Raw genomic sequence first — 57,671 nt, 5'->3', positions numbered from 1 at the left:
TTAGAGGGTAGCGTTCGCGCCAAAACGGGATTGATTATTGATCCGTATTTTTCGGGAACAAAAGTAATGTGGCTCAACGAAAACGTTGAAAGCGTCAAAACCGCCATTGCCGAAAGACGTGCGCATTTTGGAACGGTCGATACGTGGTTGTTGTTCAAACTCACCCAAGGACGGCAGTTTTTGACGGATTATACCAATGCTTCCCGCACGTTATTTTTCAACTTAGATACCCTTGCGTGGGATGTCGAGTTGCTAGAAGCGTTTGGACTTTCTAACGTCCATTTGCCCGAACCAAAACCCTCGGCGTTTGAGTTTGGTGTTTCCGATTTTGAAGGACTTTTTGACACTCCCGTGGCCATTACCGCCATGATAGGCGACAGCCACGCAGCAGCTTTTGGGGAAGGTTGTTTTTCGTCGGGAACGGCCAAAGCGACCTTGGGAACAGGCTGTTCGATTTTAATGAACGTAGGCAGCGAGCGTAAAAACTCGACCCAAGGAATGATGACGACGGTTTGTTGGAGCGTAGAAGGACGAGTAGATTATGCCTTAGAAGGCGTTATTGTAACGTGCGGCGCAACCATCGAATGGCTCAAAAACGAACTGGGTTTGATACAAGACAGCCGCGACACTGAGGCCATGGCACGGGCGGTAGAAAACAACGGCGGGGTGTATCTTGTGCCAGCGTTTAGCGGTTTGGGCGCTCCCCATTGGAACATGAAACGCAAAGCGTCGATTACGGGCTTGACGTTTGGTAGCTCCAAAAACCACATCGTTCGGGCGGCGTTGGAGTCGATTCCGTATCAAATCAAGGACATTATTTCGGCGATGGAATCAGATACTGAAGTTGATTTAAAAGAGTTGATGGTTGACGGAGGAATGACTTCCAACGGTTTTGTGGTGCAATTTTTAGCCGATTTGTTGGCAAAACCCGTCGCTACCATCGGTCTTGCCGATGTTTCGGCCTTGGGAGCAGCCTATTTGTCGGGCCTTGGGAGTGGGCTTTGGGCGTCGATAGAGAAAATTGCCCAGTTGCACAGCGACAAGACGTACCTCGAACCCAACCTTTCCAATTCCACGATTGCGGGTGACTATGAAGGTTGGCTGACCAACGTAAAAATGCAATGAAAAAAAGACCTTTAATCGAACTCATTTCCGTAGATTGTCACTCGGCAACCCCTAAGTATTTACAAGTGGCCAATTCCATCCTGACCGCCATTAGCAAAGGGGAGTTGGAAAAAGACGAGATTTTGCCGTCGATTAACGAACTGAGTTTTGAATCGGATATTTCGCGCGACACGGCCGAAAAAGGGTATAAGTACCTCAAAAAAATCGGAATGCTTGACTCCGTTCCTGGCAAAGGATATTTTGTCAAAAGCACGGTAATTCACCCACATCCAAAGATTTTTTTGTTGGTCAATAAATTGAATGCGCACAAAAAAATCATCTACGATGCGCTCGTATCGGCATTAGGAGAGCGCGTTACGATTGATTTTTACATTTATAACAACGACTTCAATTATTTTAAAAAACTGCTCCAAACCAATAGCCACGACTACACGCATTACGTCATCATTCCGCACTTTACGGAGGGGGGAGAGAAAGCCCACGAAGTCATCAACGACACCATTCCGCGCGAGAAGGTGATTGTTGTCGATAAGCCGATTGCGGGAATAAAGGGGAAGTACGGTTCGGTGTGTCAAAACTTTGAAAAAGACATTTACAACGCCCTCGAACAGGCGTTAGAAGCCTTGTCGAAGTACCAAAAAATCAACATTATTTTTCCGCAAGAATCCCACCATCCCAAAGAAATTCTGGAAGGCTTGTCGCGCTTTTGCCATCAGTATTCCTTTGATTTTGAGGTAATAAGTGGTATTACGAATGAGCCGATTCGGGCGGGAGAAGTGTATATCAGTATTACCGAAAATGACCTGATTGTGTTGGTAGAGAAGGCATTGGCCTCCAAGCTAAAAGTAGGGCAAGAGGTGGGTATCATTTCTTACAACGAGACCCCCCTCAAGCGCATTATTCTTGACGGAATTACGACGATTTCGGCCGATTTTGAGTTGATGGGACAAAAAACCGCTGAGCTGATTCTTAACAATTCCAAAGAATACATAGAAGTGCCGTTTCACCTCACACTCAGGGCTTCCTTGTGATTTACCATTTCTCGATGTAGCCCAATTGTTGGTCTTCGTCCTCGTATTCCAATTCGGCATCTTTTTCCCAAATCTCCATTTCGCAGGGCTTACAATTGAACCGCAATTTGTACTCCACTTCGCCGTGTTTTAGGGTGAGTGGCTCGGTCAGTTTTTCGCCCATGGTCGCCCGTTGGAACCGCGCACATTTGCCCAACTCGTACTTGACGCAGTACTTGGTGGTCATCACCCGCGATTTGCCTGGGTCCCATTGCAATTCAAATGCTTTTTCGATTTCCGTCACGCCATGACGTTGGTAAAACTCCCGTGCCATGTGATTGGCCACATTATACATAAAATCAAGCTTTTGAACGGGGTAGGGGTGGTTTGTTTTTTCGATTTGAAACGTTTCGCGGTGGTAATCACGCACCCGAATCTCGGCCAATTCTTCAAGTACTTCGCGGCGGATTTCGTTGACTTTTGACGTAGGTAAAAACCAGTTTTGGCTAAATTCCACTTCCATCGTGTCCACCTCAAAAGGCGTATTGCCTGTTTTTGCCAAGTTCTTTTTGATGTTCGGAATCACCGACTCTTCCGTTCTCGCTAGTTCTTTGGCGATGGTGAGCGTCGAGCTGTGTTGGTGGCCGTCTTCGTCGATGGCGAGTAGCTGAAAGCCGTCGGCGGTTTCAGAAAAATACAGCGAAACGCCAATTTTGCGCACAGCGCTGTTTTCTTTTTCCACCATTTTATTGAACTCCGAATCCGAATTTCGATAAATGACCGTTCCCACAGGAAGCGGCTTGAAGGTGTTTGGAATGACGAGGTTATTGAAAATCACGTTGATTTGAACCCCGTCGGCTACGCCTTCTTCGTTGATAAAATAAAGGCCGTCGCCGTTGTTGAGTTCTTCAAAGTTCTCAATGACGTAGCCTTTTCCTTTGATTTCCAACAGTTTGCCAATGTACTGCCCTTGCGATTTCGGGCTTTCCCACGAACCAATTTTCTCCTTTCTCTTATTGACAAAATAATCGGTATAACCTCGGTTGAAACTTCGGTCCATTTGGGGTTCAAAGTTGTAGAACGTGCGGCCCGAAGAGGCTTTTTCGTACTTGTCGCCGTTTTCGGCTAAAAATGCGTCTAATTTTTGACGGAGAAACGACGTGTTATTTTTTACATAAACGATGTCTTTCAAACGCCCTTCGATTTTGAAGGAAGTGATACCCGCCTCAATCAAATTGGGCAGTTGGTCGCTCAAATCCAAGTCTTTGATGGACAATAAATGGCTATTGGAAATCAACGTTTCGCCCTTGCCGTCAATGAGTTGGTAAGGCAAACGGCAGTTTTGGGCGCAAGAACCACGGTTGGCGCTTCGCTCGCCGTTGGCCACGCTCATGTAACAGTTTCCGCTAAACGACACGCACAACGCCCCCGACACAAAGAACTCCAATTCGACGTCGGTCGCTTCGCTGATTTCGCGGATTTGGTCCAAGTTGAGTTCTCTGGCCAATACGGCGCGTTTCATGCCTGCATCGGCTAAAAATTTGACGTGTTTGGCGTCGCGGTTGTTGGCCTGCGTACTGGCGTGAATCACGATGGGCGGCAAGTCCATTTCCAAGATAGCCATGTCTTGGATGATGAGTGCATCCACGCCTATTTTGTACAATTCGTGAATCAGTTTTTGGCAAGTGGCCAGTTCTTCGTCGTACAAAATGGTATTGATAACGACAAACACCTTTGCCTTGAAAAGATGGGCGTAGCGCACCATGTCAGCGATGTCCTCGACCGAGTTGGTGGCATTGGTTCGGGCGCCAAACTGCGGTGCGCCAATATATACAGCATCTGCCCCTGCATTGATAGCGGCCATTCCTTGGTACAGGTTTTTGGCAGGAGCAAGAATCTCAACTTTCTTTTTCATCTGAATATCTATCCGTTGTAAGAATGGAGTGCAAAATTAGGGAATTTTGAGGAGAAGGCCATCGGGGGGACAAGGCTGTGATGTGTATGTGCCACTACCTCATAAAAAATAAGTCATCAATAGTGAGGCTGTTAGTAATCAGTCCGCTTGCATATTGATTTTGAATCAAGCCAAAAGTGCTCATCACCACCCAATTGACCTGCTTTTTGGTCTTAGTGATTTGTTGAAATCGCCACATTTTTTGGCGAAGCTGCTCGGCATACTCTTTGGTCAGCGTAAAGGGCTGGTTGTAAAACTTCATCTCAAAAAGATTGACGGTGTGGTCGTTGCGGTCAAGTACCATATCAATCTGTACGCCTTCTTCTTGGCTTGTTCCTTTTTGGTAAAAAGAAGAAACCGTCGAGAAAATCCCTGCAATGCTAAGCGCCCATTTGATTTGCTCTATATGTTTCAAACACAAGCTTTCAAACGCAAAGCCCGACCAGATTTTGTAGGCAGGAGTTTGGCTGAGGTATTGCCACAGGTTTTTGCCTTGCTGTTGGTTCTTTTCGATAAATTGAAGATAAAAAACAGAGTACTCGTCCGATAAGCGGTACAATTTATCTTTTTGTGTTTTGCCAAAGGGATAGGTTTCACTGATAAAGCCCGACTGGATAAGTTCGTTGAGTGTAGTGGTGAAACCTCCTCCATTGGTCAATTTACTGGCTTCGAGGAGTTCGGTGCGGGTCATTCCTCGCCTTTTTTCGGCCAGTGTCCGCACCATTAAAATATGTTTATCGGCATGTGGAAATAAAGAAGAATAGAGCCGATTAAATTCCGATTTGAGTAGTCCATTGTCTGCAAAACAAAGGGTGTCGATATTTTGAACCACACTTTTTGAGCCATCAATCTCTTGCAGATAATGTGGCACACCGCCCATGGCCATATAGAGCTGTACTATCTGATAATGGTCATAAAACACGCCGATGCTTTGCAAGTATTCTTTGGTTTCGGCCAATGTAAAGGGCATCAAATGTAGGTGTTTGGTGATACGATTGTGTAGCCCACCTGTATCGTTTACTACTTTCTGAATAATCCAGGAGGTGGCTGAGCCACAGATAGCTACTACGAGATTTTGCCGAGAAGCCCAACTATTCCAAAAATAACCAAATGCCTCTAAAAAGCCTGATTTGGGCCCTGCCAACCAAGGCACTTCATCCAAAAAAACAACTTTTTTGCTATCAGGATTGACGATGGTTTGTAAATAATCCCGCAATAAACGAAACGCTTCTGCCCAAGTTTGTGGGGGTTTAATCGGAAATTTGGATTGAGAAAATAGGCTTAATTGATCGGCAAAATTTTCTAATTGCGTCTGCAACAAGCCATTTTGCGTACCTATCATCTCAAAAACAAGATGCTCACGATAAGCTTGGGTAATCAAAAACGTTTTTCCGATGCGCCGCCGACCCGTAACGGCTATCAGTTCAGCTTTGGATGAAAGCAGTGCTGTTTGCAGTAGTTGGAGTTCGGCTTTTCGCCCAATAATAGCCTCTTGCATACCTATTTCAGATTATATTTCGCTTAAACAGTACAAAATAAGCACGTTTGAGCGAATTATACAATCTTATATTTCGCTCAAACTATACAAAACAAGTGCGTTTGAGCGACGTATCCCATATTTGTGCCGATTAGTGATTAGCAAACCAAACGATATAGTCCTCCAAAGCCTCTGTCTTTTTACTACTTTCGAGAACTTTCAAGTCGCAGAGGGGCACTTGCAGCCAACGTTTTTGGTAAATAGCCGAACCAATCAGCCCGTAATGGTCGTCAGCATCCGCAAAACCGTTGATTAAAATTTCTGCCCCGAAGCGAAGGTTTCGGTTTGAATTGCCGATGTACTGGGCTTTTACGGGTAGCTCGACATTGTTTTCTAAGTATTCGAACCAATGTTCTACGAGGGCGAAGTCATGTTCACAGGCATCCTCGACAGCTTGAATACGTTTTCCCTGTTCTTCCAAGTCGGCCCAGCTGTTTTCGGATTCTAATGCTTGAATAACCTCGTTGCTATCTTGCGGATTATCTCGTGCTTCGACCAACTCCACTTCATCTGCAAATAGGGTCATTTCTGCAAAATCCAAGCCGTCGCGGATGCTTTCTTCTACAAACTGCTTGGGCATAGCGCGGAGGGTCAGGCTGTCCCAAGCGAGTGCAAAATTAGGGAATTTTGAGGAGATATGGAGGGCGACGTAAGTTAGCTCGGAAGAGTTGCTTGCCTTTGTCTCAAAAATCATGGTTTTCCATGAGATGATTTCATAGAAAACCATGAGGAACAATGCGAGGCAATTTTCTCAGTTTTGTGATTATTAAACTTAATCGCCTTCTACTATGTCTCGTTCTACCTTTATTTTCATTGTCTCGCTCTATTCATTAGCCCTCGGCTTGTTTGTGCTTTTCGTTCCCACATTAGCGACAGACTATTTTGGGGGAGGTGCTACGAATCTCTTCCTAGTGTCCATCTTTCGGTTTATTGGTGTTCTTAATGCTGGTCTCGGCATAGTAGGGCTGCTATTGCTTCGTCAAAGCGACCTAGAAATTAGGTGTACAATGGAAAGTTTAAGAATAAAATATAATTTCACACCCTGTTTTTCTAAGTCAGTATGTCTTATCTTATTATTTATCTTTTATGGAACGAGGTCTTTTTCACAAAATCCACCGATTAGCCAATATTATTTTGTATCATCACCAAACTCAAACGGTACGCAGTTTTATGGATATTTTGACGAAAAATTCGGGGGGGGTCTCTTCAAAAAAACTTATCATTATTGTCACTTCTACTTGGGGATGACCCAAATAGATTATTACCAAATGGAAGAAATCTTGTTGATAAAGTAGATGGAAGAATAAATGGTATAACGTTTCAATATCAACCATTTGCCTACCAAATTGAAGGAACGAAGTATAACTTACCCATTGGAAATAATTTGTCGAAATTTTTGGATCACCCTTTGGGTAATGGTACATCACTTGATTTAACACTGCCATTTTATACTGATTCTATACAATTAGGTGACAAAGGAAGGGCTTGGATTAGGACTTCTGATGTCATAAAATATCATGCAGGAACTGATTTTATGCCTAAAACTTTATCTGGAGACTTTGATGTTTGTGCTGCCCAAGATGGAATTTTGAAAAGTAAAAGTGATAGTTGCGTTGTTTTATCTCATAAATCTTCAAATAATAAAGAATTTCTTACGGTTTATCAACACCTTGAACCTTCAAGTATTATTAACTTTCAGGATGGCTATCTCATAAAAAGAGGACAAAAAATTGGTAAGATAGCAAGAGGAAATGGTGCCCATTTACATTTTGGAGTTGCCCTTAAAGGTCCAAAAGGAGTAGTTAATAATGTACAGATTCCAGAATTATATTATTTGATTGATCCATTTGGCATTTATGATTATGCAAGAAATCCTAATGATGTAAATTCATATAATTATTTGCCAAATAATTTAAATAACAAGTTTAATTTTCTTACCTTTTCTATAAGAGGTTCAGTTAGAACTATACATTGGAGAACAAACCCTTTAATAAATTCGCTGCCAATATCATTACTTACAGAACAGCCATATAGGAAAATAAAAAGAATTCAAACAAGAGTACTTGCAAATAATGACATCATAGGAATGCCACCTCCGGAAAAAGAGCAGTTTTTAGTTTGGTTAGATGGTGTTTCAAATCCAGAATTTTTCTTCATACCATTAAAGAACGCTCAAGATAAGTCAATGGAATTAAGAATGGTTGATATTTTGAAGGATTCATTCATGAATGGAAAAAGAGTAAGATTAGAGTACAAGTATATAGATAACTTACCCCAAATTCTAGCAGTATGGGTTACTGATTGATATCATTACTAATGCAGAGGTTCTGCCTTCGTCATTGATTATACATTCAACCTGTAGAAGGAATGGTTTCCAAGAAAAAAGTTATTAAAGTGGAAACTGACATCTGCTTCGAAAATAATGCAGATAAACTGATTGAGAACTGTATTATAATGCCTACGTTGTCAAAATCTCGCCCCAAAGTACGGATTACTTTGATTGGGCTGTTTGAGGAATTTTAGGCTTGGGGCTCTTTACTTTTGGAATAAAAAAGGGTAGCTTTTGTAACTCATTGTCCAACGTTAGTTTTTAACTCAGAATGCACCCTAGTTAACTCGTAGCCGTAGTAATCGGTATGAGTCAACTAGGGGTTTGTGCTTTAATGACGTTCCTGATAGACATACTGCCACTTGTATGCTTACTTTTGTGCCTTTGCAAACATCTAAAGCGGGTATTTCTACAATGACTTTGACAGACGAACAACGCCAATTTATTCGGGAACACCTGTCTGCGTCGGTGGCGGCGCTGTTGCTCAAATACGGTAAAAATCGAGAAGTTGAAATCCGCCAAATCGAGGCCCGCCAAAAAGCCAAACAAAAACTGCCCTCGTGGTATGCCGAAGAACGACTCATTTTTCCGCCTGCGGTTTCGGTAGAACAAAGTTCGTCAGAAACAACAGGGCGTTACAAAGCGGCGTTGGTGTCGGGTACGCTGATGGACGCAACGGGCGGAATGGGGATTGATGTTTCTTTTTTTGCTAAAAACTGTACGTCAGTGTTTTATGTGGAACAAAAGCCCGAATTGGTGGAACGGGCAAGGTATAATTTAGACGTGCTAGGACATCAAAACGTGCAGTGCTTGCAAGGAAATTCGCTGGAGATTTTACCAACGCTCGATACCGTTTTTGATTGGATTTATCTCGACCCCGCGCGTCGTTCGGCCGATAACCGCCGCGTGGTAGGGCTGCGCGATTGCGAACCCGACGTGGTGACTCACTTGCCGCTTCTTTTGCAAAAAGCCAAGCGATTGCTCATCAAAGCCTCGCCGCTGCTCGACCTCAAACAAACCTTACTGGACTTGCCCCAACTGTCGGTCATTCACGTTGTTTCGGTAGAAAACGAGTGCAAAGAGCTGCTTTTTGAACTGTCGTCGAAGGCGCAACCCACGGGTAGCCCGACGGTACGGACGATTAATTTTAAGTCGGATGACACGGTGCAAACGTTTGATTTTGAGTGGAATAATGAGGCAACTTTAGCCGTAACGCTGAGCGACCCACAGACCTACCTTTACGAGCCCAATGCCTCGATACTGAAAGCAGGAGCGTTTAAGTCGGTGGCAAATGCGTATGGCGTGGAAAAAATAGCGCCCCACAGCCACCTTTACACGTCAGAGACGTTGGTTGAGCATTTTCCTGGGCGAATTTTTCGGGTGGAGGCCGTCGTGAAAGTAGATGCCAAGGCATTGGCACCGTTTCTTCCCGACGGAAAAGCCAACCTGACGGTGCGTAATTTTCCGCTTTCTACCGACGAATTACGCAAAAAGCTTAAACTCAAAGAAGGTGGCCATACGTACATTTTTGCCACGACCTTGGCCAATGGAGATAAACGACTTTTGGTGTGTAAAAAGCCAATTTAATTTTTACATTTGTTGTGACCTAAACCTTTATTGGCTATTGCATGGAAACCCCTTCTCCCGAAAAAAGTAACTGGATTCAAGAATTATCTAACCAAAGTTGGAATTTAGAGTTGGTGGTGTCAGGGGCGGCTATTTATTCGACCTCGTTTCTCCCCGAATTGACTGATACTGCCATCGAAAGCTATTTTGAAAACTACCAACTGAGTAGTAGCGTTGTCACTCAAGTATTTCCGCTGTTAGCCTACAGTTTTGCCAAATCCTCCGCCTATTTGCTGATTATTACGTTTGCGGTTCACTTTATACTTCGCGCTTTTTGGATTGCCATCGTCGGGCTTCGAGCGGTGTTTCCGCAGGGTATCAACTATGAAAATATCCCCAATACGAGCAAAAGTTTGGCCGAAACCTACAAAAAGAAATTTGGGACGTTGGATGGTTTTATCATTCGTTTAGACCGATTTAGCAGCCAAATTTTCTCCATTGCCTTTGTTTTGGTGCTATTTAGTTTGATGCTCGCCCTGTTATACCTTCTGATTTTTACGGGAACGGTGGGTATTAAGACGTTTTTTCCTGAGTTTTACAGTCAGGCGAAGCCCATTTTGCTCATTGTTGGAGAGGTTATTTTAGTGGCTAGTCTCGTACTTGTTCTCCTCAGTGCAAATGAGAAATACCGAGAGCACCCAGTGATTGGTAAACTCCTTATGCAATTCATTGATAAAAGTACGTGGTTGTACATGGGTATGTATAAGCCTATTCAATACATCAACTTCACCTTTGCCTCCAACCTCCCTCGGAAAAAATATTATTTTACGGTTAGTTTTATTGGGTTGTTCTTTTTTGGGTTGGCGCTTTCTATTTACCTAGATAAAATGCTGACCCATTACGGCATCACGCACCTAGAGTCGCGCAATTTTTACTCTACAGGTACGAGTGAACACAAACTAACCCCCAATTTCTACGATAACCTGCGACCCGAAAACGAAAGGATAGAAGCCGCAAGTATTCAGTCGGACGTCGTCGAAGGGGCGTTTTTGAAGCTGTATATCAATTACAGTAAGGTATTTGACGCTGATTTAGCAAAGATTTGTAAAGAACCGACGCTTCCTGATACGCTCAAAAGGCGCAAACAACGGCTGTTGGTGGACAAAAGTAGGCTTGCGTGTTTTAATCAGTACTTTAAAATAGCCCTCAACGATAGTACTTTCGATTCGGTGGAGCTGTTTTTTGAAGACCAGGGTACTACCAAAGGGTTGAGGACGTATTTGAGTACTGAAAAATGTAAAATTGGCCGAAATACGCTTTACATTAAAACGATGAACGTGGACAGCCTGCCCAAAAAAGTGTGGACTGATTACGTAGCGGTGCCTTTTTGGTATGCCAAAGATTGAGGGGAAATATCCCCTCGACTACTTTTGTTTACCCTTCCAGCGCTTGATTTCCTTCTTGGACATTTCTTGGGTGACCATCGCTTCGGGCCATTCGGAAGTATAGGTGCCGCCGCTCTGCATTACTAAGCCCGAAGTATTGGTGGGCGAATAAAACGACGGAACGACGAATTCGTACGGATATTCGGTTTGGTTGAAAGCCCTCGTACGGCTAAGGTAGTACAGTGAAAATTGAACAACAACACTTCCCTCGAAGGTATCGTCAGTGACAATGCCCAATGGCTCGCCCGCTTCTACCTCTTGGCCTTCTTTGACCAACATGTTACCTTTTTTGAGTCGATTATAGCTGGCAAAACTGCCGTCGCCGTGAAAAACCTCTACCGAATTGGTTTGGCTGGAGAACCAAATTCCATCAGAATGGGTATCAAAAGCATCTTTTACTTGGCTCACCACCCCGCGACGGGCGGCAAAAACGGTGTCTCCTTTTTGCATTTGAAAAGCAATGCCGTAGAAATTAGACACTTTTTTGTTGGCAATCATTTCCATGATATTTTTCGACAAAAAAGCCTTGTGCGGCACCGCCGAAGAAAAAGGGAAAAGGTATAAAAACGGCTTAGGGGCTTTGTTCAGCACTCGCCCTTTGAGGTAAGTATAACCGAAGCGGAACGAAATTCCTTGGTTGTTTTGGTTCGGTTTGAGGGTGAATAAGGTGCTAGGGCCAGGTGAAATAGATTCAATAAACGGCAACGAACATCCGCAGCTTCCGCCCTGTAAATCAGTAAATTCGACTTTGACGGTATAGTCGCAAACGTTGGTGTTTTTGGCTTGAAACGTGTATTCGCGTTTGTCGTTGGCAGTGTAAGTAACTTCAACGGAGCTTTGTGCAAGCGCGAAAAAGGGTGAAAAAAGGGCGGCAAAAGCGAGAATAGAAGAGGATAGTTTCATAAGTGCGATAATGAATTGGCTGAAATTGATAACGACAAAGCTAGGTTAAATCTCGGGTCAACCACTTGACATTTGTCAATTTTTTATAAAAGAGTATCATTTTTTGTGGACAAGGGTTTTGGAGCCAATTCGTGTTGTAACTTTGCCTTCTTTTTCAAAAAATCAACTATTCGTCACGCACATGTTTTTTGAGCGCCTACCCCATAAAGATTATCCCAAAGAACCCGAATCGCGGATGGTGATTCGTTTTCAGGACTGTGATCCGCTTCAACACCTCAACAACGCGAAGTACTTTGACTATTATTTCAACGCCCGTGAAGACCAAGTAGCTAAGCTCTACGAGTTTAATTTTGGGCGATTGTTTCGTGAACTAGGCCAAAGCTGGGTAGTGTATCAGCACCAAATCGCCTACGTGCGTCCTGCGCTGGTGAGCGAGTGGGTGCGCATTACGTCGCGCTTGATTTATTTTAGTGAAGACACCATTGTCACCGAATACTACATGACGGACGATTCGCGGACGCAACTCAAAAATGTACTTTGGGTAACCTCTAAGTACATTGATGTACGTTCGGGAAAACGCACGGTGCATCCACCTTCGATTATGGATTATTTGGAAGCGACCTGTTTACCAAACGTGGACTATCACAACTGGAACTTTAACGAACGGATTCGAGAAATTAAACAAAGTCTGAGCGCTGCTTCGACGAAAGTGTAAGGAATGAACTGGCTGCACACTACAGCATTTATTATTGGCTATTATTTAAAACGGGCTCATTGGCTAAGTTTGGATGTGGTAGCGGGCGCAATGCTTACGCATACCATTGCGCAGCGTATGCCCGATGGACACGGGAAAGTCTCGTGGGCTTCAACGCTTTTGGTGGGAATCGCGGTGTTCGCCATTTATGTTGCCGATCGCTTGCTTGACAACCGTAAATCGAGGAAGGTGGATACCCAACGGCACCGATTTCACGCACAACATGAGCCGATGTTGCTCAAAATCTTAGCTGGATTAGGGGTAGTAGGGCTTGTTTGTCTGTTTTGGCTACCCAAAGGGATGTTTATCGTTGGGCTGACGTTAGCAGTGCTGGTACTGGGGTATTTGGTGGTGATATTTAAAACAACGTTGACCGATGGTTTTCAGTTGTTTAAAGAACCAATTGTTGCTTTGATTTATACCGCAGGAGTTTGGTGGACGGCTTTGTCAGCATCCGCCGAAACACCTTGGGAAAGCAAAGTTTTTATGGGGCTTTTTGGATTGGTTGCTTTCCAAAATCTGCTATTATTCTCTTGGTTTGAGTCTTTCGACATGGAAGAAGGATACACCTTGGCCATTGCGTGGGGAACCGAAACGGTCAGTAAAATTTTGATGTGGATTAGCATTAGTGTGTGCGCAGTGGCCACAGTTGTACTATTCAGCACTACGTACCGCTATTGCGTGAGGGCAGCCATCACAGTGTCGGTAATGAGCCTTGCCAACGATTACCTCAAAAGAAAATCGGCCTCCGTACTCCCAAACGAACGCTACCGTTGGCTAGGTGACGGCGTCTTCTTTTTTACCCTTTGGCTGGTTTAGTTTTTAGTTTCGGGTTTGGAGTTTTAGGTTTCCAGTTTTTTGTCATTCCGACGAAGGAGGAATCTACGTCCCACCTCCTAATTCGTAATTTCCCCATTCCCAATTTGTAATTCAAAACTCCCAACGTCTATTTCTTCTTCTTAATCGAAGGCTTGATAGTGGCTTTGGGCTTGGGTTTTTGCTGGCGATTTTCGGGGGTGTATTTTGACAACAAAGGCTCAGCACCACGTTTGCGGCGCAGGTATTGGAATCCCCATAGACAGGCCAAGCAAAGCATTAATAACCAGTAACTATCTACAAATTCGGTACGGCGAAATTCCAAAATCCACAACGCAAAGAAGCCTAATGACGTCCATCCCAGCAGACTTTCAACTAAAGGAGTTTTCATGAGTTTGATGTCTCAATAAATTGGTTAGTGCGGCAAAGGTACGAGCTTTGGGCACTGATTGGCGCGTGGCTATTCAAAAAATCCACTTAGGGTTGTTCTTTGAGCCAAGCAATGACCGCAGGATAAAGGTCGGCAACGGTCTGATTGGCGGCGCGTTTTTTATAGGTTTCCAACAAAAACCGATTAAATTCTTTGAAGCGATGAAACCCACGGCCATTGATCATGAACTCTTCGACGCGCTGATTGATTTTCTCAAAATCAGCCGCAGGGTAGGAGTCATAGGCGTACAGCGTAAAAGCCGCCCACGTCATGTATTCGTTGAAGGTCAAGTACGTGGATTCATAATAGCCCTTGTTGCCTTCTTTGGTTTTGTTCCATTTTTTCCAATCGGGCATGACCGCCTCAATTTCTTTTATGTACGTATCCGTGACGGGGTTGACGTAGTTGTGGTCAATTTCGGTAAAAACAATGCGCGACCAAGCGCCTTCTTTTTCAACTTCCGAACGATTGCCAGGAAACTCGCCCGCTGGACTTATAAACATGAGCGTTTGACGAAAGCCGTTTTCATTCAAATGAAACGTGAAATGATGGCCACCGTCGAGCGGAGAAATATAGATTTTGTAATTATCGTAGCGCGAAGGAAATTGACTTTCGGCCCACTGCCACATTTTACGGACGGGCATGTAGTTGCCAGCCTTCGCCAATTGGTCTTGGTAATAACTTTTATGCTGGGCGTAAAACGCTCGGTAATTTGTTTTTTCAATAAAATCCCGAAGAAGGGCTGGACGGTCTTGTAAGTCCAACAATATCATCGAAAGCGGGCGTTTCAATGAATAAACCTTACTTTTTACGAGGCGGTTGTTGTCATTAAACTCAAGCGTGAGTGCGCTTTTGCGCAATTGAGTATGGTGAAACAATCCTAGTTTGCGAAACTTTTTTGCCGCGTGCCGCACCATCGGATGGTCTTTGTAAGGGCTAAAATGTTTTTTAACGTCTTGAATATAAGGGTCTTTTCCTTCCAAAACATTTCGATAACCCGTGAGTGCCATGATAATGCAACTAAGTTCATACGTCTCGGGCATTTCAAGGGTTACTTTTTGTCGGTTTTCAGTCTGATAAGCGGTGGAGAATCGGGCTTTGGGCGCAATCGGGTTGCCACAAGAAGTAAAGAGAAACGCACCGAATGAGAGTACAAAAAAGGCTGTTAGCGTATGTTTCATAAGAAATGGAAAGGTTCAAGATTCAAAGATAGCAATTAGGGAATTCGCTAAGAATTTAACCCCCAAAATGAACTTTCCCCATCGTAAAAAACGTTGCGCAAAAGCCCCGTAAATAACCTTAAAAATGACCCGTTTTAGTCGCTGTTTCCTTTGGAAAACCTAAATAAAATGAGTACTTTTACAGGTAAACAAACCTACTATTTCATATTTTAACATCAACCATGGCAGACAACAAAGAACAAAAATTTAAAGCCCTGCAAACAACGCTGGAGAAGCTTGACAAAGCCTACGGAAAAGGCACAGTGATGCGTCTCAGTGACAAAAAAGTAATGGATGTCGAGGTAATTTCAACGGGTTCCGTTGGACTTGACCTTGCCCTAGGAATCGGTGGTTTGCCCCGTGGACGGGTTGTAGAAATCTACGGGCCAGAATCGTCAGGTAAAACTACACTTGCCATGCAGACCATTGCCGAAGCTCAAAAATTGGGCGGTTTGGCGGCCTTTATTGATGCAGAACACGCCTTTGACCGTGTGTATGCGCAAAAGTTGGGAATTGATACCCAAAACTTACTTATCTCGCAGCCTGACAACGGTGAGCAAGCGCTCGAAATCGCCGAACATTTGATTTCATCAGGAGCGATTGACATCATCGTGATTGACTCCGTTGCAGCCCTTGTTCCTAAGGCGGAAATCGAAGGAGAAATGGGCGATAGCAAAATGGGTCTTCAGGCGCGTTTGATGTCGCAAGCCTTGCGTAAATTGACGGGGGTTATTAACCGTACCAATTGCTGCTGTATCTTTATCAACCAGTTGCGTGATAAAATCGGCGTGATGTTTGGTAGCCCAGAAACAACCACGGGTGGAAACGCTCTCAAGTACTATTCGTCGATTCGTTTGGATATTCGTCGGATTGGCCAAATCAAAGAAAGCGCCGACAATATCACTGGAAACCGTACGAAAGTGAAGGTGGTGAAAAACAAATTGGCACCTCCATTCAAAGTGGTTGAATTCGACATTATGTACGGCGAAGGGGTTTCTAAAGTAGGTGAAATCATCGACTTAGCGGTAGAACTCGAAATCGTGAAGAAATCAGGTTCTTGGTTTAGTTACGATGGCAACCGCCTCTCACAAGGTCGTGACGCAGTGAAGCAATTATTGAAAGATAATCCTGAATTGGCCGATGAACTTGAAGCGAAAATCCGTGCAAAAGTCAACGAAGACGACGATGCACTGTTGGATACGCAACAACCAAACATCGCCGACGACGGAACGCCTGATTAAGGCTTAAATCAGTTAACCTCCCGAAAGTTCAAAACTTTCGGGAGGTTTTGAACTTTCGGGAGGTTTTTTTTGAACCTAACTTAATATCTCTCTCGAAATCACCAGCTTCTGAATTTCACTTGTACCTTCCCCAATGGTACATAGTTTGCAGTCACGGTAAAATTTCTCCACAGGATAATCTTTGGTAAAGCCATAGCCACCAAAAATCTGAACCGCTTCGTTAGACACCCTGCACGATACTTCTGAGGCGTAGTATTTGGCCGTAGCACTTTGGAGCGTTACTTTTTCGTGGCGGTCTTTGCGGGCAGCGGCATCATACACGAGTAGTTTGGCGGCTTCAATTTCGGTGTGCATGTCGGCAAGTTTGAACGAAATTCCCTGAAACTGCGAAATCGGCTTGCCAAATTGCTGACGTTCTTTGGAGTAAGCCAAGGCGGCTTCAAACGCACCAATAGCCGTGCCAAGGCTCAACGCCGCAATGGAAATTCGTCCACCGTCCAAAATTTTGAGGGCTTGGACAAAACCTTCCCCAACTTCGCCCAACACATTGCTTTCATGGACGCGGCAGTCTTCAAAAATCAATTCTGTTGTTTCCGAAGCCCGCATTCCCAGCTTGTCTTCTTTCCGCCCCGCCGAAAAACCTTTCGTGCCACGTTCGATGATGAAGGCCGTGGCTCCTCGTTTGTCGCCCGCAGCGCCTGTTCGCGCAATGACGACGGCTACGTTGCCACTTTTTCCGTGGGTAATAAAGTTTTTAGAACCATTTAAGACCCAATAGTCACCGTCTTTAACGGCCACCGTTCTCATATTTCCTGCGTCCGAACCAGTGTTGGGTTCGGTCAATCCCCAGGCACCAATCCATTGGCCACTAGCGAGTTTGGGAAGGTATGTTTGTTTTTGAGATTCATTGCCAAACATCAAAATATGGTTGGTACAGAGCGAGTTATGGGCGGCCATCGAGAGCCCAATGGCAGGATCGACTTTGCTTAATTCGACAATCGCAGTAACATATTCTTGATAGCCCAATCCCGCACCACCATAAACCTCAGGTACCAGGATGCCCATGAGCCCTAGTTCGCCAAGTGAATGAAAAAGGTCAACGGGAAAATGCTGGGTTTCGTCCCACTCCCTCACGTAAGGTCGCATGTTGCGTTCTGCAAAATCCCGAACCGATTGGGCAATTAATTCTTGGTTTTCTACAACTTCGGACTTCATATTCAAAAGCGATTAAAGGAATAGTGTTGAATGAAAGAATCTCAATCTAAGATTATTCAATGATTATGCCAAGCAATAATGAGTGAACGGTTGAGGGAAGAAAAATAAAAGATTACGCAAACGTTTTCGGAAGCGTAAATGAATACTTCAAAACGCGAGTGTTGCAAATTTTTATTTGTTGTTATAACAATTTTTAGAGTAATAATTTTTTTGAAAAATCCTTAAAAGAGCCGCAAAATCAATTGTTACTCTACAAATCTGTGGAACAATGGAGTGGATTGAAGAATTTATTCTAATTTTGGAGCTGTTTTGTTGGACTCGAAAAAATACAATTTTGAAGAGCCGCACATGAAAACTAACAACCAAAGCATTTATCTATGAAAATCGCTGTAGTAGGAACTGGCTATGTAGGACTCGTAACAGGAACTTGTTTTGCAGAGACTGGTGTACAAGTATGTTGTATCGACATTGATGTAAAAAAAGTTGAAAAGCTGAACAACGGCATTATCCCCATTTACGAACCAGGCTTGGATGTCCTTTTTCATCGAAACGTAGCCGAAGGTCGTTTGAAATTTACCACCGATTTGGTCGAAGGTATCAAAGGGGCGTCGGTGATTTTCTTGGCCTTGCCAACGCCTCCAGGTGAAGATGGTTCGGCAGATTTGAAATATATTTTGAAAGTGGCCGATGATTTGGGTCAAATCATGACCGAATACGCGGTCATCGTCGATAAAAGTACTGTTCCCGTGGGCACCGCCGAAAAAGTAAGCGCTGCCGTGGCCAAAAACGCAAAAGTGGAATACGATGTAGTGTCAAATCCTGAGTTTTTGCGCGAAGGGGTGGCCGTAGAAGACTTTATGAAGCCCGACCGCGTAGTGATTGGGACAAAGTCGGAGCGGGCTAAGAAAGTAATGGAGAAGTTGTACGCTCCGTTGGTGCGCCAAGGTAATCCCGTGATTTTTATGGACGAGCGCTCGGCCGAAATGAGCAAATACGCAGCCAACTCGTTTTTGGCAATGAAGATTACGTTTATGAACGAAATCGCCAACTTGTGCGAATTGGCAGGAGCCGACGTTGACAATGTGCGTAAAGGAATCGGAACCGACAGCCGCATTGGAAAGCGTTTCTTGTTTGCAGGAATTGGTTACGGCGGAAGCTGCTTCCCTAAAGATGTTCAGGCACTTGCCAAAACGTCGGAAGAATATAAGTATGATTTCAAAGTGTTGAAATCGGTCATGGAAGTAAACCAAGAACAAAAAACAAAACTTATCCCCGTCGTTAAAAAACACTTCGACGGAGATTTGAAAGGGAAAACGATTGCCGTTTGGGGACTTTCGTTCAAGCCATATACCGACGATATTCGTGAGGCGCCAGCGTTGGAAAACATCAATATTTTGTTGGAAGAAGGGGCAAAAGTTATCGCTTACGACCCAGAAGGAATGGAAAACGTGAAAAACTACGTATTGGGCAATAAAATTAACTACGCACACACGCCATACGCTGCCTTGGACGATGCCGATGCGTTGATGATTTTTACTGAATGGCCGCAATTCCGCACGCCAGAATTTGAAAAAATGGCGTTGTTAATGAAAAACAAATTGATTTTCGACGGACGTAACGTTTACGAATTAGACCAAATGAAAGAACTAGGATTTACCTATTACAGCATTGGTCGTGAGGTAGTGAAAGCCTAATTTTTTTGGATATACATACAAAAACGAGTGCCGTGATTGAGTCAACCAAGGCACTCGTTTTTTATACCTTCTGTTCGAGCGTCGCACTTAAGAAGCTAAGTTTTAGAAAGCGAATGGGTTTTTGTACTTTTGCAACTCGAAAATAATTCACGGATTAACCGAATCAAACATTCTTATATTTTCCCCAAATGAAAAGAGTTTTAATCACTGGTGCGGCGGGCTTCTTGGGTTCGCATTTGTGCGATAGATTTATCAAAGAAGGCTATTATGTTATTGCGATGGACAATCTTGTGACGGGCGACCTTCGCAATATTGAGCACTTGCGTTCTAATCCCAACTTTGAATTTATTCACCACGATATATCAAAGCACATCGTTATTGATGGAGAATTGCACTACATCCTCAATTTTGCCTCGCCAGCAAGCCCCATTGATTATTTGAAAATCCCAATCCAAACCCTCAAGGTAGGTTCGTTGGGTACGCACAACTGCCTTGGCTTAGCCCGCGCCAAAGGTGCGCGCATCTTGGTAGCTTCTACTTCGGAAGTGTATGGTGATCCATTGGTTCACCCACAAAACGAAGACTATTGGGGACACGTAAATCCTGTGGGTTACCGTGGCTGCTACGACGAAGCAAAACGTTTTCAGGAAGCAATCACGATGGCGTATCACCGTCACCACAACGTAGAAACGCGCATCGTTCGTATCTTCAATACCTACGGCCCACGGATGCGATTGAACGACGGACGGGTATTGCCTGCCTTCATCGGGCAAGCACTTCGCGGTGAAGACCTTACGGTGTTTGGGGATGGGTCGCAAACGCGTTCTTTCTGCTACGTTGATGACCTTGTTGAAGGGATTTACCGTTTGTTGTTGAGCGATCACGCCATGCCAGTAAACGTAGGAAACCCAGCTGAAATTACGATTGGGGAATTTGCCGAAGAAATCATCAAATTGACAGGAACTACCCAAAAAGTAATCTACAAACCACTTCCACAAGACGATCCAAAGCAGCGTCAGCCAGACATTACATTGGCGAAAGAAGTGTTAGGATGGGAGCCAAAAGTGTCGCGTGCAGAAGGATTAAAAATTACGTACGACTACTTCAAAAATCTTCCAGAAGACCGTTTGTACGAAGAAACGCACCACAGAGAGTTTAACTAATAGCCGAATTTCTATCCAGCCTCCCGAAAGCTCTAAAACTTTCGGGAGGTTTTTTTATAGCTATTTGGAAACGGGTATCTCACTCACATCCACCCGATTTTTATCTTTGTTCCAAAAAAGTCGGTATTTCTTCCCTGAATCAATTTTGTATTCTTCCGTGACTTTATCTAGGGTACTGACGCGCATATACACTTGTGTATCAGCTAGTTTAAACTCCGCTCGTTTTTTGGAAGGCAAAAAGAACGCTTGCCAGTTGAGGCGGTCACCGCTCACTTCGTAGGCTACTTCGCCGTTGAGCTCATTTTGGAGGGAAAACGGAAAACGGTCATTGACAGGGTCTTCGATGACATCGGCCAATGAAACAACTTCTACTTTGATAGAACCAAGTTTGCGCTTGCCAAGGGGTTTGACGGCGATGTAAACTTCGTCGCCACGGCATCCTTCCAACTTTCCAACGCTGCTCTGGGTACTGTCAATCTTAAAACAAGGAGAGGTTTCTTTGCCATCGATAAATTGTTGAGCCGACTTGGCATCGGTAAAAACGCCAACCGCTACTTTAAAATTAGCATTAGAAGCCAACGAATGTTTGTCAAATGAATAGTCCGATTTGGTCAAGGTATCAGGATTAACCAATCGAAGGGTTTCGTACAAACGAGAGGACGTATTGACTTTTTCGGGTTGAAAAACGCTGATACGATAAAAAGAAGTGGTAGTACCTTTCAAAAGGGATACTTTTACGGGGGTATTTTTGGCCAATACTTTATTGACAACGTTGGGAGGAACCAAGTTGACGTAGTCAATAATCACCTCTTGGAGCATTTTCTGCGCCGAAGCCTGAAGGTGAACCAAAACAGAACACAGCAGGCTTGTAAAGAATATTTTTTTCATAAAAACGGCAAGTTTCTGAACCCTTAGACAACGCAAAGATGGGGAAAATATTTTCTGTACCTCTATCTTTGCGCCATGAACTTTATTCGACTGCTTCGCACAAACTGGCCTTTTGCTCTGACTTACGGCATAGTATTGATAGGATTGGGTATTTATCAGATTCTTTACCGACAAGGAATTATTTCGCTGGAAATCAATCGCTACAACAGTACCTTTGCCGATACATTCTTTAAATACATTACGCACCTTGGTGATGGCATTTTTTGCGTTGGGGTAGGAGTAGGGTTATTGTTTCGCGCCCGCAAGAAAGGATTGTTGGTGATTGGTGCCTACGCTATTTCTGGGATATTGGCACAGCTTATCAAAAATTTTGGTTTTCCAAAAGAACCTCGCCCAGTAGAGTATTTTGCGGGGATGATGCAGTCGTTACACACGGTGCCAGGCGTAGAACTGAGCCATTGGAATAGTTTTCCGTCGGGGCATACTACTTCAGCCTTTGCCTTGTTTGCGCTGTTAGCTTTGTGGACATCCAAACCTTGGTTGAAGGTCGGTTGTTTGGTAATGGCCTGTGTCATAGGCTTCTCAAGAATGTATTTACTCCAACATTTTATGGTAGATGTTTACGTAGGTTCACTATTGGGGACACTCACCGCTTGGGGACTGGCCTTGAAATTCAACGAAATAGCTTAGCGTTTAAACTTCGATTTTAAAAGAGACTACGAATGAAAAATATAAAACTCGAAAATCCGTGGGTCATCGCATTCCTTGCGGTTGCTTTTTTTGTGCCCTATTTGGGTCAAACTCATTTGTTTGATTGGGACGAAATCAACTTTGCCGAATCTGCCCGCGAGATGCTCGTTTCGGGGAATTACCTACGGGTTCAAGTTGATTTTCAGCCATTTTGGGAAAAGCCACCGCTGTTTTTTTGGTTGCAGGCTTTGTCGATGAAGGTGTTTGGCATCAACGAGTTTGCCGCCCGTTTTCCCAATGTTGTTGTGGGCGTTTTTACTTTATTGACCTTCTATTTTTTAGGAAAACGCTTGGTCGATGCCCGCTTTGGGTTTTTGTGGGCGTTGGTTTATTTGGGTTCGGTTACGCCGCATTTGTATTTTAAATCGGGGATTATCGACCCTTGGTTCAATTACTTTATGTTTTTGAGCGTGGTTAATTTTTCGTTTCCAGACGCTAAAAACATCGCAAAAAGTTTCTTGTTGGCGGGCATTTTTGCGGGACTCGCCGTTTGGACCAAAGGGCCTGTGGGGGTAGGTGTACCCACACTCGTTTTGGCGGCGTTGTGGGTAATTCAACAAGTTCAAAAGAAAAATAACCAAGCAGCAATTGGTGATTATTCCATTAAAAACCTGCTGATTTATGCCATCACGGCGGGTGTTTTTACCATTGGGTGGATGTTGGCCATCATCATGGAAAGCGGCTGGGCGACTTTTGTTGCATTTTTGCAGTACCTCTATCGCCTCGGTGCTACTTCGGAAGCCGACCACGGGCAGCCGTTTTATTATCACTTTGTGGTTGTCCTGATTGGTTGTTTCCCCATTTCGGTGATTGGTCTAAAATACGTAGCAGTAGCTTTTAAACCGCTGATTGCGAGGTGGAAGCCGCAGGTGGCTGACAAAATGACGCTGCCCCTGCCCCCATTTTCGTTGCCGATGTTGTGCTTGTTTTGGGTGGTGATGATTGTGTTTTCTATTGTCAAAACCAAAATTGTTCATTACAGTTCGATGGCCTATTTTCCGCTTTCGTACCTTGCGGCGTTGTGGCTGCATCAGTGGCTCAAAGGTGAAATTGTGTGGCCAAGATGGATGACGGTTATGGTATTATTTATTGGGTTTATCTTGTCATTGGTGCTGACCTTGGTGCCGTTGATTGGCATGAACCCAACCGCTTTTATCCCTTACATTGATGACAAATTTGCAGTTGCCAATTTGCAAGCACCCGTCGAATGGGCTGGGAATGAGTGGCTTTGGGGTGTGCTTTATTTTGGAGCGATTTGTGTGGCTTTGGTACGTTGGAAAAAACAAAAGCAAATGGCCATTCGTATTTTGTTTTTTAGCACATCGCTATTGATGTTTTTTTATACGGCGAATGTCGTTCCCAAGATTGAAGGCTATACCCAACGCACGGTCATTGACTTTTATGAAGCCAAAAAAGGCCAAGATGTTTACGTTTGGCCGATTGGAAACCGAAGTTATGCGCAATTTTTTTACTTCAAAAAGCCGATGGGAGTGCGCCCCGAAGCGAGTGATGAAGAGTGGCTGTTGAATGGCCCAGTGGACAAACCAACGTTCCTGATTGCGCGTATCGATCGTGCTGACGCCTATCGTTCAAACCCAAACGTAGAGTTCTTGAAGGAAGAAAACGGTTTTGTGTTTTTCAGAAGAAAACCCGATTACCAAAAAATCGCGGAATCACTTAGAAAGATGGAGCAATAATTGATAATTGTCAGTCAAAAAGCAAGGCACGGTCATACAAACCGTGCTTTTTTGTTGGGTAATTGTCTTGGTTTGAAAAATACAAAGACATGGAAAAGTTACTTCGAATTGCGGCCATTGTACTTTTAATGTTTAATGGTGTCAATGCGCTTGTGGGTGGTTTTATGATGATTGTTGACCCTTCGGGGGGGAAGATGCAATTGCCGTTAAGCTATCTTGAACACGCACCATTCTCTGATTTTTTGGTGCCAGGAATCGTTCTTTTTATTGCTAATGGGCTCTTTAGTGTGGCTGTTGTAATTGCAGTATTTTACAAGTATAGGCTTTATTGTCAGCTGATTATGGTTCAAGGAGCTATTTTATTGGGTTGGATTTTGGTTCAAGTACTGATGGTTCAACAGATTTTTTTCTTGCACTATTTAATGGGAAGTATTGGGCTGTTATTAATTATTTTGGGCCAGATGCTTACGCACCAAATGCAAGTAAAACGGAGTGCCTTGGAAAAAAAATGAAAAAAAAGTTGGAGAATTAAACGGGAACTTACACTTTTGTAAAAAGTTTAACCATTTGGTTAAACCAAATAGATGACTATGTCAGAACTGGATTTAACAACAGAAGAAAAAATTTTGAAAGCGGCGGAGACCATTTTTTTGCGAGATGGTTACGACGGCTCAAGGATGCAGGATATAGCCAACGAAGCAGGAATTAACAAGGCATTGTTGCATTACTATTTTCGATCAAAGGATAAGTTATTTGAACACGTTTTTGACAAAAAAATTGGCATATTTTTTCCGAAAGCAGATGGTGTTTTTGATTTAGACATTGACTTTGCAGACAAAATTGGGCTCATCATTGAAGGATATATCAACCTTTTGAGGGAGAATCCCTACTTGCCTTTGTTTGTTTTGAATACGGTCAATAACCCAGAAAAGTCAGATTTTATCAAAAAACTACCAGTCGGGTTGATGCAGAAAATAGCATTAAACTACTTTGTTGAACTCCAAAAAGGCAATGTTCGTAGCATTAACCCTATGCAATTTGTGATGTCGATCATGGGAATGTGTGCTTTTCCATTTTTGGCACGTCCAATTTTATTGAATGCGTTTGGGGCAGATAAAGAGGCATTTGATGTACTTATGAAACAGCGGATTGAAGAGTTGAAGTTGTACGTAAAGCTAATTTTAACTCCGTAAATATGCAGAGGGTTGCTAAAATGTGCAGAGGGTTGCTCACAACCCGACTATCGATGACAAAGACCTTCCAAGTTTTCAAAACGTGCAGAGGGTTGCTCACAACCCAACTATCGAAGACAAAGACCAAAACGTGCAGAGGGTTGTTCACAACCCGACTATCGAAAACAAAGACCAAAACGTGCAGAGGGTTGCTCACAACCCAACTATCGAAGACAAAGACCAAAACGTGGAGAGGGTTGCTCACAACCCGACTATCGAAGACGAAGACCTTCCAAGTTTCCAAAACTTGGAAGGTCTAAAAAAATTTAAACTCCTATTTTTTTATCCATAATTTAACCAAATAGTTAAACTGTAAGGTTATGAAACAAAAAGTGCTATTTATCGGGATGTGGTTGGGATTGGTTTCGGTGGGGCATACGCAAAGTACGTTGACCCTCGACGAATGCTACCGACAGACTGAAAACCACAGCCCGCAAGCGGGACAAACGCGCTTGATTCAGGAGGCGACCGAACTGCAATTGAAGTTGCTAAACCGCAATTTTATGCCTCAGTCTCGCCTCAATGGTCAAGCTACTTGGCAGTCGGATGTGACGAGCGTACCTATCAAATTGCCCAATTTTGAAATCACGCCGCCTCCCAAAGACCAGTACAAATTGACGTTGGACGTGACACAGTCGATTTGGGATGGGGGAACAATCCAGAAACAAAAGGCTGTTGCCGTAGCGAATCAACTGGCTGACCAACAAAAGGTAACGGTGGATTTGTATCAACTTCGGGAGCAAGTGAGCGGCTTGTTTTTCGGGGCATTGTTTGCCGAACGTCAACTGAAAAACTTTGATATTTTGGACAAAGAACTCCGTGCCAAACTGGCCAAAACCAAAGCTTCGGTTCAGAATGGAATTGCAATTCGTTCCAACATTCTTGCTCTGGAAGCACGTATTTTGGAAGTAGAACAGCTGGTGCTTGAAACGCAAACACGGCGAACGGCATCCTTGGAGGCACTTTCGTTGCTAACGGGGGCAAACGTGGATGCCAATACCTCGCTTCAACTGCCAACGGTTGCTGCTAATTCATCGGATATTAATCGGCCAGAATTGAAGTGGTTTGATGCCCAAAAACAAACGCTGTCGGTAAGTGAGAGGCTGGTTAAAGCGAAAAATCTGCCCAAATTATCGGCCTTTGCGACGGGTGGTTACGGACGGCCTGGGCTGAATTTCCTTTCGACCGAATTTAAAACGTACTTCATTGGAGGGGTGCAACTTCAAATTCCTTTGTCGCATTTATATACCAATAGCCAAGCGATTGAAGTGCAACAATTGCGGGTGAATCAGCAACGCGTTGAGAAACAAAAAGAGAATTTTTTGTTGGCCACCCAAGTCAGAATGGCTTCTCAGCGCCAAGAAGTAAGTCGTTTGCAAGCCTTGGTCGAAAGCGACCGTAAATTGATTGACATTCGTTCGACAATTCGTAAAGCGGCGGAATCTCAGCTTGAAAATGGCATTATTACGGCCAGTGATTACCTGACAGAGCTAGACAACGAAGACAGTGCACGTCAAAACTTGATTTTGCACGAAGTTCAATTGCTGCAAGCACAAAACAATTTACGATTATCGGCAGGGAATTAATGGCCAATTTAACAATGAACAACCAAGAATAAGACAATCAGCTATTATGAATACAATTTCACAAAAAATATCCCTAAAGAAAGCCCAGCAACGTGGCGTAGGGGCTTTGCTTTTTCTGTCACTTTTGACTTTGAGTGCTTGTAATAACAGCGACCAAGCGTTTGATGCGAGCGGTGTTTTTGAAGCCGATGAAGTCGTGATTTCGTCGGAGTCAATGGGGAAAATTCTGAGTTTGGAAATAGAAGAAGGCAACACCCTCAAGGCAGGGCAGGCGGTTGGGAGTGTTGATTGCAAAAACCTCAATTTGCAAAAAGCACAAGTGCAAGCGAGCATGGAGGCGTTGAGCCAAAAAACCAACGATGCTTCGCCGCAAATTCAGATTTTGAAGGAACAATTGATGACACAGCAACGTCAAATAGCTGCTCAACGCGAGCAACTTAGGCTGTTGGAGCGCGAACACAAACGTTTGGATAACTTGGTAAAAGCCGAAGCCGTACCAAGCAAACAATTGGACGATGTCGATGGACAAATTTCGGTGTTGAAAAAACAAATTGAAACCGCCGAAGGGCAAGTGGCGGTAGTTCAGCAACAAATCAAGTCGCAGCAGCAACAAGTGTCGATTCAAAACCGTGGGGTATTGAGCGAGCGAAAGCCGTTGGAAGAACGTATCGCGCAGTTTGACGACCAACTTCAGCGGTGTACCATCACCAATCCGATTGACGGAACGGTGTTGGTCAAGTACGCCACTACCAACGAAATGACTGCCACGGGTAAGGCGTTGTACAAAATTGCGGACTTGACTTCGCTGACGTTGCGGGCCTACATTACGGGCGACCAACTCGGTAAAATAAAGTTGAACCAACCCGTAAAAGTGTTTGTCGATAATGGCAAAGACAGCTACAAAGAAGTGAGTGGCGTGGTAACTTGGATTTCGAACAAAGCGGAGTTTACCCCTAAAACCATTCAGACCAAAGACGAACGGGCGAATTTGGTGTACGCCACCAAAATCAAGGTAAAAAACGACGGTTTCCTCAAAATAGGAATGTACGGCGAAGTGAAACTCTAATTCCAATTTCCATGTCAACCGTTCGAGTAGAAAATATCAAAAAAACGTACGAAAAAGGGCAAGTACTCGCACTCGACGATGTTAGTTTTGAGGTAAAATCGGGGGAATTATTTGGGCTAATTGGCCCCGATGGTGCAGGAAAAACGTCGCTTTTTCGTATCCTGACGACCTTATTGGTACCCGATGCAGGTCGGGCAGAGGTGGCGGGGTTGGATGTTGTCAAGGATTTGTGGAAAATACGCCAAATCGTGGGGTACATGCCAGGGAAATTTTCGCTGTACCAAGACCTGAGCATTGAAGAAAATCTCAATTTTTTTGCGACTGTTTTCAATACCACTGTCGCGAAAAATTACCACTTGATAGAGGAGATTTACGTTCAAATTGAACCCTTTAAGCATCGCCTAGCGGGAAAACTTTCGGGCGGGATGAAGCAAAAGTTAGCCTTGTGCTGTGCGCTCATTCACGAACCTAAAGTGCTCTTCTTGGACGAACCCACCACGGGCGTTGACCCTGTGTCGAGAAAGGAGTTTTGGGACATGCTCGACCGACTGAAAGCACGCGGAATTACCATTGTGGTTTCGACGCCGTACATGGACGAAGCCAGTCGGTGCGACCGCATTGCGCTGATTCAAAAGGGTAAAATTTTGGAACTCGATACCCTCGAACAAATCATTGCACGGCACGCCCAAAACCTATATGCGGTGGATGCCGACAATCGGTACAATTTAATGAATGACCTGCGCAAAAATACCGAAATCGTCAGCGCATTTGCGTTTGGAGAAGAGCAACACGTGACACTACCTCCTCATTTTCAGGACGAATACCTTTCGGCGTTTTTGAAAGAAAAAGGACATACGGGCATTAAAGTACGGAAAATAGCGCCGACGATTGAGGATACATTTATCAAATTGATGCTCGAAAATCAGTAAAACCTATGACAAAATCAGTCATTCATACCGAAGGACTTACCCGAAAATTTGGTGACTTCGTGGCCGTAAATGCCATCACGTTTGACGTAAAAGAAGGGGAGATTTTTGGTTTTTTGGGCGCCAATGGCGCTGGAAAAACCACCGCCATGCGGATACTGTGCGGGTTGCTGGAGCCCACCTCGGGCAAGGCATCGGTAGCAGGCTATGACGTGTACCGCCAAAATGAAGAAATTAAAAAGCACATTGGGTACATGAGTCAAAAGTTTTCGTTGTACGAAAACCTGACGGTGCGGGAAAATATCCAGTTTTTTGGAGGGATTTACGGATTGACCCGTAAAGAGCTTCGCGAAAAAACAGCCGTGCTGATTGAACGACTTGGACTAAACCAAGAGGCGGATAAGCTAGTGGGTTCGTTGCCGCTGGGGTGGAAACAAAAAATATCCTTCTCGGTGGCCATTTTGCACCGCCCCAAGGTGGTGTTTTTGGATGAACCTACGGGCGGCGTTGATCCCATTACGCGTCGCCAATTTTGGGACATGATTTACGAAGCAGCGCACGAGGGAATCACCGTTTTTGTGACAACCCATTACATGGACGAAGCGGAATATTGCGACCGTGTTTCGATCATGGTTGACGGGACGATTGCGGCCTTAGACACGCCTTCGGGGCTTAAAAAGCAGTTTCAGGTAGAGAGCATGGATGAGGTATTTTTACAACTAGCGCGCGGAGCAAAAAGAGGAGAATAACAACATGAAAACATTTGTAGCATTTATCCGAAAAGAATTTTGGCACGTACTCCGCGATACCCGTAGCTTGGTGATTTTGCTGGGGTTGCCCGTCGTGATGATGATTTTGTTTGGCTTTGCGCTTTCAAGCGAAGTTAAAAATTCAAACGTGGCCATTTTGGATTATTCCAACGATGATGCCTCACGTTTACTCATCGACCGTATTGACCAAAGTCAGTATTTCAGTGTCAAAGAACGCTTGACTTCTGAGGCGCAAATTGAGCGGGTTTTTCGGCGGGGTGAGGCGCGGTTGGTGATTATTTTTCCTCAAAACTTTCAAGAAGATTTGTCACATACCAACCAAGCACAAGTTCGCTTTATTGGTGATGCGTCCGACCCCAACACGTCTAACATTGTCATCAATTATGCCTCTAGCATTTTTCGCGATTACCAAAACGAACTTACTGAACAGAAAAAGCTACCGTACACCATCGAAACCGAAACGCGGATGTTGTATAACCCGCAGCTTAAAAGCTCGTACAACTTTGTGCCAGGCGTAATGACCCTGATTTTGATGCTGTTGGGTGCCATGATGACCTCGGTGTCGATTGTCAAAGAGAAAGAAACAGGAACCATGGAAATCTTGCTTGTTTCGCCCATGCGTCCTTTGTTGGTGGTTCTTAGCAAAGCCGTACCTTACTTGTTTCTGTGCTTTATTGATGTAGTTATCATTTTGCTATTGGCGGTATTTCTGTTGGATATGCCCATTCGAGGAAGCCTTCCTTTGCTGTTGGCTGAGAGTTTGTTGTTTATTCTAACCACCTTATCCTTAGGTTTATTGGTGTCGGCGGTGGTGGATTCTCAGCAAACAGCCATGTTTTTGTCGCTGGTAGGTTTTTTGATGCCCGCGTTGGTTTTTAGCGGGTTTATGTTTCCGATTGAGAACATGCCGTTGCCGTTGCAAATTGTAAGCAATATCGTTCCGACGAAGTGGTATTACAGCATCGTTCGGGCCATTATGGTGAAAGGATTAGGGTTTTCGTACGTAGCCAAACAGACCCTGATTTTGGCGGTTATGACGGTTGTTTACTTGACCGTGGCGATACGTAAGTTCAAAATTCGATTGGCTTAAAAAAAGAGAAGAAATGCGAAATCTAGTTTTTTTGTTGCAAAAAGAATTTCGGCAAATATTTCGGAATCCTACCATTTTACGAATGATTCTGATTATGCCCATCATGCAGCTGATTGTCATTCCACTGGCGGCCGATTACGAAATCAAACACATTTCTATCAGCGTCGTGGACCAAGACCATTCTACCTATTCGTCGAAGTTGGTGAATAAAATGACGGCGTCGGGTTACTTTCAACTGGTCGAATACACGCAATCTTATGCCCAAGCGACCAAGACCGTAGGGGATGGGAAAACCGATTTGATATTGACGATTCCTGCGCATTTTGAGCGCGATTTGATTAAGTTCAACAAGGCGCAGTTGCACCTAGCAGCCGATGCGGTCAACGGGGTACGGGCGGGATTGGGAACGGCTTACGCGGCCCAGATGATTGGTGATTTTAACCGCGAAATTCGGGAAGAGTGGATGTTGCTGCCTAAGTTTAACGAAATGCCCCAAATTGAAATTACGTCGGCCAACTGGTACAATCCTCATTTTGATTACCATTTGTTTATGGTGCCAGGTATTTTGGCCATTTTGGTGACGATGGTGGGGGCATTCTTAACGGCGCTGAACATCGTGGCCGAAAAAGAAGTGGGCACCATTGAACAAATCAACGTGACGCCGCTCAAAAAACACGAATTTATTCTAGGAAAACTGATTCCTTTTTGGGTATTGGGGATGGTTTCGATTACGTTAGGAATGATTGTAACCTTTGTCATATTCCGCTTTTTACCCGTTGGTTCTTTCTTTACAATTTACGCTTTTTCGGCGGTGTATATGTTTGGTGTGTTAGGGATTGGCTTGTTAATCAGTACCTTTGCCGATACGCAGCAGCAAGCCACGCTCTTCGCTTTTTTCTGCATGATGGTATTTATTTTGTTGGGAGGGCTATACACGCCTATCGAAAGTATGCCCGAGTGGGCGCAATGGCTGACCCGCATCAATCCACCTGCTTATTTTATCAAAATCATTCGGGCGGTTTACATCAAAGGAAGTGCTTTTTCTGATTTAATTCCCGAATTTTTGGTCATGATAGCCTTTGCGGTGGGTTTCAATGCGCTTGCGGTATTTAATTACCGAAAAAGAAGCGCGTAGGCAAAGTTGGGTTGTGAGCAACCCAACACACGTTACGCACGTTTCCGTGCCAAGGGTTGCTCACAACCCAACCGTTCATTCGACACTTTGCATTTTACCCTCGACACTAAAAACTAGTACCAATTGTAGGCATTTCGAGCCCCTCGGTACGAGCTAACCTCCATCACCAAAGCCCCCACCCATAGGTCCACCTCGACTTTGATGGGGACTTTGTTGGCATCGTCCGAAACCCAAATTCGAATGGAGTTTTCACCTTTAAAAAGCTCATTATTAGGCATGATAGGTGTGAGCCTAAAGGCTTTTATTTTGCCATATTTGGTCTTTACCACATCCTTGCCACGGTATTTTACTTTGAGTTTATAGACTGAGTTCTCAAAAAACGTAGGCACTTCCACCATTTCGTTGGGGCTAAGTTTTGTAAAATCGAGCGTGCGGAGGAAAAAATAACTACTAATCGCATCCTGAATGTGATTAGGTACTTCAAATTTTTTGGTGCCGTTTTCGTCGGTCACTACGGCGTCGTCGGTGTCGTGGTTAAACACCGTTGTTTCCACTTTGCGGTAGTTGTTTTCTTGAATATTACGGTAAAATTTCTGGGAAACGATGGCCGAGGTATCCATCCAGGATTGCCATTCGTCGCGCACTTTAGCAAACCAACTGAAAGCGCCAAGGGTCGTTCCCACAATATTGATTTTGTAACACGGCCGACCATTCACCTGATAAACATTCGGGCTTACGTCCACGACGGCATTGGCCGCGTTGAAAATGCCATAATGTACGCGGTATTCGAGGTGTTCACCTACGCCAAAGTTGGTTTGTGGGATACGGCGATAGGAATCTTTGGTATGAAAAGAAGAGAAAAAAAACACAGCAAATACCAAGGCGAAGCGTCCGAGCATATTGAGTGGATGGTAAGTAAAACAAAAACTCCCTAAAACGAGGTTGGGTAGGTTGCTTTCAAGTAAGCAAGGTACTTTGGAAAATTACCCTTGAATTTATGATTAAACTCGTCTTGAAACTGGTTTTGTTGGGAGTGATACGTCAGGTATCCGATAAAAAACGCATTGTTGGGCAATTTCGTGCCTCGCCAAGGGTATTTTTTCCCAACAAGTCCACCCAAAAGTGTATCCGATTGTTGAACAATGTGGCGGATTTGTCTCGTTTTTAAGGTGTCTTTTTGGGTAGCACTCAACGAAGGGCGGAAGGTTTTGTACAAACTATCAAGCTGTTTTGCCCCCCGTACGATGTGCTGCGAAATCGCATCGTTATAGCGTTTTCTGAACTCGTATTTTTCTAATTCGGGTGAATTTGCACCGTATTTAGCGGTCAAAAAGCGAATTGCCCCGTAGTCGCCTACAAAACTGGCGAGGTTTTCGTTGAGTTCAAGATTATTTTTGACAAACAGCGTCCCGTGCGTCATTTCGTGAATGATAAGGTTGGCCAAACTTCCTTCGCCTCGGTACAGCATAGAAGACAAAATAGGGTCTTTGAAAAATCCCAATGTACTCCAAGCCGAGACTTCGTTGAGCTGCGTGTCAAAGCCCTCTGATATAAGCAATTGGCGCTCTTTGTCCGCGCGAGTAGTGTCAAAAAAACCTTTGTAAGCAAACGTTCCTATCACTGGAAAATTCCATTCGCGGGGAATGAGGCGGTATTTTTCAGAAGCGGTTAGTACCCACAAAATGGGTTTGCCGTGTTGGTCATAGAACTCGGTATAGCTTCCCGAGGAATCTAGTCCTAAGGAATCGACGGCAAATTGTTTGATTTCGCCAATGAGCCTGAGGCGTTGCTTGAGCGAGTCAGGAAACGACGGGTTTTTCAGCACCTCCGCCACGGGCTGCGTATTGAACAAAATCTGAAGCTGACCTTTGGCTTGCATGTACCCATAACTGACCAACTCTCGGTAATAAAGGCCGAGAATCAGCAAAATGCCAAGCAAACCAAGGAGGATTTTTTTGAACATGGTTCTCTACGAAGCTACAACCGACCTTTTCTTTTCCCAAGACGTAAGAATCTGGCGGAGCTGTTTGTATTCAATCAAAAAACCATCGTGGCCGTACAAAGAGTCAATTTCTTGATACTCTGCTTCGGGGATGTGTTTTGTTAAAAACTTCTGTTCCGACGGCGGGAATAATATGTCCGAACTAATCCCTACTACCAACGTACGGGCTTTCACTTGCGCAAGCGCATGAATAATACTGGGTCGGTTGCGGCCAACGTTGTGCAAATCCATCATCCGCGAGAGCGCCCAATACGAAAACGCGTTGAAACGATTCGCTAATTTATCTCCTTGGTACTGCTGGTAAGTCGCCGCGCGGAAGTTTTCCGTTTGTTCGTTGCTATCGCGGGCTTGGGTAAAATCGTAGGTGTCGTAGTTGCGGTAGGAGAGGAGTGCAATTGAGCGGGCCACTTTCATGCCTTCGGCGCCTGCATCGGGGCGAGCTTCCTTCCAAGTAGGGTCGGCTTTGATGGCCATCCGCTGCGATTCATTGAAAGCAATACCCCAAGGTGAATGAACGGCGTTGGTGGCAATAAGCACCAAGTCGCCGATGAGTTCTGGTTGAATGATAGCCCATTCCACAGCTTGTTGGCCACCAAGCGAACCACCCACAAGAGTATGAATATGCGATATTCCTAATTCCTCGCGCAGTAACTCAAACGCGTGGATGTTGTCACGAATCGAAATATCAGGAAAGGTGCGGTAATAGGGCGCTCCCGTTTGATGGTTGATACTCAGTGCGTTGGTGGAGCCGTAATGCGAGCCCAGCACGTTGGCACAAACGATAAACCAATCTTTAGGGTCGTAATGAAGCCCATTACCTACCAGTCCATCCCACCAATCGGTCGGATCGGCGTTTCCTGTGAGTGCATGACAGACCCAAAGCACATTGCTGCCGTCGGCGTTGAGGGTGCCGTGGGTGGTATAGGCCAATTGGAACCCAGCGAGTTCGCCGCCGAGTTCCAATGGAAAAGTGTAGGGGTATTTAAACGTATGTACTGCCAAGGTAAATAAGTGCTTTACTTAATTATTGATTATTGACCGATTGTGTCAAAGGCTTGTTGAATATCAGCCTTAATGTCTTCAATGTGCTCAATCCCTACTGATATGCGCAACAATCCTGCTTCTACCCCTGCTGTCGCCTGTTCGGATGCAGAAAGCTGCGAGTGCGTCGTGCTTGCGGGGTGAATGATGAGGGTTTTTGAGTCGCCCACGTTGGCCAAATGGCTAATCATTTTGAGGGAGTTAACAAAATTATCAGCCGCCTCTTTCCCTGCTTTGAGTTTGAATGAAAGTACCCCGCCGAAGCCACGCGTGAGGTATTTTTTAGCCAACTCGTGGTATTTGCTACTTTCCAAGCCTGGGTAGTTGACGTACGCAACAGAAGGGTGCGCTTCTAGCCATTTTGCAAGTGCTAAGGCATTTTCGCACGTACGTTCTACGCGAAGTGAAAGGGTTTCTAAGCCTTGTAACAACAAAAATGAGTTGAATGGACTTTGCGCTGGACCCCAATCGCGCAGACCTTCCACGCGGGTACGGATGATGAATTGGATATTTCCGAAAGGTCCGCCAATGCCAAACACGTCGTTGAGAACGAGTCCGTGGTAACTTGGTGATGGCGAGGTAAATTGCGGATATTTGCCATTTCCCCAGTTGAACGTTCCTGCGTCCACAATCACGCCACCCATGCTTGTTCCGTGGCCACCAATCCATTTGGTTGCCGATTCTACCACCACGTGGGCTCCCCATTTGATGGGTTGGCAAATCGCACCTCCCGCGCCGAAGGTATTATCGACGATGATGGGAAGGTCGTATTTGGCTGCTAGTTGTGAAAAAGCGTCAAAATCAGGAACGTTAAACCCTGGATTACCAATCGTTTCGAGGTAAATCGCTTTGGTTTTGTCATCAATGAGTGCTTCAAAACTTGCTACGTTGTCGCCATCGGCAAAGCGAGCTTCTACCCCGATGTTTTTGAATGAGTTTTTAAACTGATTGTACGAACCACCGTATAAGAAAGAGGTCGTGACAAAATTATCGCCAACGGATGTAATGTTGTTAATTGCCAAAAACTGAGCCGCGTGTCCCGATGCGACCGCCAATGCAGCTACCCCTCCTTCAAGGGCTGCGATGCGTTTTTCAAACACATCGTTGGTGGGGTTCATAATACGGGTATAGATGTTGCCAAACTCTTTGAGTGCAAACAAATTAGCTCCGTGCTCTGAGCTGTTGAAGGCATAAGCCGTAGTCTGATAAATGGGGACAGCACGGGCGTTAGTAACTGGGTCGATAACTTGGCCAGCATGTTGCTGTAAGGTTTCAAAACGGAGATCTGACATGGATGTAAAGAATTAATGGTTATTGGTTGGGAACTGAAAAAACAACATAGCATTCGTTGTGCATCCTAAAAAAGGACACATACGGAGATTGGAACACAGTAGGGCACGCTGGAAGCGCACGCATTTTTCTAAGAATCTTAACATGATTGTTTCGATTTATATGCCCCGATTGCTCAGGTAGGAATTAGCACCTTATTCCGCGTATGTTGAAACAGGTTGCCAGAGGTTCGTAGAGCCTATTCTCTCCCCTCTTCTTTATAAATCAATCGCTGTGCGAATGAGAAGCAACTGACTTGATGGGGCAATATTACGGCGGAAGTGCCGAAATCCAAAATAAAATAGTCAAAAAACTGCACCAAAGCTCCCAATCCCCCTAAATTTGTGTTTTAATATGCTACCCTATTATGATTTATCGCTTCAAAAAAGAAAACGCAGCCAGAAAACCAGGGACGGTTTCGGTGGGAGAGGCCATCGGAAAGATGCTTGAGATGTATCGTTTGAATGCCAAGTTTGACGAAACATCGGTCAAAGTTCATTGGGAAAAACTCGTAGGGCCTGAGATTGCGTCCCGTACAAGCGCGATTTACGTCAAAGAAAAGGTGCTGTTTCTACAACTTACGTCAGCGCCATTGACGCAAGAGTTGGTGTTGGCGAAGAAAAAATTAATTGAATCGCTGAATCGGGCGTTTGGGTACGAAATTATTACGGATATTGTGTTTATCTAAATAAAACAGGGTTGTGAGCAACCCTGCACACATTACGGATATTGTGTTTATCTAATATAAAAACAGGGTTGTGAGCAACCCTGCACACAGCATGAAAATATACAGCGACATTTCATTAGAAGCGGCCGAGGCTTTGGCAAAAGAAGCGAGCACTATTTTAGTGGATGTGCGAGAGCCTTGGGAATTTGAGGAGTTTAATATTGGAGGAATAAATATTCCTTTGGCCGACATTCGTGAGCATCATGCTGAACTTCTTCCTTTTGACACAATTGTAGTCGTATGTACCAACGGTACTCGTTCAAAAGTAGCTGCCAAAGACTATTGCCGAACCGATATTTTCCAAACAAAAAACATCTATCATCTTCACGGTGGGATTCTTGAAGTGGAGGATTAGTTATTGAACCATAAAAGACATATAAGGCCATGTAAGATTTTTCACTTACAGCCTTATAATACGTTGTTTATTAAGTTTTTTTATAATTTACCCGCAGATTTACGCTGATTCTAAAACCGCAGATACCCGCAGATTTTGGGTGATTAATTCGGCTAATGAGCTTATCTGCGCCAATCCGCGTTGAATTTTAATCTGCGTTACACAGAACATCTGCGGGATAAAAAATATCATACTACTTTTCAAACAAGGTAATAATCTCTTATATTACTTGTATGGTTTAAAATTAGTTAACCTCAAATACCCCCTCAAACACCCGCACCGCAGGGCCAATCAAGTAAATATTGTCAAAAGAACCGTTTTCGTGTGCCACAAATGACACGCGAAGTGGGCCGCCTTTGGTTTTGACGCTGATGGGCTCGTTCATGCCTAGGTGTTGGTAGGCCATTAAGGCGCAGGCTGTTACGCCAGTTCCGCAAGAATAAGTTTCGTCTTCAACCCCGCGCTCGTAGGTGCGCACATAAATGGATTGTTCACCCATTACTTCGGTAAAGTTAACGTTGGTACCACCTTTCGGGCCATATACCTCACCGTAACGAATAGCTTTGCCGTCGGCGACTACTTCCGTGGCTTCTACGTCTTTGACAAAACGCACAAAATGTGGAGAACCTGTGTTGAGGAAGAAGTCAGCACCATCTTTTTCGCTGCCTGCCACGTTACTCATATTGAGGAAAATTTCTTCCTCGCAGGCTACGGCCTTGTGTTCGCCATCGACGGCGATAAACGTGGTGTTTTCTTCAAAAAGACCTAAATCTTGCGCAAACCGTACAGTGCAGCGCCCGCCGTTTCCACACATACTTCCTTCGCGACCATCGGCATTGAAATAGACCATTCGGAAATCGTAGCCTTCGGCGTTGCGAAGCAGAATGAGGCCGTCGGCTCCGATGCCAAAGCGACGGTGGCACAAAAACTCAATCAGCGGCTGACTGACAGGAAAGGTTTCGGAACGGTCGTCAATCATGATGAAGTCGTTGCCCGTTCCTTGATATTTAACAAAACGAATCGAAAGTGGCGAAGTAATCATAGTAAGAGAAACGTTTGAGGAAAAAGAATAAAAAAAGCCGCCTTAAAAGACAGCTTTTTATGGAGACTCGGTAAGAAGAGAGGCTTATTTCTTCTTCTCTTTAACGCGAGCCGCTTTACCTTGTTTGCCACGAAGATAGAACAAACGCGCACGACGTACTTTACCGCGACGGATAAGTTCGATTTTTTCGATGCTTGGTGACAAGATAGGGATGATACGCTCAACACCTACACCATTTGATATTTTACGTACAGTAAAAGTTTCTCCGCTTCCACCGATGTTGCGGCGTTGGATAACTGTTCCTGCAAATACCTGAATACGCTCTTTTGCACCTTCGATGATTTTAAGGTGAACGTTTACAGTGTCTCCTGCTTGGAAAGCAGGGAAAGCATCGCGACGGCCAGAGAATTCAGAATCTACTAGCTTGATTAACTCATTAGTCATTGTTGTAATTGAATTGGGGCTGTTGTCAGCGGACGGTTAATTCGGCCGTCATTCACAAAAGCGAGTTTATCAGAAATTGCCCGCAAAAGTACGGGTTTTGAAATGAAAACGCAAATCTTGAAAGTTAAAAATAAAGGGGTTGCTTATCTTTGTTGCTCTAACAAAGGCAGACATGACTAAAATTACGGACTACATTCAGCAAGCCAACGGCAAAACATTGTTTTCTATTGAGGTGATTCCGCCCGTTAAGGGTAACAATATCAATGAGTTATTGGGAAATATTGAGCCTTTGATGGATTTTAAACCACCCTTTATTGACGTGACTTATCACCGCGAAGAATACATCGAAAAACCATTGGCCGATGGACGTATTCAGCAAATCGTGACGCGTAAACGCCCGGGGACAATCGGTATTTGTGCATCTATCATGCACCGTTTTGGCGTGGACGCCGTTCCGCACGTATTGTGTGGCGGTTTTACAAAAGACGAAACCGAGGATTTTTTGATGGATTTACACTATTTGGGTATTGATAATGTACTGGTACTTCGCGGTGACCCTGCCAAACCTTATAAAACTTTTAAGCCCAAAACAAATGGTCACGCTTATGCCAGCGAGTTGGTGGAACAGGTGGTCAATATGAACAAAGGCCAATATTTGCACGAAGAAGTAGAACCTTTGGCACCTACTGGTTTTTGCATTGGGGTGGCGGCTTATCCCGAAAAGCACTTTGAAGCGGTGGATTTTGATACTGATTTTGACTATTTGAAACAAAAAGTAGCTTTAGGGGCAGATTATATCGTAACTCAGATGTTTTTTGACAACAGTAAGTATTTTGACTTTGTACAAAAATGCCGTGCCGTAGGGGTAAATGTGCCCATCATTCCTGGTCTGAAACCCCTTTCGACTAAAAAACAGCTGGGTATTTTGCCAAAGATTTTTTACTTACACATGCCTCAAGATTTGGTGAAAGCCGTTGAAGGATGCGAGAATGATGCCCAAGCCAAACAAGTAGGCATTGAATGGTGTACGCAACAATGCCGCGAATTAATGGATTTTGGCGTGCCTGTGCTCCATTTTTATACCATGGGCAAATCGGATAATATTTATAAGATTGCTTCTAATTTGTTCTAAAGTCTGCGTTTGTGCGGGTTGTGAGCAATCCTTAACGCGGATAGGTCGGGTTGTGAGCAACCCTTGGCACGGATAGGTCGGGTTGTGAGCAACCCTTGGCACTTTATCCCCTGAACGTTCGTCCTTCTTAGCATCAATAAAAACGGGCATCAGAAAATTCTGACGCCCGTTTTGTTCACAAAGTGCTCTTCAAACGTTAAAGTAATAGTGCTATTTTTTTCGTTTGACCACGGTTAGTGGAATACATAGCTGCACAGGGCAGCAATTGGTGCCAGGCTGGATGATGAGTGGGCAGCAGCCGCTGACTGGACAAGTGACATTGCTTGCGGTGAAAGTATAGGTGCCTTCTTCCGAGAACAAAACGACATTTCCGCTGGCTACTTGGGTTCCATTTTTAAACCAGATAACATTGGTGTAAGTTGAAGGAACAGAGGCTTCTACCTTTTGACCTGAACAAAGCCCAATTGGTACTGTAATACAATCATTGGCCGTGTCGTTGGTGGCCACTGTATCTGGCTGGTCGGCACTTTTAATCAGAGCAAAGTTGAAATTTACCCCTTCCGCAATGACTTTGGCTTGTATTACTAAGGTTGTACTGTCGCCCGAAGCAAGGCTTGGAATTGTCCAGTTTGTGCCAGAGAAGCTGCCACTCGTTGGCGTACCGCTGATGAGTTGTAAACCAGTGGTTGTACTGTCTTCGACTACAATGTTGGTAGCGGCGATGTTACCGCTGTTTTTGACCACAATTCGATACGTAATCGTGTCATTGAGACTCCGAATTTTGCTTCCTACTAAGACCTTTGAAATGGATAAATCGACAGTTCCTGCTCCGATGTTGATGGTTGCGCAAGCCGTTTTACACAAACTAGGGGTTCCATTGTCGCAAACCAAGTAACAAAAAGAATCTTGGCCTGTAAACGTTGCTGAAGTAGGCGTATAGGTAAATGCCCCGTTGGCTTGGAGCACGACCGTACCATGGGTTGGTGCTACGGTTGGCGTGGTAGCGACAGTCAACGTATTATTATCAGGGTCAGTGTCGTTGGTGAGGACATTGTTGGTCAAAACGGTGCCTTGAAGTATCGAATACGTATCATTGTTGGCAACAGGTGGGCGGTTTGTAATGGCATCGCCATAAGCGGCTGGTAAACCATCCACAGGGGCCAAAATCCCATCTTTGTCAGGGTCGCAGTTGGTAGTACAATTGACAATACCGTCTCCGTTGGGATCTAAAATAGAGGCATTGAGCCCGCCTTCTGCCAAATCGGTCTGCCCATCGTTGTCCGAATCCAAATCATAGGGGTCTGTACCGCCCGTTCCGTCGGTATTTGGTGGCGTGGTGCCATTGCCCGCGCTGGCTGGGATACCCGTGATGGCATCGGGTGTACCATCGGCAAAGCCATCACCGTTGACATCGACACCAGCTGCTTCGTTGACATCATTGATGCCGTCGTTGTCGGAGTCTAAATCAAGGTAATTGGGGATGCCATCGCCGTCACAATCGGTATTGGCGACTCCATTGAATAGTACGGTAGAACAAACTGCGGCATTTTCGACCGTATCTAAGATGCCGTCGTTGTCATCGTCAAGGTCAGTGGTGTCAGGAATCCCATCCCCGTCGGTGTCAATGGGAGCGCTCGTAACGGTGATAGAAGTGGTACTATTGTCATTGGCGGGGTTATTACCACTGGTTTGAGGCCCCGAAAACTGAATAGTACCTGTGACAGTGAGAGGCCCTCCAACGTTTACTCCTTTGTAGCCTAAAACAATTTGTTTGCACTCTCCTGGGGTGATGGATACTGTGTTTTGGAAACGAATTGTACTGCCAGATTTGCTCACGATTGACCAGCCATCAAAAGAAATTGCGGTGACAAACGTGTCAACGAGTGCGCTAGGTAACGTAATAAGCGGCTGAATTCTATTGAGGGGAGTACTTGTTGTCCCACCATCGAAATTGCAAATGTCGATGATAATTCGGCCGTTAGTTGAGCCTTGCGACACACTGGCAGGTTGGTTTAAGATATTGATACCCACATCTTGTGCATTTCCTTTTACAATGCAAAATAGGCTCAGGACGAAGATAAACGTTTGGAGAGCTTTCATAAAAATTAGAATTAATTAGCGGTTATTGATGTGATGGCAATGTTGTTGTCAACCTTGATTTCGCCCGCAGAACCGTTGATAATAGTTGCTGTAATGTTTTGTGTGGTATTTATCGGAATGCCTGTCTTACGAGTAGCAGTAAAGCCGATTACTTTTGAGCCATTTGCGGCAATCGTAATACCCGTTTTAGCGGTTACTGTAATAAAGTTGGCGTTCTCTACAAAATCCCAATCACTGTTACTATTAGCAGTAGGTGCGGTTGTATTTGAGGTGCCAGAGGTTGTTGAATACGTGATGTCGAATCCAGAGATTTTGGCTACTCGGAAAGAGATTGGAGTGCCCGTAATTTGGACGCGATTGTTGATTTCAAAGAGATTGACAACAAAGTCTTTCTGACTTCCAGCCGTCGTAAATTCAAGCGAACCAATGACGATGGTTGGGTTCAAATCTGGGAAGAGGTCGTCGCGTCTGGTGGCTGGTACAGCATCGACAGGGGTTAAAATACCGTCTAAATCGGGATCTGCATTGCCATCTACTACTCCGTCACCGTTGGCGTCCAAGGCGGGGTTTGTACCCGATTCGGTAAAGTCAGTTAGGCCGTCGTTATCGCTATCAAGGTCATACGGGTTTGTACCGCCTGTGCCATCGGTATTAGGCGGGGTGAGCCCTGCGCCAGCAGAGGCTGGAATCCCCGTTATGGCATTTGGCGTACCATCGGCAAATCCGTCAAAATTGGCGTCGGTACCATTGGCTTCGTTTACGTCATTGATACCGTCATTGTCTGAGTCGAGGTCGAGGCGGTTGGGGATTCCGTCACCGTCGCAATCAACGTTGGCGGTTACAATTCCCGCTGCACTTGTACAACTGGCTGCGTCTTCCACCGTATCCAAAATACCATCGTTGTCGTCGTCCAAATCATCCACATCTGGTACGAGGTCCCCGTCTGTATCTACCAAAACCGAAATGGAGGTGGTACTGGTGTTGTTGGTCGAAAGGTCACCTACCAATGCGCCCATCGGGAATGAAAGTGTTCCCGTTACGGCCGAAGGACCACCTAAGGTTGTGGCAGTATATCCAAGTGAGATTTGGCTACATGCTCCTGCCAAAATAGAGGCACTGTTTGTCAATACAATGGTTCCGCCCGTGTTTGATTCAATGGTCCAACCCGTGGTCGTTACGCCCACAATAGTACCGACAATGGCCGATGGAAAAACGATAGTAACCCTCACTTTACCAGCGGTAGCAGCGGTGGAACCCCCATCATTGTTACAGACATCGACGGTAACACGGCCTGTCGTGGCGAGTTGCGGCACATAAGCGGGTTGGTTCAAAATGTTGACGCTGACATCTTGAGCGAACGTTGTGAGTGTGGCAAAGCAGACCAGTAGCCCTGCCACTGCCTTTGCAAAGATTGTTTGAGTAAACGTTTTCATTTGATTGAGAAATTGTGATTATGAATAAAAAGGGGTAAGAATTAATTATTGGCCAAGGTCGTCTGGGCAAGGTTGTTATTGATTTTTTCCTCACCTGCAGAACCGTTATAGATAGCGACGGTGATGTGCTGCGTGGTATTTGTCGGAATACCGTCTTTGCGTGCGATGTTAAAGCCGATTGCTTTGAAACTGTTTTGGGGAATGGTGGTGCCCGTGTTGGCCGTAATGATGATGAAATCGGCAGTCTCACTAAATGTCCAATCGCTATTGCTGTTTGGCTTTCCACCACCGACATTTGAACTGCCAGAGGAGGTAGCATAACTGATGGTAAAGGCTGATAATTTGGTGATACGGAACGTTGTGGGTGCGTTAGGGACGTGGGGTTTGTTGTTGATTTCGTTGATATTGACAATAAAATCCCGATTGGTGAAAAGCGAGTTAAACTCTAACCCATCAATTTCTATGGTTGGGTTTAAGTCGGGCAAGAGGGCGTCGCCCCAAGTGTTAGGAATGGCATCTACTGGGGTGAGAATCCCGTCGCCATCAGGGTCTAAGTTGCCGTCAACCACGCCATTATTATCCGCATCGAGTTCTGGACGTAGGCCGCCCTCCGTAAAATCGGTCAATCCGTCGTTGTCTGAATCCAAGTCATAGGGGTCACTACCGCCTTGTCCATCGGTATTTAGAGGGGTAGTTCCGCCAGGGGCAGCACTGGCAGGAATCCCCGAAGAATTGACGGTGCCATCTGCTTGTCCATTTCCATCAACATCGACTCCACCCGCTTCGATAACGTCATTGATTCCGTCATTATCTGAATCTAAATCAAGACTATTGGGAATGCCGTCGCCGTCGCAGTCCGCATTTGCCACGCCATTGAAAAGAACCGTAGAGCAAGTGGCCGCGTCTTCAACGGTATCTAAAATACCATCATTGTCATCGTCAAGGTCAACGTCATCTTTGTAGCCATCGCCATCAGTGTCGGGGGCGCAGCTCGTGATTGTTACCGTAACTGCATTGCTGGCAGGACTGTAACAGCCTGTAACACTGTCGTAAAAATAAGCGTAGTAGATTCCAGCCCCCGCAGTGGTAGGTGTGGCATAGGCGAGCCCCGTGTGGGTGTTGTTGGTAAACCAAACGAGTGCCGCGCCACTGGGGATTGGGGTCGTTACTAGCAGATCTAAATTGACAGTAGTGAATGGGCAACTATTTGTGGCAGTGGTAGCACTTACACTCGGCGCAACAACACCAGCGGTGGTCGCCGCTTTAAGTACCATGTTATAGACGTTGGTTGTGCCAAGGTTCACACCAATGAAGTTGGAAACGGTAATTTTTATTTCATCAAATGATTTTGTGGTGACAAAACCAATGATTTGTCGGCTTGAACTTAATAACTGCAATGAAATGAGGTTACCTCCGCTTGATTCCTGAAAAGCCCCGTCTTTGTAAGTACTGATGGTGGCTCCACTTAATAAGTTAACCCCAATGAGTGAGGAGTTTTCAATGTCAGCCCCCGCAAATGTCCCGATAGGATAGTCTGTCAGTACATCTTTGACAGAAAGGGAGCTACTACTACCAACACCCACGGCCAAGTCGATACTGGCAAAGTTGGAGGTATTGGCATCAACTACATTGTTGACATTCGTAACAGCACAACCTGCGCATACCAAACCAGAGTTTGAAACATCAACCACGGCTGGGTAACTTGGTGTGACCAAGTTGGTGACGGTGCTACAATTGAGGGCGGGCCCTGCACAAAACCGTTGAACAACCGCGTTATAGACCTCGGTGGTATTGGCGACTCCGAGTAAGTTGGTAACTTCAAGCTGTATTTCATCAAATACTTTGGTAGTGATAAAACCCACTAGCTGTTTGCCCGAGCCACTTAACAAAGTTGAGTTAACAGAGACTAGCGTAGCACTGGTAGAAGACTCTTGGGGGGTGTTATTCAAATAAGTACGAATGGTTATGCCTGAAAGGAGGTTGGCATTAATGAGGTTTGAATTGGAAATATTAAACCCAGCAAATGTACCAATGGCATAGCTGTTCAGTGCGTTTTTAACCGAAATAGAGGCGTTGGTTCCGAGGGCTGCCGTGAGCGAAAGGGTGGCGAAGTCGGAGGTCGAAGCACTAATGGCATTATCGGCATTGGTCACGCTACAACTTGCGCAAACTCCCCCACTAATGCCCGTGTGAGTGGCATTGATATAAACAGGCTGAGTAGGGTTATTTAGTTGCGTTTGGGTGTTACAATCTAGGGCGGGCGCTGCACAAAAGCGCTTGATGACTGGGTGATAGACTTGGGCAGAAAAAAGGACGGCTAATAAAGCTTCATATTCAATCCGAATTTCGTCAAATGACAACGTAGTGACAAAACCCAAGGTAATATTGCCATCAGGGTCGAGAAGCGAAGTGTTTATGCCAATACCCGTATTGGTGGCAATAAACGATTCTCTTGGTGAACCGCCTAAAAGGGTTTTAATAGTTACCTTAGCCCCTACCGACGCCTGTAATAACCCACTACCGCTTACTTTATATCCAGCATATGTACCTGCTGGATAGGTGTCGTTTCCATCTTTGACGCTAATCTCGCCATCACAACCAAGGCCAGTAATACTTATTGTTGCAAAGTCAGTGGTGCTTGTGTTGGTGAGGTTGCCTTCATTGGAGATAGAGCCTAAACACAGTGGAATTGCTGATGCGACTGAATTAGTTACAGTGGGTGTAAGACTGTTGTAGGTTGCGTTTGTCCATGCCGAAGCTGTATTACAGGGGGCATTCGCGATTTGTGCAACCACCATCTGCGAAAAAAGTAGTAACACGAAAATCATTAAAACACTTGTGAGGCGTGGTAATAATGACATACTCATACGTTGAAATGTTAAAGAAGCGTTCTGGTAAAAATATATACCAATAGTAGTGCCTATTTTGTTGACAAACTGGCAAAGGATGTTCCACGAAGACATATCCTACTTGGTCAAGCACAAAAAGGCAAGTGGAAGAGTGCTTAGGATTAGAAAACGGGGTAAAAAGTGAAGATTTTTACAAAAATCTCATAAGCAAGTGATGAGATTTAAGTTTTTATAGCTGCCAAATTTTTTGGTTGACAATCAGGTATTTATTGTGACAAAGAGGTAATGTGCTGATAAACAGCAATATAGTGTTTTTGCTAGAAAGTAAATAAAAAAGGAGGGCTTGTAGCAAAAATTGTGCCATCTATCAATAAAAGCTACAAATTGCAATTTTTCTATAAAACATGTTTATGTAAAAAAAAATACTCTTGAAAGGCGTAAAAGTTTTTTTTTCATTCCTAAAAGGTTTTTTTGCGATGTTTGTTTTTAGTATATACTTTAACTTACTACATTCGCATATTGCTCTTGATAATAAGTCATGCATAAATAGGTAAGAAAAGGGTAATGGGCATAAGTGTGTAGTATAAAAAGGATATATAATGAATATAGAGTTTACTGTATTTAATGAAGAAGATGATTACAAGTCAATAAACCAGAGAAAATGGGTTATTGATAAAGATATTCATTATGGGGTTTTGGGTGAGTTTTTCTTTCATATAAGTTCAAACAAAGATTTCCCAATGTATTTGCAGGATTATTCAATAATTAATCCAATTTGCTTTAAATTTTGTGATAAAAACTATACGAGATGTATTTACTTATTTTTAGATCAAAAGTGGTTAAAAAATGAATTAAAACTTCCAATTGACGAAGTAGCGTTGGTTGCTCCTTATTTATGTAAAGAATGGAGTAAGGATAAACATATTATTTCTAATAAATTTCACCTACTTTGGGAGCAGCTTTCATTATCTACAAGTAATATTTTATTTTTTAGGGCTTTTATTTATGATTTAATATATCGAGTTATCGACGAAATAGAAAACAGCATAAACGTCTGCCAGGAAAATGCGTATTATAGAAAAGAGAAGCGTAAAATAGAGCAAGTAGTAGAAAGAGTTATCCAAAATGTTCATTTGCCTATTCCAAAACTGGAGCAATTTGCCCAAGAAGTAGGGATGAGTGTTAGTAAATTTAAGGTATTATTTAAGAAAATATACGGACAAAGCCCTTATCAGTACCTGCTTGAACATAAACTGGTGTATGCCCGTAAAATGTATCAAACGGGAGAATATACGCTATCTCAGATTGCATTAAAAATAGGTTACAGCCATATTTCAGGCTTTACGAAGATTTATAAAAAACGCTTCAATGAACGCTAAGAAAAACTCCACCTCGCAAGAACAGTTAACCATTGTTTTAAACATCGAAGATTTTAAACGAATAGAAGGAGATTTAATTGAAAAAAGAATTCCTTTTTCAATTGATTATTCCTCTAAGCTTTGTGAAAAACAAGAAGAGGTTACACGTACTAAAATTGAAAAAGTAGAAGTATCAAAAAAAGAACAGCCCGAATACCCTAACATCGTTGTTGACAAATTAGAACAAGTAGTTAATAAGTATATAGGGCCAAACTTCGAATCAGAACTTCCATCTTTAGATAATATTTGTGAAGAACTCAGTATGAGAGAAAGCACGTTTAAACGAGTTTTTAAACAGTACTATGGCGTCACCCTGCACCAGTATTATATGATGAAAAAAATGGATCATGCTGCAAACCTTATTCGAAGTGGATATACCATTACGTCGGTTTCTAAGATTATTGGGTATGCGCATCCCATAAAATTTACCAAGATGTTTCAAAAACATTTTGGCGTTTCACCCAAAAAATACCAGCAATTTCAAAAAAACTTGTCACTAGAGAAGCTAAGAGACTCAGTTAGAGGGGTCTAAAAGACGAGTGATATGAACCAAGTTGATGAGTTCTCCAGTATTTTTTAAATAAAATTTCTGCAAAAGATGCCTACGGTGCGTATCCACCGTATGCTTACTAATACTCAAATATTCGGCGATAGTTTTGCTTTCTTCTCCTGAAACGAGATAACTTATAATCTCGATTTCACGTTTAGAAGGCAATTCTATCTGTTGAAGGTCTTCCACATCGGGCAAGTATTCGTACAGTCGCCCGTCAAAGTCTTTCCCCCAAAAACGAATGTACCTCCTTGGATAAGAATCGCTCAATGTATTGTTTTCTTGAAGCAATACGAGCAAGCTTCTGATGCTACCGTCAGGGTCTAGCTCAAGAATTTTGGCCGATTGAGTAATGTGGATATAGCTACCATCTGACTTTCGTAGTTTAAAGTTCAGGAGTATGTTAAGGTTATATTTGTCTTCCGTGCTACATCTTTCTAAAATGTAGAATAAAAGTTTATTACACAGATTGTGAACACCAAGATCTGAGGGGTGTATAAGCTTTGTATAAGAAAGAACCCCTTCTCCAAAAATCTCTTCTATTTTCCATCCCCACCATTCTTCTACATCGATACCCACATACTGCTGGGTCATTTTTTTTACATCTACCACGATAGGTACTGTTCTAGCCATCTGAAATATAGATGTTAACAGTGGGTTAGATTCGACGTGAAGCCTGTTTGAGTTGCTTTTGTTGAGAATATTTTTTGAGTTCCAAAGCGATAAAACGTCCGAGTGTGCTGAAGTAGTAGGGGTGGCCATTGATAGTAAAGTGAATTTATTGCGTGCGATAACGTTGGCCAAATTACAAAAAAAATGGATTTAGTAATATAGTTGTTTGAATCTGAAAGTTGAAAATACTTGATATTGAGTATTTTTTGGATGAATTTTTAATAATTGTAAATTTAGTTTTTTTGATTTCGTGCCAAATAGTTGAGTAATTGATGCTTTTTTGTCAGAAGTGTATTAAATAACCGCTTGATAATTTACGCATTATTGAGTATTTGTATTCCTTTTTTTTTGTCTGAATTTTGATGACTAAAACATACATATATATCGAATTGTAAATCAATATATTTTATTATAAATGTGATTATTCTAAAATTTTAACAATAGATGTTTGTGTGGTATATTTTTGGTGTATTTTAAGTGGAATAGCTACTTGTTTTGCTTAAAAGGTATATGTGTTTATTGGTTAATGGGATATAAATGACACTTTTTATTAATCTTTAGTCTGTTTTTTGTTAGTTTGAAAATAATTGCTTGAGTAAAATTTTCTTCACATTTTAACACATTATTTCTTTATGAAAAGAATTATCCAACTGTTATTGACATGTCAAATGTTGATAGTATTTTATTTGCCTCAGTTGTATGGTCAAACATGGCAAGTGCAGTCAGACTACTTTGGAGAGCGAAATACAAATGGATCTCCACGTACAATTCGTTCAATGGCCCTGAGCCAAGATGGAACGGCCGTCTATACCGGCAACATCCAAAGCCCGAATACACCCACAACGTCCTTACGAAAAGTAAGTGCAAATGTACTCGCAACCTCGGGTACAGATCATGTTATTTTTGGAAATGGAATGCCTGGTGGTACTGGTGCTTTTGCTCCAGTAGGTGGACAACCCGTGTATGCCGGAGGAGCTACTGGCACTTTTTTAGGTTGGCGAAGTACAGGTAATAGCCCTGAAGGTATAGCTACGGACGACCGCGGTTATGTATATGTGGCCTTAAGCTCTGGAATAAGCTCTGCCAATAGAGTCGATATATTTAGTAGTGATTTGAGTATGACGATTGGCTCAATACCCATTTCAGGTCCTGTAGGGGTCGCTGTTCGTAAACTGGGAGCAACCTACTACGTATATATAGCGGCAAACAACCTAGTTAGGCGTTGGGATGTAACAACTGCCGGCGCTCCTACGCCAGATAATTCTTGGATTCCACCTAGCACTTCCGGGGTAGAGGGGCTTGAGGTAGATGTTGATGGAACCGTATTTGTGGCCGGTGGAGGCGTAGTTAGACGAATTAGCGCCGATGGTACTACCATCACTCATACTTATACCCTTGCCAATGCGGCTGATGTAGCTATATTTCGCAATAAAATTTATGTTATTAGAACGGTAAATCCTGCGCCACCTATTGTCGTGCTCAATAAAGCGGATCTTACAAATGGCGGCACAGATATATCAGTTCCAGAATTAGGGGTTTTCACACGAGGGGCTCTTTCACAATTTACAGCAATTGATGTTTCAACTGATGGGAAGCTTTTTGTTTCAGAAGAGAATTATACTTCAGGGAGCAATGGTATTTCCTCTTATACCCCACCTGCTACATCATTCAACCCAACTCCTGGACCTATTACTGGGCGAATCTATTTTGATCGGGTTTTGGTTTCCTCTACTGTTGAGCCAACTCTTATCACTGTCAATGTAACACAACCTACCTGTCTACTTCAGTCTGGAACAATTGTAATCAATGCTACAGGAGATGGGGTTTTAGAATATAGTATTGACAACGGGACTAACTGGTCTACAAGCAATACATTTAGTGGTCTCAGTCCAAGCAGTAATCATACGGTGTTAGTGCGGTCACAAAGCGTTCCAAGTGGGGTAGTCGCTTACGGAAGCAATCCAGTTGTAATCAATGCGGTTCCTAGCTTCCCCACAATTACGAATACAAACACAGGAGAGCAATTTTGCACAATTCAAGCGGCTATTGATGATGCTCAAACCCTAACTGGCCACACCATCACGGTAGCGGCGGGTACATACAACGAATCAATCACTATCAACAAATCGTTGATTATCAAAGGTGCACAGGCAGATGTCTGTGCCGCAACAACCAGATCAGGTGCTGAATCAATTATCAATTGTGTGAATGGAATTGGCATAACTGCCGACAATGTGACTATCAATGGATTTACAATTCAAGGTCAAGCCAGTTCTAATGCTGGGCCAGGGTTTGGGTATGCTGTTTATATGGCTCCGCCTCTTACAGGAACTCAACTATTAAATAATATTATCCAAAATAATATTATTGGTAGTAGTCTTGCAAATACTGGTACTTCTCAAGCAGCAATCAAATGCAATTGGTTTGATTCAAATAACAATTCAGGGCCTTCGGGTGGTAATGGTATTTATACGGATGAATACACAGGAGGCGGAGTTGTTTCCAATGTACTGATTGAAAATAACAAATTTTCTGGTAATTCCAGTGCAGGTATTACGATTTCCACAAGTCAATCCGCTTCAGCTACTACTGGAATTACCATTACCAAAAATGAATTTATTGGAAATGCCAGAGCAGTATTTTTGTATAATACTGTTTCGTCGTCATTTACGAACAATGTAATCAGTGGTTCTACCCGTACAGATGGTACAGGAGATTTGAGAATATATGGGGGAGTAAATAACTTCTCTATATTGAACAATACCTTTAGTGCAGGTGGCCCTAAAGGTATATTAATAACGAATGATGGAGGTCAAGTTCCAGCCACAAATTCAAACATTACTGTCTCACAAAACAGTTTTACGGGCTATTCTGGTACAAATTTTGCCATAGATAATGTTTCTGGCTACTCTGGCAACTTACCCGCTACCTGTAACTGGTGGGGAAGTGCGAGTGCTAGTTCGATAGCTTCAATCTTATCGGCGTCATCTCCAGCGAGTATTTCATATTCGCCATGGTTGGTAGGTGGTGGAGATGGTGCGGGAGTAGGTTTCCAACCGACGGCTGCTTGTACAGGTACACCAGTGGTGATCAACTCGGCAACTGCCACAAGTCCATGTAACCCTGGCTCTATTGAAGTTAATTTCAGTGGAGGAACCGCACCCTACGCATTTTCATGGACAGGAGGAGGTTCTGCGTCAGGCATAAGCAGTAGCCCTAATTCAATTACTAATCTAGCAGTAGGAATTTACACGGTCACAGTAACCGATGCCAACGGCTCATCGGTTACTTCTGGTAGCCTAGCTATCAATACAACACCTACCATTACGTTAGGAGTTGTAGCAGCGGTATGTAAAGGAACTACAAGTGCTAATTTAACATACTCAGCAACAGGAGGAAGCCCTGATCAGTATATGATTGATTATGATGCTTCTGCGGAGGCTGCTGGATTTGTTGATGTAGCTTATACAAGTTTACCATTAGCTCAAATTACATTGGTAATTCCTGCTAATGCTTCTGGAGCAACTTATAATGCAGTTCTAAGGGTTAAAAATTCGACAACAGGTTGTATTAGTGGAGTTGAAGCATTTACTCTTATTGTAAACGAAACTACTGTTGCTGGGGCTATAGGAGGTAGTACAGCTGTATGTGCAGGTGATAATAGTACTGTGTTAACTTTGAGCGGCTATGTAGGAAATGTTATTAAATGGCAGTCATCAACAAATGCTGCGTTTTCATCACCAACGGACATAGCAAATACTACAGCAACTTACACTGTTACTAATCTATCAACACCGACTTATTATCGTGCTGTTGTACAAAGTGGGTTATGTAGTGCGTCTAATTCAAGTGCAGCTTTTATTCAAATTCATACAAAGCCTACCATCACTTTGAATGTTTTACAGCAGACACTAAATGAAGGTAATAACCAAACATTTTGTGATGCAGATGCAAATCCAGTAAATAGTTTAGAGTTTAACGTAGTAAATACTTGTGTGAGCGGAAATCCACTCTGGCGTACCAAAATAGGCGCTGGCGCTTGGTCAGATTGGACTGCAACTGCGCCAACATCGCAGCCAAGTGATAATACGGAATACCAATACCAAGCCTCGTGTAATGCGTGTCCATCGACCATTACCAACGCGATTTCGATTAAAATCAATTATCGTGCATCAATACCGCAAAATGTGTCAATGGTAGCTGACGGGACAACTATTCCAGCGGGGCAGTCGGCAACATTGTGTGATCAGGATGGTAATGCGTTGGTATTTAATGCGACTTGTGGAGCAGGTGAGGTGTTACTTTATTCGGTTGATGGAGGAGACTATTCAACAACGATTCCTTCTCAGATTGTGGATGGAAACTTCCATAATTACCGCGTTCGTTGCCGTAAATCTGACGGGACACCTTCGTGTATTGAAACTGAGTCGGCGGTTATGACATTAAAGTTGACAACCATAAGCATTACGCCTACGGTTTCTATTACTCCGCTTAACAGTTGCACAACCTCAGCGACGTTTACAGGAAGCACAACTTGCGGTAGTTTCACGACATTGTGGTACAATGCTGAAACCAATCAAGCGTTGCCAAATTTACCAACGACGCCACCGACAACCACTACGTCATACTATGCTCGTTGTCGAAATGCTGAGGGTTGCTTGAGTGCGCCTAGCAACACCGTTACTTACACGGTGCTACCTGTGAACGTAGCGCCCATCGTGACCGCAAGTGCAGAATCAGTTTGTACAGGAACTTCGGTTACGCTTACTACAAATTGCCCAGCTGGCGCGAGTGTTTTGTGGAATACATCAGCAACAGATGCAGTGTTGACAGTAGCATTTAACAACGCAATTACGCAATCATACTCGGCGCAGTGTATTTTTGCTAATGGCTGTCAAACGCCATTTAGCGAACCTAAAAGTATCCTTTGGAAGTCATTTGATATAACGCTAATCAACATTGGCCAAAGCCAATCGGCGGTGAAACCAGCGAATGACAAGGCGCTGTGGAGTAGTCAATTTATCACAAAGGATGGTGGCCCAGATTTGGATTTCAGTAATCAAGGTAATCCGACGATTTATTTTACAGAAAACGTAAATAAAACTGCGCCCCGTTATTGGACGATTCATGCGGATGCTTGTGCTTTGGGGACCAATGGTTCATTGACGTTTGATATGAGAGCAACGCCAGAAACAGGTGTAGTGCGTTCGTTCAATACGCACGAGAACAATGCTCCTTACTTTATGTATGCCAACCGTGAAGGCTGGACGGAGTTATATGCACCTAACCACCCTGCTTATGGCTTCTATCAACTGAATGAACAGGGTCAAAATATCTATGACGAAGGTTTGCCCAAAGGGTTGTACAAGCTTAGCGTTCGTTACTGGGATATGAAGGGTTGGGGAAGTATTTATCCAGCTACACGTCAAGCGCAGGGTAATGTGTTAGCCTACCAAGAGTTTTGGTTCCGTATTGTTTCAAAAGATGGGCCAGGCCAAGGTGCGGCAAGGTCAGCCGTAAACGGTCAGCAGTTAGCAGACGGAGATATGTCATCAAATTCTACTTCTTTCGCGCAGGTAATGCCAAACCCAGTCACGAAAGTGATGCGTTTGGGTATTCAAGGTGCCAAAGGACAAGCTGTAAAAGCAGAACTGGTCGATGTAGCGGGTCGCTCAATGTTAGAGCGTAGATTTGTACCAGAAACGCAATCACATCAAGAAGAGTTTGAGGTTGAGAAGCTGGTAGAAGGTATCTATTTCTTACATGTAACCACCCCAGATAAGCAAGTAACGCTCAAAGTGGTGAAGTTCTAGTTGAATAAATAGAATCTATAAACAGAAAAGCCCCTGCTTCGGCAGGGGCTTTTCTGTTTATAGATAATTGATTAAGAATTACGCAAAGCCTGCAACAAATTGTCATTTGAACATCTTTAAATAAGACATTGTGTAACTGTTTAGGTAGCTCATTTAAAGCTACCTTGTAGAACACTGTCGAATTGAGAATGATGTTCTAGTTTATTTTTTGGATTGGAGAAATGAAACCAGCGATACGGGCGTAGGCAGTAGCCCCACCGATACTTCGGAAGCAATTATTAACTTTCTGTTTTACCTTATTATTGGTGAAGGGTACCCCTAACTCGAATGCAAGCATGGCTTCTTGATGAAGAATCAAGCGTTGTAATAAGTTACATCCACTCGTTTTGTTACTCTTCCTAAGCAGCTATTGGCTTTGACAACATAGCTAGGGGGATGTTCCTCTTGGACAGCCTGTTGGCAATAGGCATTTATTAAGTACTCGTGCATAGTGACGACGCAAGTCTGCATTTTCCGCTCCTAACTCCTCCATAATTGCACCTGTGCAAATAGCGTACCTAAACAATTACGCTATTTGTATAATAGGTTCGTATCTGTAGTTCTGATATTTATAAAACACAAATAAATCTGTTTTAACACGAACTACGTATATCTAACTTTTTACTAACTCTGGACTAAAATGGTGTTAATCACCTCTGCGATTGCAGTGCTCTCTACGGTATCTAATGAAAATTCGTTTACCCCTATTCCTGAAGGCACTCTTTCTGAAAAAAATGCGAAAGGTGGAGCTTCTACTGGGTAGGGAATTATGGTTGATTTGTAAGTCGATGCAAATTATGCCATTCAGGAAGATATTACCTGTCATTTCGACGCTGATGCAGCAAAGGGTGTATTTTATAACGTGTGTACCCTATAATTTAATGATGATTACTGGAAGAGTTGTGACTCAACCTACCTCAACAGCCCCAGGTGTAAATGCCATAGGCATTATTGATGTAGTAACCCCAAAATGTACATTTTTTAACGGAGGTCAGTTATGCAGATGCTCCAATAAGCGTGACAAAAAATGTGACGATAAGTGGCGGATGTAGTCTATAAAAGTAATCTCAATGATTAAATAGTATTTGAGTTTGTTGTATCTAATTTCCTCATTATAAGACAATTAGATAAAGTGATTTTTTTGTAGTAAAACTCTTAATTCTAAAATAAGTGAAATGTAGTTTGCTTTTGATTTGTAAAGTATTAATTTAAAAATGTCGCAAGATGAAAAAAAATGCTCTATTATTTTGTGCATATTTCCTGTTCTGTCTAAAAGTCATGGCCGATTGTACCATAAATACAGCAGCTGACTTTGCCACATGTTCAGGAGGCATTGCTACCATTCCAGCAGGTACTACGGTTAATTTGACGGCTGATGTCACAGCATCAAATTCAATAACAAAATTGGTTATTGCAGGAACATTGAATTTTGGTAGCGATTTAACCCTGAGTTTACCTGCTAATACCCAAATAGAAATTGTTGGCGCAGGGACGATAACAAATTCTGGCGCATGTAACGCTAATAAACGTATATTTATTGGTGGAACCTCTGTAGCGTCGTGTAACGGTAATGGTGTTAATTATTCGTTTAGTGAGTTGGTAGCAAATGGTGGACTAAGAGCCCTGTCAAGCGATGTTTCATCTAATTCACCTATTTGTCAAGGTGGTACACTAACCCTAACTGCAACACCTTCGGGGGGGATTGAACCATATACTTTTTTATGGTCAAAAACACTAGGGTCAGGAAGTGCAACTTTTTCGAGTACAACAGTACAAAGTCCAAACGTTACAGGACTACAAGCAGGACAGCATACATTCCAAGTAGTTGTTACAGATGCTAATGGAGGAGGGCAGTCAGTTACCCGTACTATTCAAGTAACGGTGAATGCTTTGCCCACGACGGCCAATGCTGGCGGTGACCAAGTTGGCGCGAGTACTTGTGGACTGACACAGGTGACCTTGGCAGGAAATACGCCCGCAGTAGGTACGGGTGCATGGAGTGTGGTAAGTGGTACGGGAGGAACCTTTAGTAATTCAACGAGTCCGACATCCACTTTTACAGGTACGGCAGGCAGTAGTTACACACTTCGCTGGACGATAAGTAACAGTCCTTGTGCTGCTTCAACGGATGATGTAACTATTACTTTTAACCAGAATCCGACGACGGCTAATGCTGGCGGTGACCAAGTTGGTGCGAGTACTTGTGGACTGACACAGGTGACATTGGAAGGGAATACGCCCACAGTAGGTACGGGTTCATGGATTGTGGTGAGTGGTACGGGAGGAACCTTTAGTAATTCAACGAGTCCGACATCCACTTTTACAGGTACGGCAGGCAGTAGTTACACACTTCGCTGGACGATAAGTAACAGTCCTTGTGTTGCCTCAACGGATGATGTAACTATTACTTTTAACCAGAATCCGACGACGGCCAATGCTGGCGGTGACCAAGTTGGCGCGAGTACTTGTGGACTGACACAGGTGACATTGGAAGGGAATACGCCCGCAGTAGGTACGGGTTCATGGAGTGTGGTGAGTGGTACGGGAGGAATCTTTAGTGATGTTTCGAGCCCGACGTCCACTTTTACGGGTACGGCAGGCAGTAGTTACACACTTCGCTGGACGATAAGTAACAGTCCTTGTGTTGCCTCAACGGATGATGTAACTATTACTTTTAACCAGAATCCGACGACGGCTAGTGCTGGCGGTGACCAAGTTGGCGCGAGTACTTGTGGGCTGACACAGGTGACATTGGAAGGGAATACGCCCGCAGTAGGTACGGGTTCATGGAGTGTGGTAAGTGGTACGGGAGGAACCTTTAGTGATGTTTCGAGCCCGACGTCCACGTTTACAGGTACGGCAGGCAGTAGTTACACACTTCGCTGGACGATAAGTAACAGTCCTTGTGTTGCTTCAACGGATGATGTAACTATTACTTTTAACCAGAATCCGACGACGGCCAATGCTGGCGGTGACCAAGTTGGCGCGGGTACTTGTGGACTGACACAGGTGACATTGGAAGGGAATACGCCCGCAGTAGGTACGGGTGCATGGAGTGTGGTGAGTGGTACGGGAGGAACCTTTAGTGATGCTTCGAGCCCGACGTCCACTTTTACAGGTACGGCAGGCAGTAGTTACACACTT

Annotated in this window: 47 protein-coding genes and 1 riboswitch (1 of these 48 running past the window's edge); of the genes, 28 read left to right on the top strand and 19 right to left on the bottom strand. The window is 43.9% G+C overall.

Translation table 11 applies throughout. The annotated features are described in order from the left end of the window. Both FHS57_RS28595 and FHS57_RS28590 read left to right on the top strand, forming a co-directional pair. A protein-coding gene (locus FHS57_RS28595; protein WP_183979728.1) for an FGGY family carbohydrate kinase crosses the window boundary here: on the top strand, window positions 1-1,125 show its 3' portion. 357 nt of this gene lie to the left of the window's left edge; the window shows 1,125 of its 1,482 coding nt (coding positions 358-1,482); its start codon lies beyond the left edge, outside the window; it ends in the stop codon at window positions 1,123-1,125. Continuing rightward, window positions 1,122-2,156 (top strand): GntR family transcriptional regulator, encoded by a 1,035-nt coding sequence (locus tag FHS57_RS28590; protein ID WP_183979726.1) that lies wholly within the window; start codon window positions 1,122-1,124, stop codon window positions 2,154-2,156. Before FHS57_RS28595 ends, FHS57_RS28590 begins: the two co-directional genes overlap by 4 nt. A gap of 1 nt (window position 2,157) precedes the next feature. On the opposite strand, the gene FHS57_RS28585 is transcribed toward FHS57_RS28590, so the two are convergent. The 3 genes from FHS57_RS28585 to FHS57_RS28575 form a co-directional block, all read right to left on the bottom strand. Continuing rightward, window positions 2,158-4,050, bottom strand: a complete 1,893-nt coding sequence (locus FHS57_RS28585) for a peptidase U32 family protein (RefSeq protein ID WP_183979724.1) — start codon at window positions 4,048-4,050, stop codon at window positions 2,158-2,160. Between the two features lie 94 nt (window positions 4,051-4,144). Beyond that, window positions 4,145-5,587: an AAA family ATPase gene (locus tag FHS57_RS28580; RefSeq protein WP_183979722.1), complete on the bottom strand. Its 1,443-nt coding sequence runs from the start codon at window positions 5,585-5,587 to the stop codon at window positions 4,145-4,147. Window positions 5,588-5,717: 130 nt separating this feature from the next. Then, complete coding sequence (locus FHS57_RS28575) at window positions 5,718-6,320, bottom strand: calcium-binding protein (protein ID WP_183979720.1); 603 nt, start codon at window positions 6,318-6,320, stop codon at window positions 5,718-5,720. Window positions 6,321-6,851: 531 nt separating this feature from the next. On the opposite strand from FHS57_RS28575, the gene FHS57_RS28570 reads away from it, so the two are divergent. From FHS57_RS28570 to FHS57_RS28560, 3 genes are all read left to right on the top strand, one after another. Next, on the top strand, window positions 6,852-7,931 hold the full coding sequence (locus FHS57_RS28570; RefSeq protein WP_183979717.1) for a M23 family metallopeptidase: 1,080 nt from the start codon (window positions 6,852-6,854) through the stop codon (window positions 7,929-7,931). Between the two features lie 438 nt (window positions 7,932-8,369). After that, window positions 8,370-9,542, top strand: coding sequence for a class I SAM-dependent methyltransferase (locus tag FHS57_RS28565; RefSeq protein ID WP_183979715.1), 1,173 nt, complete (start codon window positions 8,370-8,372; stop codon window positions 9,540-9,542). 41 nt (window positions 9,543-9,583) lie between these two features. Beyond that, entirely contained in the window at window positions 9,584-10,927 is a 1,344-nt protein-coding gene (locus tag FHS57_RS28560; protein WP_183979713.1) for a hypothetical protein, read from the top strand. Between the two features lie 18 nt (window positions 10,928-10,945). Here the strand turns inward: FHS57_RS28560 and FHS57_RS28555 are convergent, their stop codons facing one another. After that, a complete protein-coding gene (locus FHS57_RS28555) occupies window positions 10,946-11,869 on the bottom strand; it encodes a M23 family metallopeptidase (RefSeq protein WP_183979711.1) in 924 nt (307 codons plus the stop codon). Between the two features lie 181 nt (window positions 11,870-12,050). On the opposite strand from FHS57_RS28555, the gene FHS57_RS28550 reads away from it, so the two are divergent. Together FHS57_RS28550 and FHS57_RS28545 are read left to right on the top strand one after the other, a co-directional pair. Then, a complete protein-coding gene (locus FHS57_RS28550) occupies window positions 12,051-12,584 on the top strand; it encodes an acyl-CoA thioesterase (protein ID WP_183979708.1) in 534 nt (177 codons plus the stop codon). A 3-nt stretch (window positions 12,585-12,587) separates the two neighbouring features. Further along, a complete protein-coding gene (locus FHS57_RS28545) occupies window positions 12,588-13,442 on the top strand; it encodes a hypothetical protein (protein ID WP_183979706.1) in 855 nt (284 codons plus the stop codon). A 127-nt stretch (window positions 13,443-13,569) separates the two neighbouring features. Here the strand turns inward: FHS57_RS28545 and FHS57_RS28540 are convergent, their stop codons facing one another. Both FHS57_RS28540 and FHS57_RS28535 read right to left on the bottom strand, forming a co-directional pair. After that, entirely contained in the window at window positions 13,570-13,830 is a 261-nt protein-coding gene (locus FHS57_RS28540) for a hypothetical protein (protein ID WP_037299073.1), read from the bottom strand. An 86-nt stretch (window positions 13,831-13,916) separates the two neighbouring features. Further along, window positions 13,917-15,050 (bottom strand): DUF4932 domain-containing protein, encoded by a 1,134-nt coding sequence (locus FHS57_RS28535; RefSeq protein WP_183979704.1) that lies wholly within the window; start codon window positions 15,048-15,050, stop codon window positions 13,917-13,919. Between the two features lie 221 nt (window positions 15,051-15,271). Between FHS57_RS28535 and recA the strand changes: the two genes are divergently transcribed. After that, entirely contained in the window at window positions 15,272-16,330 is a 1,059-nt protein-coding gene (gene recA / locus FHS57_RS28530; protein WP_028522273.1) for a recombinase RecA, read from the top strand. 75 nt (window positions 16,331-16,405) lie between these two features. On the opposite strand, the gene FHS57_RS28525 is transcribed toward recA, so the two are convergent. Then, complete coding sequence (locus FHS57_RS28525) at window positions 16,406-17,545, bottom strand: acyl-CoA dehydrogenase family protein (protein WP_183979702.1); 1,140 nt, start codon at window positions 17,543-17,545, stop codon at window positions 16,406-16,408. Window positions 17,546-17,922: 377 nt separating this feature from the next. On the opposite strand from FHS57_RS28525, the gene FHS57_RS28520 reads away from it, so the two are divergent. Continuing rightward, the gene (locus FHS57_RS28520; protein WP_183979700.1) at window positions 17,923-19,239 is read left to right on the top strand and encodes a UDP-glucose dehydrogenase family protein; all 1,317 of its coding nucleotides are present in this window, start codon (window positions 17,923-17,925) and stop codon (window positions 19,237-19,239) included. Between the two features lie 188 nt (window positions 19,240-19,427). Further along, window positions 19,428-20,402 (top strand): UDP-glucuronic acid decarboxylase family protein, encoded by a 975-nt coding sequence (locus FHS57_RS28515; RefSeq protein ID WP_183979699.1) that lies wholly within the window; start codon window positions 19,428-19,430, stop codon window positions 20,400-20,402. A 60-nt stretch (window positions 20,403-20,462) separates the two neighbouring features. Here FHS57_RS28515 and FHS57_RS28510 read toward each other — a convergent pair whose 3' ends face one another. After that, window positions 20,463-21,290 carry a hypothetical protein gene (locus tag FHS57_RS28510; protein ID WP_183979696.1) on the bottom strand — a complete coding sequence of 276 codons (828 nt, stop codon included), beginning with the start codon at window positions 21,288-21,290 and terminating at the stop codon, window positions 20,463-20,465. Between the two features lie 75 nt (window positions 21,291-21,365). Here FHS57_RS28510 and FHS57_RS28505 point away from each other — a divergent pair, with 75 nt between their 5' ends. The 11 genes from FHS57_RS28505 (at window position 21,366) to FHS57_RS28455 (ending at window position 31,542) form a co-directional block, all read left to right on the top strand. Then, on the top strand, window positions 21,366-21,980 hold the full coding sequence (locus FHS57_RS28505) for a phosphatase PAP2 family protein (protein WP_183979694.1): 615 nt from the start codon (window positions 21,366-21,368) through the stop codon (window positions 21,978-21,980). A 32-nt stretch (window positions 21,981-22,012) separates the two neighbouring features. Further along, the gene (locus tag FHS57_RS28500; RefSeq protein ID WP_183979692.1) at window positions 22,013-23,737 is read left to right on the top strand and encodes an ArnT family glycosyltransferase; all 1,725 of its coding nucleotides are present in this window, start codon (window positions 22,013-22,015) and stop codon (window positions 23,735-23,737) included. Between the two features lie 89 nt (window positions 23,738-23,826). After that, a complete protein-coding gene (locus FHS57_RS28495) occupies window positions 23,827-24,249 on the top strand; it encodes a hypothetical protein (protein ID WP_183979691.1) in 423 nt (140 codons plus the stop codon). A 78-nt stretch (window positions 24,250-24,327) separates the two neighbouring features. Then, window positions 24,328-24,930 carry a TetR/AcrR family transcriptional regulator gene (locus FHS57_RS28490; RefSeq protein WP_183979689.1) on the top strand — a complete coding sequence of 201 codons (603 nt, stop codon included), beginning with the start codon at window positions 24,328-24,330 and terminating at the stop codon, window positions 24,928-24,930. Window positions 24,931-25,012: 82 nt separating this feature from the next. Then, window positions 25,013-25,261: a hypothetical protein gene (locus tag FHS57_RS28485; protein WP_221225756.1), complete on the top strand. Its 249-nt coding sequence runs from the start codon at window positions 25,013-25,015 to the stop codon at window positions 25,259-25,261. Window positions 25,262-25,289: 28 nt separating this feature from the next. After that, entirely contained in the window at window positions 25,290-26,555 is a 1,266-nt protein-coding gene (locus FHS57_RS28480; protein ID WP_183979687.1) for a TolC family protein, read from the top strand. Between the two features lie 46 nt (window positions 26,556-26,601). After that, on the top strand, window positions 26,602-27,621 hold the full coding sequence (locus FHS57_RS28475; protein ID WP_183979686.1) for an HlyD family secretion protein: 1,020 nt from the start codon (window positions 26,602-26,604) through the stop codon (window positions 27,619-27,621). 11 nt (window positions 27,622-27,632) lie between these two features. Continuing rightward, a complete protein-coding gene (locus FHS57_RS28470) occupies window positions 27,633-28,550 on the top strand; it encodes an ABC transporter ATP-binding protein (protein WP_183979685.1) in 918 nt (305 codons plus the stop codon). Window positions 28,551-28,555: 5 nt separating this feature from the next. Continuing rightward, entirely contained in the window at window positions 28,556-29,296 is a 741-nt protein-coding gene (locus tag FHS57_RS28465; RefSeq protein ID WP_183979684.1) for an ABC transporter ATP-binding protein, read from the top strand. A gap of 4 nt (window positions 29,297-29,300) precedes the next feature. Next, a complete protein-coding gene (locus tag FHS57_RS28460; RefSeq protein ID WP_183979683.1) occupies window positions 29,301-30,407 on the top strand; it encodes an ABC transporter permease in 1,107 nt (368 codons plus the stop codon). A gap of 13 nt (window positions 30,408-30,420) precedes the next feature. Further along, entirely contained in the window at window positions 30,421-31,542 is a 1,122-nt protein-coding gene (locus FHS57_RS28455) for an ABC transporter permease (protein ID WP_183979682.1), read from the top strand. 113 nt (window positions 31,543-31,655) lie between these two features. On the opposite strand, the gene FHS57_RS28450 is transcribed toward FHS57_RS28455, so the two are convergent. From FHS57_RS28450 to FHS57_RS28435, 4 genes are read right to left on the bottom strand one after another with little or no spacing between them, the layout of a single operon-like run. Then, window positions 31,656-32,441, bottom strand: coding sequence for a DUF3108 domain-containing protein (locus FHS57_RS28450; protein WP_183979681.1), 786 nt, complete (start codon window positions 32,439-32,441; stop codon window positions 31,656-31,658). A 32-nt stretch (window positions 32,442-32,473) separates the two neighbouring features. Further along, a complete protein-coding gene (locus tag FHS57_RS28445; RefSeq protein WP_183979679.1) occupies window positions 32,474-33,505 on the bottom strand; it encodes an aminopeptidase in 1,032 nt (343 codons plus the stop codon). Between the two features lie 6 nt (window positions 33,506-33,511). Beyond that, window positions 33,512-34,546, bottom strand: coding sequence for a homoserine O-acetyltransferase family protein (locus FHS57_RS28440; RefSeq protein ID WP_183979677.1), 1,035 nt, complete (start codon window positions 34,544-34,546; stop codon window positions 33,512-33,514). 29 nt (window positions 34,547-34,575) lie between these two features. Further along, window positions 34,576-35,877, bottom strand: a complete 1,302-nt coding sequence (locus tag FHS57_RS28435) for an O-acetylhomoserine aminocarboxypropyltransferase/cysteine synthase family protein (protein WP_183979675.1) — start codon at window positions 35,875-35,877, stop codon at window positions 34,576-34,578. Window positions 35,878-36,030: 153 nt separating this feature from the next. Then, window positions 36,031-36,141: riboswitch (SAM riboswitch) on the bottom strand. A 140-nt stretch (window positions 36,142-36,281) separates the two neighbouring features. Here FHS57_RS28435 and FHS57_RS28430 point away from each other — a divergent pair. Together FHS57_RS28430 and FHS57_RS28425 are read left to right on the top strand one after the other, a co-directional pair. Then, window positions 36,282-36,602, top strand: coding sequence for a DciA family protein (locus FHS57_RS28430; protein ID WP_028522293.1), 321 nt, complete (start codon window positions 36,282-36,284; stop codon window positions 36,600-36,602). Between the two features lie 91 nt (window positions 36,603-36,693). Then, window positions 36,694-36,996, top strand: coding sequence for a rhodanese-like domain-containing protein (locus FHS57_RS28425; RefSeq protein WP_183979673.1), 303 nt, complete (start codon window positions 36,694-36,696; stop codon window positions 36,994-36,996). A gap of 99 nt (window positions 36,997-37,095) precedes the next feature. Here the strand turns inward: FHS57_RS28425 and FHS57_RS32020 are convergent, their stop codons facing one another. From FHS57_RS32020 to rplS, 3 genes are all read right to left on the bottom strand, one after another. Next, entirely contained in the window at window positions 37,096-37,227 is a 132-nt protein-coding gene (locus FHS57_RS32020; protein WP_262889967.1) for a hypothetical protein, read from the bottom strand. A 52-nt stretch (window positions 37,228-37,279) separates the two neighbouring features. Next, the gene (gene dapF, locus FHS57_RS28420) at window positions 37,280-38,077 is read right to left on the bottom strand and encodes a diaminopimelate epimerase (RefSeq protein WP_183979670.1); all 798 of its coding nucleotides are present in this window, start codon (window positions 38,075-38,077) and stop codon (window positions 37,280-37,282) included. Window positions 38,078-38,161: 84 nt separating this feature from the next. After that, entirely contained in the window at window positions 38,162-38,521 is a 360-nt protein-coding gene (rplS, locus tag FHS57_RS28415) for a 50S ribosomal protein L19 (RefSeq protein ID WP_183979668.1), read from the bottom strand. 172 nt (window positions 38,522-38,693) lie between these two features. Between rplS and metF the strand changes: the two genes are divergently transcribed. After that, complete coding sequence (metF, locus tag FHS57_RS28410) at window positions 38,694-39,653, top strand: methylenetetrahydrofolate reductase [NAD(P)H] (RefSeq protein WP_183979666.1); 960 nt, start codon at window positions 38,694-38,696, stop codon at window positions 39,651-39,653. 210 nt (window positions 39,654-39,863) lie between these two features. On the opposite strand, the gene FHS57_RS28405 is transcribed toward metF, so the two are convergent. From FHS57_RS28405 to FHS57_RS28395, 3 genes are read right to left on the bottom strand one after another with little or no spacing between them, the layout of a single operon-like run. Further along, window positions 39,864-41,753 (bottom strand): cadherin-like domain-containing protein, encoded by a 1,890-nt coding sequence (locus FHS57_RS28405; RefSeq protein WP_183979664.1) that lies wholly within the window; start codon window positions 41,751-41,753, stop codon window positions 39,864-39,866. Window positions 41,754-41,764: 11 nt separating this feature from the next. Then, the gene (locus FHS57_RS28400) at window positions 41,765-43,186 is read right to left on the bottom strand and encodes a hypothetical protein (protein ID WP_183979662.1); all 1,422 of its coding nucleotides are present in this window, start codon (window positions 43,184-43,186) and stop codon (window positions 41,765-41,767) included. A gap of 41 nt (window positions 43,187-43,227) precedes the next feature. After that, a complete protein-coding gene (locus FHS57_RS28395) occupies window positions 43,228-46,047 on the bottom strand; it encodes a hypothetical protein (protein WP_221225755.1) in 2,820 nt (939 codons plus the stop codon). 587 nt (window positions 46,048-46,634) lie between these two features. Between FHS57_RS28395 and FHS57_RS28390 the strand changes: the two genes are divergently transcribed. Both FHS57_RS28390 and FHS57_RS28385 read left to right on the top strand, forming a co-directional pair. Beyond that, window positions 46,635-47,414 (top strand): helix-turn-helix transcriptional regulator, encoded by a 780-nt coding sequence (locus tag FHS57_RS28390; RefSeq protein WP_183979658.1) that lies wholly within the window; start codon window positions 46,635-46,637, stop codon window positions 47,412-47,414. Further along, the gene (locus tag FHS57_RS28385; protein ID WP_183979656.1) at window positions 47,404-47,985 is read left to right on the top strand and encodes a helix-turn-helix transcriptional regulator; all 582 of its coding nucleotides are present in this window, start codon (window positions 47,404-47,406) and stop codon (window positions 47,983-47,985) included. The genes FHS57_RS28390 and FHS57_RS28385 overlap by 11 nt, the downstream gene beginning before the upstream one ends. Here FHS57_RS28385 and FHS57_RS28380 read toward each other — a convergent pair. Then, window positions 47,968-48,636, bottom strand: coding sequence for a response regulator transcription factor (locus FHS57_RS28380; protein ID WP_183979655.1), 669 nt, complete (start codon window positions 48,634-48,636; stop codon window positions 47,968-47,970). The two genes, FHS57_RS28385 and FHS57_RS28380, sit on opposite strands and share 18 nt — an antisense overlap. Before the next feature lie 671 nt (window positions 48,637-49,307). On the opposite strand from FHS57_RS28380, the gene FHS57_RS28375 reads away from it, so the two are divergent. Then, on the top strand, window positions 49,308-54,488 hold the full coding sequence (locus FHS57_RS28375; protein WP_183979653.1) for a DUF8696 domain-containing protein: 5,181 nt from the start codon (window positions 49,308-49,310) through the stop codon (window positions 54,486-54,488). A 1,263-nt stretch (window positions 54,489-55,751) separates the two neighbouring features. Further along, on the top strand, window positions 55,752-57,671 hold a 1,920-nt coding region (locus FHS57_RS28365), incomplete at its 3' end, for a PKD domain-containing protein (RefSeq protein ID WP_183979651.1).

Source organism: Runella defluvii, assembly GCF_014195535.1.
Classification (GTDB): Bacteria; Bacteroidota; Bacteroidia; order Cytophagales; family Spirosomataceae; genus Runella; species Runella defluvii.
This window is presented reverse-complemented; position numbering and strand designations above follow the sequence as displayed.

Coding starts and splice junctions, on each gene's coding strand:
- FHS57_RS28590 (WP_183979726.1), top strand. CDS start 1,122: ATGAAAAAAAGACCTTTAATCGAACTCATTTCCGTAGATTGTCACTCG.
- FHS57_RS28585 (WP_183979724.1), bottom strand. CDS start 4,050: ATGAAAAAGAAAGTTGAGATTCTTGCTCCTGCCAAAAACCTGTACCAA.
- FHS57_RS28580 (WP_183979722.1), bottom strand. CDS start 5,587: ATGCAAGAGGCTATTATTGGGCGAAAAGCCGAACTCCAACTACTGCAA.
- FHS57_RS28575 (WP_183979720.1), bottom strand. CDS start 6,320: ATGATTTTTGAGACAAAGGCAAGCAACTCTTCCGAGCTAACTTACGTC.
- FHS57_RS28565 (WP_183979715.1), top strand. CDS start 8,370: ATGACTTTGACAGACGAACAACGCCAATTTATTCGGGAACACCTGTCT.
- FHS57_RS28560 (WP_183979713.1), top strand. CDS start 9,584: ATGGAAACCCCTTCTCCCGAAAAAAGTAACTGGATTCAAGAATTATCT.
- FHS57_RS28555 (WP_183979711.1), bottom strand. CDS start 11,869: ATGAAACTATCCTCTTCTATTCTCGCTTTTGCCGCCCTTTTTTCACCC.
- FHS57_RS28550 (WP_183979708.1), top strand. CDS start 12,051: ATGTTTTTTGAGCGCCTACCCCATAAAGATTATCCCAAAGAACCCGAA.
- FHS57_RS28545 (WP_183979706.1), top strand. CDS start 12,588: ATGAACTGGCTGCACACTACAGCATTTATTATTGGCTATTATTTAAAA.
- FHS57_RS28540 (WP_037299073.1), bottom strand. CDS start 13,830: ATGAAAACTCCTTTAGTTGAAAGTCTGCTGGGATGGACGTCATTAGGC.
- FHS57_RS28535 (WP_183979704.1), bottom strand. CDS start 15,050: ATGAAACATACGCTAACAGCCTTTTTTGTACTCTCATTCGGTGCGTTT.
- recA (WP_028522273.1), top strand. CDS start 15,272: ATGGCAGACAACAAAGAACAAAAATTTAAAGCCCTGCAAACAACGCTG.
- FHS57_RS28525 (WP_183979702.1), bottom strand. CDS start 17,545: ATGAAGTCCGAAGTTGTAGAAAACCAAGAATTAATTGCCCAATCGGTT.
- FHS57_RS28520 (WP_183979700.1), top strand. CDS start 17,923: ATGAAAATCGCTGTAGTAGGAACTGGCTATGTAGGACTCGTAACAGGA.
- FHS57_RS28515 (WP_183979699.1), top strand. CDS start 19,428: ATGAAAAGAGTTTTAATCACTGGTGCGGCGGGCTTCTTGGGTTCGCAT.
- FHS57_RS28510 (WP_183979696.1), bottom strand. CDS start 21,290: ATGAAAAAAATATTCTTTACAAGCCTGCTGTGTTCTGTTTTGGTTCAC.
- FHS57_RS28505 (WP_183979694.1), top strand. CDS start 21,366: ATGAACTTTATTCGACTGCTTCGCACAAACTGGCCTTTTGCTCTGACT.
- FHS57_RS28500 (WP_183979692.1), top strand. CDS start 22,013: ATGAAAAATATAAAACTCGAAAATCCGTGGGTCATCGCATTCCTTGCG.
- FHS57_RS28495 (WP_183979691.1), top strand. CDS start 23,827: ATGGAAAAGTTACTTCGAATTGCGGCCATTGTACTTTTAATGTTTAAT.
- FHS57_RS28490 (WP_183979689.1), top strand. CDS start 24,328: ATGTCAGAACTGGATTTAACAACAGAAGAAAAAATTTTGAAAGCGGCG.
- FHS57_RS28480 (WP_183979687.1), top strand. CDS start 25,290: ATGAAACAAAAAGTGCTATTTATCGGGATGTGGTTGGGATTGGTTTCG.
- FHS57_RS28475 (WP_183979686.1), top strand. CDS start 26,602: ATGAATACAATTTCACAAAAAATATCCCTAAAGAAAGCCCAGCAACGT.
- FHS57_RS28470 (WP_183979685.1), top strand. CDS start 27,633: ATGTCAACCGTTCGAGTAGAAAATATCAAAAAAACGTACGAAAAAGGG.
- FHS57_RS28465 (WP_183979684.1), top strand. CDS start 28,556: ATGACAAAATCAGTCATTCATACCGAAGGACTTACCCGAAAATTTGGT.
- FHS57_RS28460 (WP_183979683.1), top strand. CDS start 29,301: ATGAAAACATTTGTAGCATTTATCCGAAAAGAATTTTGGCACGTACTC.
- FHS57_RS28455 (WP_183979682.1), top strand. CDS start 30,421: ATGCGAAATCTAGTTTTTTTGTTGCAAAAAGAATTTCGGCAAATATTT.
- FHS57_RS28450 (WP_183979681.1), bottom strand. CDS start 32,441: ATGCTCGGACGCTTCGCCTTGGTATTTGCTGTGTTTTTTTTCTCTTCT.
- FHS57_RS28445 (WP_183979679.1), bottom strand. CDS start 33,505: ATGTTCAAAAAAATCCTCCTTGGTTTGCTTGGCATTTTGCTGATTCTC.
- FHS57_RS28435 (WP_183979675.1), bottom strand. CDS start 35,877: ATGTCAGATCTCCGTTTTGAAACCTTACAGCAACATGCTGGCCAAGTT.
- FHS57_RS28430 (WP_028522293.1), top strand. CDS start 36,282: ATGATTTATCGCTTCAAAAAAGAAAACGCAGCCAGAAAACCAGGGACG.
- FHS57_RS28425 (WP_183979673.1), top strand. CDS start 36,694: ATGAAAATATACAGCGACATTTCATTAGAAGCGGCCGAGGCTTTGGCA.
- FHS57_RS32020 (WP_262889967.1), bottom strand. CDS start 37,227: ATGATATTTTTTATCCCGCAGATGTTCTGTGTAACGCAGATTAAAATT.
- dapF (WP_183979670.1), bottom strand. CDS start 38,077: ATGATTACTTCGCCACTTTCGATTCGTTTTGTTAAATATCAAGGAACG.
- rplS (WP_183979668.1), bottom strand. CDS start 38,521: ATGACTAATGAGTTAATCAAGCTAGTAGATTCTGAATTCTCTGGCCGT.
- metF (WP_183979666.1), top strand. CDS start 38,694: ATGACTAAAATTACGGACTACATTCAGCAAGCCAACGGCAAAACATTG.
- FHS57_RS28405 (WP_183979664.1), bottom strand. CDS start 41,753: ATGAAAGCTCTCCAAACGTTTATCTTCGTCCTGAGCCTATTTTGCATT.
- FHS57_RS28400 (WP_183979662.1), bottom strand. CDS start 43,186: ATGAAAACGTTTACTCAAACAATCTTTGCAAAGGCAGTGGCAGGGCTA.
- FHS57_RS28395 (WP_221225755.1), bottom strand. CDS start 46,047: ATGTCATTATTACCACGCCTCACAAGTGTTTTAATGATTTTCGTGTTA.
- FHS57_RS28390 (WP_183979658.1), top strand. CDS start 46,635: ATGAATATAGAGTTTACTGTATTTAATGAAGAAGATGATTACAAGTCA.
- FHS57_RS28385 (WP_183979656.1), top strand. CDS start 47,404: ATGAACGCTAAGAAAAACTCCACCTCGCAAGAACAGTTAACCATTGTT.
- FHS57_RS28380 (WP_183979655.1), bottom strand. CDS start 48,636: ATGGCTAGAACAGTACCTATCGTGGTAGATGTAAAAAAAATGACCCAG.
- FHS57_RS28375 (WP_183979653.1), top strand. CDS start 49,308: ATGAAAAGAATTATCCAACTGTTATTGACATGTCAAATGTTGATAGTA.